50 protein-coding genes (1 of these 50 running past the window's edge) are annotated in these 57,671 nt (G+C 60.9%); 35 read left to right on the forward strand and 15 right to left on the reverse strand.

The window, feature by feature from the left end:
• Positions 1-121: 121 nt before the first annotated feature.
• Both QRN20_RS10455 and aptA read right to left on the reverse strand, forming a co-directional pair.
• Complete coding sequence (locus QRN20_RS10455) at positions 122-1,615, reverse strand: CoA-acylating methylmalonate-semialdehyde dehydrogenase (RefSeq protein ID WP_122433893.1); 1,494 nt, start codon at positions 1,613-1,615, stop codon at positions 122-124.
• 83 nt (positions 1,616-1,698) lie between these two features.
• Positions 1,699-3,045 carry an omega-aminotransferase AptA gene (gene aptA, locus QRN20_RS10460; protein ID WP_029243546.1) on the reverse strand — a complete coding sequence of 449 codons (1,347 nt, stop codon included), beginning with the start codon at positions 3,043-3,045 and terminating at the stop codon, positions 1,699-1,701.
• A gap of 112 nt (positions 3,046-3,157) precedes the next feature.
• Here aptA and QRN20_RS10465 point away from each other — a divergent pair, with 112 nt between their 5' ends.
• The 10 genes from QRN20_RS10465 (at position 3,158) to QRN20_RS10510 (ending at position 16,522) form a co-directional block, all read left to right on the forward strand.
• Positions 3,158-4,078: a LysR family transcriptional regulator gene (locus QRN20_RS10465; protein WP_054540893.1), complete on the forward strand. Its 921-nt coding sequence runs from the start codon at positions 3,158-3,160 to the stop codon at positions 4,076-4,078.
• Between the two features lie 196 nt (positions 4,079-4,274).
• On the forward strand, positions 4,275-5,672 hold the full coding sequence (locus tag QRN20_RS10470) for a uracil-xanthine permease family protein (RefSeq protein WP_122433894.1): 1,398 nt from the start codon (positions 4,275-4,277) through the stop codon (positions 5,670-5,672).
• An 84-nt stretch (positions 5,673-5,756) separates the two neighbouring features.
• Positions 5,757-6,419: a TetR/AcrR family transcriptional regulator gene (locus tag QRN20_RS10475; protein WP_285360329.1), complete on the forward strand. Its 663-nt coding sequence runs from the start codon at positions 5,757-5,759 to the stop codon at positions 6,417-6,419.
• A gap of 32 nt (positions 6,420-6,451) precedes the next feature.
• On the forward strand, positions 6,452-7,045 hold the full coding sequence (locus QRN20_RS10480) for an IMPACT family protein (protein WP_029243542.1): 594 nt from the start codon (positions 6,452-6,454) through the stop codon (positions 7,043-7,045).
• 522 nt (positions 7,046-7,567) lie between these two features.
• Positions 7,568-9,121, forward strand: coding sequence for an ABC transporter ATP-binding protein (locus QRN20_RS10485; RefSeq protein WP_502942122.1), 1,554 nt, complete (start codon positions 7,568-7,570; stop codon positions 9,119-9,121).
• 11 nt (positions 9,122-9,132) lie between these two features.
• Positions 9,133-10,233, forward strand: coding sequence for an ABC transporter permease (locus QRN20_RS10490; RefSeq protein WP_122605540.1), 1,101 nt, complete (start codon positions 9,133-9,135; stop codon positions 10,231-10,233).
• The gene (locus QRN20_RS10495) at positions 10,233-11,159 is read left to right on the forward strand and encodes an ABC transporter permease (protein ID WP_122605538.1); all 927 of its coding nucleotides are present in this window, start codon (positions 10,233-10,235) and stop codon (positions 11,157-11,159) included. Before QRN20_RS10490 ends, QRN20_RS10495 begins: the two co-directional genes overlap by 1 nt.
• Positions 11,160-11,364: 205 nt before the next feature.
• Positions 11,365-12,048, forward strand: coding sequence for an SDR family oxidoreductase (locus QRN20_RS10500; RefSeq protein ID WP_029243538.1), 684 nt, complete (start codon positions 11,365-11,367; stop codon positions 12,046-12,048).
• Between the two features lie 537 nt (positions 12,049-12,585).
• The gene (locus QRN20_RS10505; protein ID WP_122605536.1) at positions 12,586-13,941 is read left to right on the forward strand and encodes an 8-oxoguanine deaminase; all 1,356 of its coding nucleotides are present in this window, start codon (positions 12,586-12,588) and stop codon (positions 13,939-13,941) included.
• A 91-nt stretch (positions 13,942-14,032) separates the two neighbouring features.
• Positions 14,033-16,522, forward strand: a complete 2,490-nt coding sequence (locus QRN20_RS10510; protein ID WP_122605535.1) for a hypothetical protein — start codon at positions 14,033-14,035, stop codon at positions 16,520-16,522.
• 43 nt (positions 16,523-16,565) lie between these two features.
• Here the strand turns inward: QRN20_RS10510 and QRN20_RS10515 are convergent, their stop codons facing one another.
• Positions 16,566-17,657 carry a calcium:cation antiporter gene (locus tag QRN20_RS10515; protein ID WP_029243535.1) on the reverse strand — a complete coding sequence of 364 codons (1,092 nt, stop codon included), beginning with the start codon at positions 17,655-17,657 and terminating at the stop codon, positions 16,566-16,568.
• A gap of 286 nt (positions 17,658-17,943) precedes the next feature.
• On the opposite strand from QRN20_RS10515, the gene QRN20_RS10520 reads away from it, so the two are divergent.
• From QRN20_RS10520 to QRN20_RS10550, 7 genes are all read left to right on the forward strand, one after another.
• On the forward strand, positions 17,944-18,864 hold the full coding sequence (locus QRN20_RS10520; RefSeq protein WP_029243534.1) for a Fe(3+) dicitrate ABC transporter substrate-binding protein: 921 nt from the start codon (positions 17,944-17,946) through the stop codon (positions 18,862-18,864).
• A complete protein-coding gene (fecC, locus tag QRN20_RS10525; protein ID WP_025995910.1) occupies positions 18,865-19,854 on the forward strand; it encodes an iron-dicitrate ABC transporter permease FecC in 990 nt (329 codons plus the stop codon).
• Positions 19,851-20,819, forward strand: a complete 969-nt coding sequence (locus tag QRN20_RS10530; RefSeq protein WP_029243532.1) for an iron chelate uptake ABC transporter family permease subunit — start codon at positions 19,851-19,853, stop codon at positions 20,817-20,819. Before fecC ends, QRN20_RS10530 begins: the two co-directional genes overlap by 4 nt.
• Positions 20,820-20,823: 4 nt before the next feature.
• The gene (fecE, locus tag QRN20_RS10535; RefSeq protein WP_122605533.1) at positions 20,824-21,615 is read left to right on the forward strand and encodes a Fe(3+) dicitrate ABC transporter ATP-binding protein FecE; all 792 of its coding nucleotides are present in this window, start codon (positions 20,824-20,826) and stop codon (positions 21,613-21,615) included.
• Positions 21,616-21,765: 150 nt separating this feature from the next.
• Positions 21,766-22,860: a BMP family ABC transporter substrate-binding protein gene (locus QRN20_RS10540; protein ID WP_029243530.1), complete on the forward strand. Its 1,095-nt coding sequence runs from the start codon at positions 21,766-21,768 to the stop codon at positions 22,858-22,860.
• Positions 22,861-22,934: 74 nt separating this feature from the next.
• Positions 22,935-23,903, forward strand: a complete 969-nt coding sequence (locus QRN20_RS10545) for a 2-oxoglutarate and iron-dependent oxygenase domain-containing protein (RefSeq protein ID WP_025995914.1) — start codon at positions 22,935-22,937, stop codon at positions 23,901-23,903.
• A gap of 82 nt (positions 23,904-23,985) precedes the next feature.
• On the forward strand, positions 23,986-24,939 hold the full coding sequence (locus tag QRN20_RS10550) for an adenosine deaminase (protein ID WP_122605531.1): 954 nt from the start codon (positions 23,986-23,988) through the stop codon (positions 24,937-24,939).
• Between the two features lie 540 nt (positions 24,940-25,479).
• On the opposite strand, the gene QRN20_RS10555 is transcribed toward QRN20_RS10550, so the two are convergent.
• Positions 25,480-26,172, reverse strand: a complete 693-nt coding sequence (locus QRN20_RS10555) for an ArsR/SmtB family transcription factor (RefSeq protein ID WP_025995916.1) — start codon at positions 26,170-26,172, stop codon at positions 25,480-25,482.
• A 455-nt stretch (positions 26,173-26,627) separates the two neighbouring features.
• On the reverse strand, positions 26,628-27,533 hold the full coding sequence (gene vimR / locus QRN20_RS10560) for a transcription regulator VimR (RefSeq protein WP_122414919.1): 906 nt from the start codon (positions 27,531-27,533) through the stop codon (positions 26,628-26,630).
• 113 nt (positions 27,534-27,646) lie between these two features.
• On the opposite strand from vimR, the gene QRN20_RS10565 reads away from it, so the two are divergent.
• The gene (locus QRN20_RS10565) at positions 27,647-28,660 is read left to right on the forward strand and encodes a zinc-binding alcohol dehydrogenase family protein (protein WP_122605529.1); all 1,014 of its coding nucleotides are present in this window, start codon (positions 27,647-27,649) and stop codon (positions 28,658-28,660) included.
• Positions 28,661-28,716: 56 nt separating this feature from the next.
• On the opposite strand, the gene QRN20_RS10570 is transcribed toward QRN20_RS10565, so the two are convergent.
• Together QRN20_RS10570 and QRN20_RS10575 are read right to left on the reverse strand one after the other, a co-directional pair.
• Complete coding sequence (locus tag QRN20_RS10570; RefSeq protein ID WP_058431547.1) at positions 28,717-29,913, reverse strand: multidrug effflux MFS transporter; 1,197 nt, start codon at positions 29,911-29,913, stop codon at positions 28,717-28,719.
• A 349-nt stretch (positions 29,914-30,262) separates the two neighbouring features.
• Positions 30,263-30,460: a heavy-metal-associated domain-containing protein gene (locus tag QRN20_RS10575; RefSeq protein WP_029243972.1), complete on the reverse strand. Its 198-nt coding sequence runs from the start codon at positions 30,458-30,460 to the stop codon at positions 30,263-30,265.
• 145 nt (positions 30,461-30,605) lie between these two features.
• On the opposite strand from QRN20_RS10575, the gene QRN20_RS10580 reads away from it, so the two are divergent.
• The 3 genes from QRN20_RS10580 (at position 30,606) to cueR (ending at position 33,652) form a co-directional block, all read left to right on the forward strand.
• Positions 30,606-30,986 carry a hypothetical protein gene (locus tag QRN20_RS10580; protein WP_058431548.1) on the forward strand — a complete coding sequence of 127 codons (381 nt, stop codon included), beginning with the start codon at positions 30,606-30,608 and terminating at the stop codon, positions 30,984-30,986.
• A gap of 69 nt (positions 30,987-31,055) precedes the next feature.
• On the forward strand, positions 31,056-33,254 hold the full coding sequence (locus QRN20_RS10585; RefSeq protein WP_122605527.1) for a heavy metal translocating P-type ATPase: 2,199 nt from the start codon (positions 31,056-31,058) through the stop codon (positions 33,252-33,254).
• On the forward strand, positions 33,251-33,652 hold the full coding sequence (cueR, locus tag QRN20_RS10590; protein WP_029243974.1) for a Cu(I)-responsive transcriptional regulator: 402 nt from the start codon (positions 33,251-33,253) through the stop codon (positions 33,650-33,652). Before QRN20_RS10585 ends, cueR begins: the two co-directional genes overlap by 4 nt.
• Before the next feature lie 136 nt (positions 33,653-33,788).
• Here the strand turns inward: cueR and QRN20_RS10595 are convergent, their stop codons facing one another.
• Together QRN20_RS10595 and QRN20_RS10600 are read right to left on the reverse strand one after the other, a co-directional pair.
• Positions 33,789-34,685 carry a PA4780 family RIO1-like protein kinase gene (locus QRN20_RS10595; protein WP_004882953.1) on the reverse strand — a complete coding sequence of 299 codons (897 nt, stop codon included), beginning with the start codon at positions 34,683-34,685 and terminating at the stop codon, positions 33,789-33,791.
• Positions 34,686-34,894: 209 nt separating this feature from the next.
• Positions 34,895-35,698: an AraC family transcriptional regulator gene (locus tag QRN20_RS10600; RefSeq protein ID WP_122412376.1), complete on the reverse strand. Its 804-nt coding sequence runs from the start codon at positions 35,696-35,698 to the stop codon at positions 34,895-34,897.
• A gap of 85 nt (positions 35,699-35,783) precedes the next feature.
• Here QRN20_RS10600 and QRN20_RS10605 point away from each other — a divergent pair, with 85 nt between their 5' ends.
• Positions 35,784-36,812, forward strand: coding sequence for a bile acid:sodium symporter family protein (locus QRN20_RS10605; protein WP_029243976.1), 1,029 nt, complete (start codon positions 35,784-35,786; stop codon positions 36,810-36,812).
• 7 nt (positions 36,813-36,819) lie between these two features.
• Here the strand turns inward: QRN20_RS10605 and QRN20_RS10610 are convergent, their stop codons facing one another.
• The 3 genes from QRN20_RS10610 to QRN20_RS10620 all read right to left on the reverse strand — a co-directional run bounded on the left by QRN20_RS10610 (position 36,820) and on the right by QRN20_RS10620 (position 39,966).
• Complete coding sequence (locus tag QRN20_RS10610) at positions 36,820-38,271, reverse strand: DUF726 domain-containing protein (protein WP_122570232.1); 1,452 nt, start codon at positions 38,269-38,271, stop codon at positions 36,820-36,822.
• A 34-nt stretch (positions 38,272-38,305) separates the two neighbouring features.
• Positions 38,306-38,584: a hypothetical protein gene (locus QRN20_RS10615; RefSeq protein ID WP_004882949.1), complete on the reverse strand. Its 279-nt coding sequence runs from the start codon at positions 38,582-38,584 to the stop codon at positions 38,306-38,308.
• Between the two features lie 104 nt (positions 38,585-38,688).
• Positions 38,689-39,966 carry an acetyl-CoA C-acetyltransferase gene (locus QRN20_RS10620; protein WP_058431553.1) on the reverse strand — a complete coding sequence of 426 codons (1,278 nt, stop codon included), beginning with the start codon at positions 39,964-39,966 and terminating at the stop codon, positions 38,689-38,691.
• A gap of 109 nt (positions 39,967-40,075) precedes the next feature.
• Between QRN20_RS10620 and QRN20_RS10625 the strand changes: the two genes are divergently transcribed.
• The 7 genes from QRN20_RS10625 to QRN20_RS10655 all read left to right on the forward strand — a co-directional run bounded on the left by QRN20_RS10625 (position 40,076) and on the right by QRN20_RS10655 (position 47,220).
• A complete protein-coding gene (locus tag QRN20_RS10625) occupies positions 40,076-41,431 on the forward strand; it encodes a 3-oxoacyl-ACP reductase (protein WP_058431554.1) in 1,356 nt (451 codons plus the stop codon).
• A gap of 30 nt (positions 41,432-41,461) precedes the next feature.
• Positions 41,462-42,319, forward strand: coding sequence for a MaoC family dehydratase (locus QRN20_RS10630; protein WP_058431555.1), 858 nt, complete (start codon positions 41,462-41,464; stop codon positions 42,317-42,319).
• Positions 42,320-42,732: 413 nt separating this feature from the next.
• Positions 42,733-43,038 (forward strand): MazG-like family protein, encoded by a 306-nt coding sequence (locus QRN20_RS10635; RefSeq protein ID WP_004882945.1) that lies wholly within the window; start codon positions 42,733-42,735, stop codon positions 43,036-43,038.
• Positions 43,035-43,784: a methyltransferase domain-containing protein gene (locus QRN20_RS10640; RefSeq protein ID WP_122412373.1), complete on the forward strand. Its 750-nt coding sequence runs from the start codon at positions 43,035-43,037 to the stop codon at positions 43,782-43,784. Before QRN20_RS10635 ends, QRN20_RS10640 begins: the two co-directional genes overlap by 4 nt.
• Positions 43,785-43,803: 19 nt before the next feature.
• Positions 43,804-44,427, forward strand: coding sequence for a DUF4136 domain-containing protein (locus QRN20_RS10645; protein WP_029243981.1), 624 nt, complete (start codon positions 43,804-43,806; stop codon positions 44,425-44,427).
• A gap of 19 nt (positions 44,428-44,446) precedes the next feature.
• Positions 44,447-45,010: a DUF4136 domain-containing protein gene (locus tag QRN20_RS10650; RefSeq protein ID WP_004882942.1), complete on the forward strand. Its 564-nt coding sequence runs from the start codon at positions 44,447-44,449 to the stop codon at positions 45,008-45,010.
• A 173-nt stretch (positions 45,011-45,183) separates the two neighbouring features.
• Positions 45,184-47,220, forward strand: a complete 2,037-nt coding sequence (locus tag QRN20_RS10655; protein WP_122605525.1) for a pilus assembly protein TadG-related protein — start codon at positions 45,184-45,186, stop codon at positions 47,218-47,220.
• Here QRN20_RS10655 and QRN20_RS10660 read toward each other — a convergent pair.
• Both QRN20_RS10660 and QRN20_RS10665 read right to left on the reverse strand, forming a co-directional pair.
• The gene (locus tag QRN20_RS10660; protein WP_163003885.1) at positions 47,217-49,985 is read right to left on the reverse strand and encodes a PAS domain-containing sensor histidine kinase; all 2,769 of its coding nucleotides are present in this window, start codon (positions 49,983-49,985) and stop codon (positions 47,217-47,219) included. The two genes, QRN20_RS10655 and QRN20_RS10660, sit on opposite strands and share 4 nt — an antisense overlap.
• On the reverse strand, positions 49,975-50,430 hold the full coding sequence (locus QRN20_RS10665) for a TadE/TadG family type IV pilus assembly protein (RefSeq protein WP_069143469.1): 456 nt from the start codon (positions 50,428-50,430) through the stop codon (positions 49,975-49,977). Before QRN20_RS10665 ends, QRN20_RS10660 begins: the two co-directional genes overlap by 11 nt.
• Before the next feature lie 75 nt (positions 50,431-50,505).
• Between QRN20_RS10665 and QRN20_RS10670 the strand changes: the two genes are divergently transcribed.
• Together QRN20_RS10670 and QRN20_RS10675 are read left to right on the forward strand one after the other, a co-directional pair.
• Positions 50,506-50,976 carry a prepilin peptidase gene (locus tag QRN20_RS10670; protein WP_122605523.1) on the forward strand — a complete coding sequence of 157 codons (471 nt, stop codon included), beginning with the start codon at positions 50,506-50,508 and terminating at the stop codon, positions 50,974-50,976.
• Positions 50,977-51,128: 152 nt separating this feature from the next.
• The gene (locus tag QRN20_RS10675; protein WP_122605521.1) at positions 51,129-51,917 is read left to right on the forward strand and encodes a response regulator transcription factor; all 789 of its coding nucleotides are present in this window, start codon (positions 51,129-51,131) and stop codon (positions 51,915-51,917) included.
• Positions 51,918-51,931: 14 nt separating this feature from the next.
• Here QRN20_RS10675 and QRN20_RS10680 read toward each other — a convergent pair whose 3' ends face one another.
• A complete protein-coding gene (locus QRN20_RS10680; protein WP_257118831.1) occupies positions 51,932-53,587 on the reverse strand; it encodes a response regulator in 1,656 nt (551 codons plus the stop codon).
• 401 nt (positions 53,588-53,988) lie between these two features.
• Here QRN20_RS10680 and QRN20_RS10685 point away from each other — a divergent pair, with 401 nt between their 5' ends.
• The 4 genes from QRN20_RS10685 to speA all read left to right on the forward strand — a co-directional run.
• Positions 53,989-55,068 (forward strand): DUF2333 family protein, encoded by a 1,080-nt coding sequence (locus QRN20_RS10685; RefSeq protein ID WP_004882935.1) that lies wholly within the window; start codon positions 53,989-53,991, stop codon positions 55,066-55,068.
• Positions 55,068-55,613, forward strand: coding sequence for an NUDIX hydrolase (locus tag QRN20_RS10690; RefSeq protein WP_257118832.1), 546 nt, complete (start codon positions 55,068-55,070; stop codon positions 55,611-55,613). Before QRN20_RS10685 ends, QRN20_RS10690 begins: the two co-directional genes overlap by 1 nt.
• Before the next feature lie 173 nt (positions 55,614-55,786).
• The gene (locus tag QRN20_RS10695; RefSeq protein ID WP_004882933.1) at positions 55,787-56,158 is read left to right on the forward strand and encodes a translation initiation factor Sui1; all 372 of its coding nucleotides are present in this window, start codon (positions 55,787-55,789) and stop codon (positions 56,156-56,158) included.
• Positions 56,159-56,272: 114 nt separating this feature from the next.
• Positions 56,273-57,671: the 5' portion of an arginine decarboxylase gene (speA, locus tag QRN20_RS10700; protein ID WP_004882932.1), read on the forward strand. The gene runs 515 nt beyond the window's last position; only the first 1,399 of its 1,914 coding nucleotides appear in the window; it begins with the start codon at positions 56,273-56,275; its stop codon lies off the right edge, out of view.

The following is a 57,671-nucleotide window of genomic DNA, read 5'->3' on the forward strand; positions in this document are numbered from 1 at the left end:
CCGGAAGTGGGGCGAATTATAGACACCTCAACGAGCGCGTCAACCGTTATTTTCAAAAACCTGAGATCTATTTCACTGCCCCCAATAAACACGGGGTCAGATCAATACAGGTCTCCATGACTTACAGGCTGGGAAACGCAAACTGCGACGCCTCATGGCTCGCCCGCTGCGGCCAGCGCTGCGTAATTGCCTTGCGACGGGTATAGAAACGCACCCCATCCGGCCCGTAGGCATGCAGATCGCCAAACAGCGAACGCTTCCAGCCACCAAAGCTGTGATAAGCAACAGGCACAGGCAAAGGCACATTGACCCCCACCATGCCTACTTCAATCTCGTCGCAGAACAGACGCGCCGCCTCCCCGTCGCGAGTGAAGATGCAGGTACCGTTGCCGTACTCGTGATCGTTGATCAGTTGCATGGCCGCTTCCAGGCTGTCGACACGCACGATGCACAGCACCGGCCCGAAGATCTCTTCCTTATAGATACGCATCTGCGGCGTGACGTTATCGAACAGGCACCCGCCCATGAAGAAACCTTGCTCATGACCGCTAACCTCAAGACCACGACCATCAACCACCAGCGTCGCCCCCGACTGCACGCCGCCTTCTATATAGCCGCTGACCTTGTCACGATGCTGCCCCGTCACCAACGGCCCCATGTCCAGGCCACAGGTCGTCCCCGCACCAATCTTCAGGCTCTGAATCTGCGGAACCAGTTTCGCCACCAGCGCATCGGCGATCTGATCACCCACACAGACGGCAACCGAGATCGCCATGCAGCGCTCGCCGCACGAACCATAAGCGGCGCCCATCAAGGCACTGACCGCGTTGTCCAGGTCCGCATCCGGCATCAGCACCGCATGATTCTTCGCGCCGCCCAATGCCTGGACTCGCTTGCCTCGTGCTGCGCCTTCCTTATAGATGTATTCGGCGATAGGCGTGGAGCCGACAAAACTCAGCGCCTTGACTTCCGGCGCCTCGATCAGCGCGTCCACCGCCACCTTGTCGCCATGCACCACGTTGAGCACGCCTTTAGGCAGCCCTGCCTCGTGCAGCAGTTCGGCAATCAGCAACGTGGAACTGGGATCGCGCTCGGACGGCTTGAGGATGAAGCAGTTGCCACAGACGATCGCCAGCGGGTACATCCACAAAGGCACCATCGCCGGGAAGTTGAAGGGCGTGATGCCCGCAACGATACCCAGCGGCTGGAAGTCAGACCATGCATCGATATTCGGCCCCACATTGCGGCTGTATTCACCCTTGAGGACTTCCGGCGCAGCGCAGGCGTATTCGACGTTCTCGATGCCGCGCTTCAACTCCCCCGCTGCGTCTTCCAAGGTCTTCCCGTGCTCTTCGCTGATCAGTTGAGCGATGCGGCCTTCGTTCTGCTCCAGCAATTGCTTGAAACGAAACATCACTTGAGCGCGTTTTGCAGGCGGCGTGTTACGCCATGCCGGAAAGGCTGCCTTGGCTGAATCGATCGCCCGCTGAACCGTTTCGCGACTGGCGAGCGCCACCTTGTGAATGGCCTGTCCGGTAGACGGATTGAACACATCGGCCGTACGTCCGTCATCGGAAACGAACTCACCGTGGATCAGGTGTTGAATGCTGCTCATGAAAAAAACTCCAAAAGGGTTTCCGGCAGGCGCGAATCACTCCGCGCCCGCTGCTTATATAAGAAGGGTGTCAGCGAGGATGATCAGTCGATGAGGTTCAGCGTTTCGCCCACTGCGTCGAACAGCCGATCCAGGTCCTCAGCCTTGCTGTTGAAGGTCGGCCCGAACTGCAGGGTGTCGCCGCCAAAGCGCACATAGAAGCCCGCTTTCCACAACTTCATCCCGGCCTCGAACGGCCGCACGATGGCATCACCGTCGCGCGGTGCGAGCTGGATAGCTCCGGCCAGCCCATAGTTGCGAATATCCACGACGTTCTTGCTGCCTTTGACGCCATGCAATGCGCTCTCGAAATGGGGGGCCATTTGCGCAGCCTGCTGCACCAGATTTTCGCGCTGCAACAACTCAAGCGCAGCCAGACCGGCAGCACAGGCCACCGGGTGCGCCGAGTAGGTGTAACCATGCGGGAATTCGACCGCGTATTCCGGCGTCGACTGGTTCATGAACGTCTGATAGATCTCACTGCTGGCAATCACGGCGCCCATCGGGATAGCACCGTTGGTGATCTGCTTGGCGATGCACATCAGGTCAGGTGTGACGCCGAAGCTTTCGGCACCGAACATCGAGCCGGTGCGGCCGAAGCCCGTGATGACTTCATCGAAGATCAGCAGGATGTTGTGCTGATCGCAGATTTCACGCAGACGCTTGAGATAACCCTGCGGCGGCACGATCACACCTGCCGAACCCGCCATCGGCTCGACAATCACCGCTGCAATGTTCGACGCGTCATGCAATTCGATCAGCTTGAGCATCTCGTCAGCCAATGCGATACCGCCTGCTTCCGGCATGCCCTTGGAGTACGCGTTACTGGCCAGCAGCGTATGCGGCAGATGATCGACATCCATCAACTGGCCGAACATTTTGCGGTTGCCGTTCACGCCACCCAGGCTGGTGCCTGCCACGTTCACGCCGTGATAACCACGTGCCCGCCCGATCATCTTGGTCTTGGTGGCCTGACCCTTGAGACGCCAGTAGGCACGCACCATCTTCACGGCAGTGTCCGCGCACTCGGAGCCGGAGTTGGTATAGAAGACGTGATTGAGATTGCCCGGCGTCAGCTCGGTGATTTTTTCCGCGAGCTGAAACGATAACGGATGGCCAAACTGAAAGCCCGGTGAATAATCCAGCACGCCCAGTTGCTTGTAGACGGCCTCCTGGATTTCCTTGCGGGTATGCCCAGCTCCGCAGGTCCATAGCCCGGAAAGCGCATCGTAAATCTTGCGGCCCTTGTCGTCCGTCAGGTAACTGCCTTGCGCTGCAACGATCAGGCGCGGGTCGCGCTGGAAGTTGCGATTGGCCGTGTAGGGCATCCAGTGGGCATCAAGCTTCAGCTGACTGGCGACAGAAAGATCGGACGACTCGAGCATATTCATTGAAACGAACCTCGTGTGTGCTTGAGCAAGCAGTTATTTCAGTTAAGGTGCCATGGAGCCAAAGTCTGGAAAATCTGACTTTCACGATCTTTAGTTTGGTAGAGACTAAACAATGAGCACCCGTCGCACCGATCCTCTGGCACAAGTCAGCGACTTTGATATCCGTCTCTTGCGCCTGTTTAAAAGCGTAGTCGAGGCTGGTGGCTTCTCGGCCGCGGAAAGTGCGCTCGGCATCGGTCGTTCTGCAATCAGTCAGCAGATGAGCGATCTGGAGCAACGCTTGGGTTTGCGTCTCTGCCAGCGTGGACGAGCGGGATTCTCGGTGACCGATGAAGGTAAAGAGGTTTATCAGTCGGCATTGCAGTTGCTCAGCGCGCTGGAAAGCTTTCGAACCGAGGTCAACGGTCTGCATCAGCATCTGCGCGGCGAGCTGAATATCGGGCTGACCGACAATCTGGTCACCATGCCCCACATGCGCATCACCCATGCCATTTCGCAGCTCAAGGAACGCGGCCCGGATGTGCACATCAACATCCGCATGAGCGCCCCGGCCGAAGTAGAACAGGGGGTACTCGAAGGCAAGCTGCATGTCGGTGTGGTGCCTCAGGTCAGCGCACTGCCAGGTCTCGATTACCAGCCGCTGTATAGCGAGCGCTCGCTGCTGTATTGCGCTGTCGGCCATCCGCTGTTCCGTGCGGCCGATGCTCTGCTCGGCAGCGAGCACCTTGCCGAACAGGACGCCATCGCACCGACGTTCAGACTGCCCGCCGAGATTCAGGCCCATTATCAGGCACTCAAATGCACCGCCAGCGCGTCGGATCGTGAGGGCATGGCGTTTCTGATCCTGACCGGGCGCTACATCGGTTATCTGCCGGACCATTACGCCAGCGCCTGGGTAAAGGAAGGCAGGCTGCGTGCCTTGAAACCGGACTCCCGGTTTTACGACCTGAGCCTGGTGACGGTGACGCGCAAAGGAAGGCGCCCTCATTTGGTGCTGGAAAGCTTCATGGAAGGATTGGCTGCTACCCGATGAAACACTTCATCATGACAGCAGCAGAACGCGCGCCTACAGAAATAACCCCTAATCACGGCAGACCCTTGATACCACAGGCGGTATCACACATCCCGTGACAATAACCTGAGCAGGTGGACAGCTTTTTGCATTGGATCCGGATAACGAAACGCCAGCTCATGGCGCCTCCCTCTGCCCCAACGTCCGAGAGCCTGTCATGCAGCCCGAAACATCCGACAACAGTGACCTGATCTACGGCCTCGACGACCGCCCCAAGCCACTGACGGCTACTCTTGCCGCATTGCAACACGTACTTGCCAGCTTCGTCGGCATCATCACCCCGCCACTGATTATCGGCTCCGCACTGGGTTTGAGCGCCTACCTGCCCTACCTGATCAGCATGGCGTTGATGGTGTCCGGCGTGGGCACTTTCATTCAGGCGCGCCGCCCGTTCGGCATCGGTGCCGGGATGATCTGCCTGCAAGGCACCAGCTTCGCCTTTCTCGGCGCGGTGCTGTCGGCAGGCTTTCTGGTCAAGCAGCGTGGTGGCAGCCCGGAAGACATCATGGCGATGATCTTCGGCGTGTGCTTTTTCGGCGCGCTGGTGCAGATCGTGCTGAGCCGCTGCATCGGCCAATTACGCCGCGTCATCACACCGCTGGTGACCGGTATTGTGATCACCTTGATCGGTGTCAGCCTCATCAAGGTCGGTGTGACCGATCTGGGCGGCGGCTTCAATGCGCCCGACTTCGGTTCGCCGCTGAATCTGGCACTCGGCGTCTTCGTGCTGGTGGTGATCATCGCGCTGAACCGTTCCAACACGCCGTGGGTTCGTCTATCGGGGATCATCATCGGCCTGGCCGTCGGCAGTCTGGCGGCGTGGTTCAGCGGCAAGCTTGTCCCGCAACCGATTCATGACCTGCCGCTGATCAGCATTCCGGTGCCCTTTCGCTTCGGTTTCAGTTTTGACTGGAGCGCTTTCCTGCCCGTCGCGCTGATTTATCTGATCAGCAGCATCGAAACCGTCGGCGACCTGACCGCCAACTGCATGCTGGCCAGGCAACCCATCAGCGGACCGAGCTACGTGGCCAGACTCAAGGGCGGCGTGCTCGGTGATGGCGTGAGCTGCATGCTCGCCGCCACGTTCAGCGCATTCCCCAACACCACCTTTGCCCAGAACAACGGTGTTATCCAGTTGACCGGCGTTGCCAGCCGTTACGTCGGTCTGTACATCGGTGCCGTGCTGTTCATCCTTGGACTGTTTCCGCACATCGGCGCCATCGTTCAGCAGATTCCCAAACCGGTACTGGGCGGCGCAACGCTGGTGATGTTCGGCAGCGTCGCGGCGGCAGGCGTCCGGATTCTGGCTCAGTCGCCACTGGATCGACGCAGCATGCTGATCATTGCGACCTCATTCGGAGTAGGCCTGGGCATCGCCTCACAGCCCGCGCTGCTCCACCAGATGCCCAAGCTCGTGCAGAACCTCTTCGACTCGGCCATCACCAGCGGAGGCATCACGGCCATTCTGATGTGCCTGTTGATCCCTGAAAGCAAAGCCTGCGCCGACGTGCAGGCAACCTGCCAGGAAGCCGAACCCTTTGAGCCTCAACGATAATTTTCCAGTGCCTGTGCTTGCGGGATGGCCGCAGGTGCGTTATCTGTTCGTCCGTTGCGTCCCTTGACCTGCCCGGAATCGCCCATGACCCTCCAAGTCCCTGCGCACAACGCCCACGTTGCCAAGCCCGCCAGCCGCATTCGTCAGAAAAATGAAGAGGCGATCATCAAGGCCGCCGAAGACGAGTTTGCACGTCACGGTTTCAAGGGCACCAGCATGAACACCATCGCGCGGAAGGCCGGGCTGCCCAAAGCCAACCTGCACTACTACTTCACCAACAAGCTGGGGCTGTACATTGCAGTGTTGAGCAACATCATCGAACTGTGGGACAGCACCTTCAATACCCTCAGCGTTGAAGACGATCCCGCAGAAGCGCTGGCACGGTACATCCGCGCCAAGATGGAGTTTTCGCGCCGCCAGCCTCAGGCGTCGCGCATCTTTGCGATGGAAATCATCAGCGGCGGCGAATGCATGAGCGAATATTTCAGCCAGGATTACCGCTTGTGGTTCCAGGGCCGGGCAGCGGTTTTCCAGGCCTGGATCGACGCCGGCAAGATGGACCCGGTCGACCCGGTGCATCTGATCTTCCTGCTGTGGGGCAGCACTCAGCACTACGCCGACTTCGCGTCCCAGATATGCCGCGTCACCGGGCGTACCCGCCTGACCAAACAGGACATGGACGAGGCCAGCGAAAACCTGATCAGGATCATCGTCAAAGGTTGTGGGCTAAAGCCGCCAGCCTTGTAGAATTCGCACCTTGTCGCCAGCCGGATGCACGCATGCCTTTTACCCTTGCTGGCCCTTGCGAGTTTCGTGAAGAAATCCGCAAGAGCCGCTTCATCACCCTCGCCGCCCCCATCAGCAGCCCGACCGACGCGCAGGCGTTCATCGACCAGCACAGTGACCTGAACGCCACTCACAACTGCTGGGCCTGGAAACTGGGTGATCAATACCGCAGCAATGACGATGGCGAGCCGGGCGGCACCGCAGGCCGCCCGATTCTTGCGGCAATCGAGGCGCAGGGTTTCGATCAGGTCGTGGTGCTGGTCATTCGCTGGTACGGCGGCATCCAGCTGGGAACCGGCGGTCTGGCCCGTGCCTACGGTGGCGGCGCCAACAAGTGCCTGCAGCAGGCAGCACGTGTGGAGCTGGTCAACCGTCTGTCTTTCAACCTTGAGTGCAGCTTCAGCGAACTGGCGCTGGTCAAGGTTCGTCTGGCTGAATCGAGCGGCCTGGTTGAAGCCGAAAACTTCACCGCCAATGGCGTGGAAATGTCGGTTGCCATCGGCCCTGAGCATGTGGAGAACTTCCAGCGGCAACTGGCTGACCTGAGTCGGGGCAGAATCGTCCTGCATCCGGCATCCACGCTGTAATCAAGCGTTCATCACGATGTGCACAGTTGCCCACATCTACTGTGCATCCGACTGTGGATAAGCTGAGCACATACCGCTGCAAGCCTTGTCGGGCAAGCGATGCAGGCGATTGATCATTTTTTGAACAATACACCCTGATACGTGTGAAACCGTTGATAAAACAGCGATTTAAACGCGCTTAGCTCCTTCGGAATCCAAGCGCTTCGGCGTTATGCCCGGTTCGACGCGTTTCACACAAGAACTGTGGAGCAACCTGTGGATAACAGGTGCAAGGGTGTCGCAGCGGCTTGGCAGCTCGCGCTCGCTGACATCTGTACGTTTTTTGATCAAACACAGTGAGCCAATTTGGCCCTCGCCGCCGATATGCACGCCCCGAACTGGTGCTGAAAGACCGCGACTGTCTGCGGGAACCTCCAAACAGTCTCGTCACAGGCCTTATTCAGGGCCGCCCGACAAAAGCTGACCCCCTGGCCAGGATTTTGCTTTATCCACGGGCGACCCACTCCTGCCTCAGAGCCTGACATGCCAAACCACGCGACACCTGCGCGTCTTCAGTTACGCCACATCACCAAACAGTACCCCGGCTGTCTGGCAAACGACGCTGTCGACCTGACCATCCAGCCCGGAGAAATCCACGCGTTGCTGGGCGAGAACGGCGCGGGCAAAAGCACGCTGATGAAGATCATTTACGGTGTGACGCAACCGGATTCCGGCACCATCATCTGGCAAGGTCAGCCGCAGATCATGCGCAACCCGGCACAGGCCAGAAGCCTGGGCATCGGCATGGTGTTCCAGCATTTTTCGCTGTTCGAAACCTTGAGTGTGGCGCAGAACATCGCGCTGGCCATGGGTGCGGCAGCCGGTACACCGAAACAACTGGAACCCCGTATCCGCGAAGTCTCGCAGCGCTACGGCATGGCGCTGGAGCCACAGCGACTGGTGCACAGTCTGTCGATTGGCGAGCGGCAAAAGGTGGAAATCATTCGCTGCCTGATGCAGGACATCCGCCTGTTGATTCTCGATGAACCCACCTCGGTGCTTACGCCGCTGGAAGCCGAAGAGCTGTTCGTGACCTTGCGGCATCTGGCCTCTGAAGGCTGCAGCATCCTGTTCATCAGCCACAAGCTGGGCGAGGTCCGGGCCCTTTGTCACAGCGCCACGGTGTTGCGAAACGGCAAAGTATCCGGGCATTGCATCCCGGCAGAGTGCTCGGATCTGGAACTGGCGCGTCTGATGGTCGGCGATGCAGAAGGCCTGACGGCGCAGTATGAAAAAGTCAGCGGTGCAGCACCGTTTCTGCGGGTCGAGCGACTGTCGTGGCACAACCCCGATCCATTTGGCTGCTCCTTGAAAGACCTCAGTCTGGAGGTGCGCAGCGGCGAGATCGTCGGCATCGCAGGCGTGGCGGGCAATGGACAGGACGAGTTGTTGGCGCTGCTCAGCGGTGAGCAGTTATTGCCTAGTGCCCAGGCCGCCACGCTGCGTTTCGCTGACGCCCCGATAGGTCACTTGCGGCCCGATGCCAGACGCAAGCGCGGTCTGGCCTTTGTGCCCGCCGAACGTCTGGGTCACGGCGCGGTGCCGGAACTGAGCCTGGCGGATAACGCGCTGCTCACAGCATTTCAGCAAGGTCTGGTCAGCAAAGGCCTGATTCAGCGCGGCAAGGTTCGGGCATTGGCCGACGAGATCATCCGCCGCTTTGCAGTAAAGACGCCGGACACCCAGACCGCCGCGCGCAGCCTCTCGGGCGGCAACCTGCAAAAATTCATTCTGGGGCGCGAAATCATGCAGAACCCCAAACTGCTGGTCGCTGCGCACCCGACCTGGGGCGTGGACGTCGGCGCGGCGGCTGCCATCCATCGCGCACTCATTGCCTTGCGCGATGCCGGCGCAGCGATTCTGGTGATCTCCGAAGATCTGGACGAGCTGTTCCAGATCAGCGACCGCCTCGCCGCGCTGAGCGGTGGACAACTTTCCCAACTGATCCCGACCGGACAGACCAGCACCGTGCAGATTGGCGGCTGGATGGCAGGTCAGTTCGATCATTCTCATACCCAGGCGCAATTGCCGGGTTAACGGAGCAAAACATGCTGCTTTCTCTGGAACCGCGCGGCCAGCAATCGCGCGCCATGCTGTGGTGCTCTCCCCTGCTGGCCGCCGTGCTGACGCTGGTCTGCGGGTCGCTGCTGTTCATCGCCTTGGGGCTTGATCCGTGGGTAACCTTGCACACCTTGTTGATCGCACCGGTCAGTGACCTGTACGGCCTGTCGGAACTGATGGTCAAGACGCTGCCGATTCTGCTTTGTGCACTGGGGCTGGCGGTTGCCTATCAGGCGCGCATCTGGAACATCGGCGCTGAAGGCCAACTGCTGCTGGGCGCTCTGGCGGGCAGCGCTGTCGCGGTCAACATCATCGAGCTGGAAAGCCGCTGGGCGCTGGTGATGGTCCTGATGGCGGGCACGCTGGCCGGTGCAGCCTGGGCAGGCGTAACGGCCTGGTTGCGCACGCATTTCAATGCCAATGAAATCCTCACCAGCATCATGCTCAACTACATCGCCTTGAACCTGCTGCTGTATTTCGTGCACGGGCCGCTCAAGGATCCCGCAGGCATGAACTTCCCGGAATCGGCGACCTTCGGCGATGCCAGCCGCCTGCCGCTATTGATGGAAGACGGCCGCGCGCACGTCGGCGTGTATTTCGCACTGTTTGCGTTGGTGGCGGTGTGGGTCTTGCTGCAGCGCAGCTTCGTCGGTTTCCAGATCAAGGTGCTGGGCCTGGACAAACGCGCTGCCGGGTTCGTCGGCTTTCGTGAGAAGCGTCTGGTGTGGCTGGCCTTGTTGATCAGCGGCGCACTGGCCGGGCTCGCAGGTGTTTCGGAAGTCACCGGTCCCATCGGGCAACTGGTGCCGCAGGTGTCTCCGGGTTATGGCTACGCGGCGATTACCGTGGCATTTCTGGGGCGCCTCAATCCGATCGGCATTCTGTTCTCCAGCCTGTTGATCGCCCTCCTGTATCTGGGTGGCGAAAGCGCGCAGATGACCCTGAACCTGCCGCCCGCTATCACCCAGTTGTTTCAGGGAATGATGCTGTTCTTCCTGCTGGCCTGCGACGTACTGATTCTTTACCGCCCACGCCTGAAGATGCGCTGGGCCAAGCGTCAGATGACACCTGCTGTAGGAGCCGCGTGATGGATATCGATCTGCTGAGCAATATTTTCTACGCCATGGTGCGTTGCGGCACTCCACTGCTGCTGGTCGCGCTGGGTGAGCTGATCTGTGAAAAGAGCGGCGTGATCAACCTCGGTCAGGAAGGCATGATGCTGTTTGGCGCGGTGATCGGCTTCATCATCGCCCTGAGCACCGGCAACCTGTGGCTGGGCGTGCTGCTGGCGATGCTCGCAGGCATGCTGCTGTCGGCACTGTTCGCGCTGGTTGCGCTGGTGTTCAACGCCAACCAGGTGGCCACGGGTCTCGCGCTGACCATCTTCGGCGTCGGACTGTCGAGCTTTGTCGGCGCGACATGGGTCGGCAAGCCGCTCAGCGGTTTCGAGCCGGTTGCGATTCCCTTTCTGAGCGACATCCCGCTGATCGGCCGCATGCTGTTCGCTCAGGACCTGCTGGTCTACCTGTCCTTCGCCCTGTTTGCGCTGGTCGCCTGGGCGCTGCTGAAGAGTCGTATCGGACTGATCATTCAGGCGGTCGGCGAAAACCCCGATGCAGCCAGTGCGATGGGCCTGCCCGTGTTGCGGGTTCGCACCCTCGCCGTGCTGTTCGGTGGCGCCATGGCCGGGCTTGCAGGTGCCTATCTGTCGCTTGCCTACACGCCGATGTGGGCCGAAAACATGAGCGCCGGACGTGGCTGGATCGCCCTGGCGCTGGTGGTCTTCGCCAGCTGGCGCGTCTGGCGTCTGCTGCTGGGCGCCTACCTGTTCGGCCTGGCCAGCATCCTGCATTTGGTCGCTCAAGGCATCGGCCTGGCAATCCCGTCCAATCTGCTGGCCATGCTGCCCTACCTCGCCACCATCATCGTTCTGGTGCTGCTGTCGCGCGATGCATTGCGCACCCGGTTGTATGCGCCGGTTTCGCTGGGGCAGCCTTGGCGGGCGGGGCATTGATAGAAGAAGAGATGATTCGGCAGGCAGGGCCGCAACGTTCAGGCTTGGCTTACGCACAACCATGAGCCAAGCTTGATCACTGCCCATGGGATGAGCAATTCGTCGCTCAACGGTTGGCTTTCAGTCTGAACGAAGTCGGCGACCGCGTTGCCGAAACCGAAACGGCTTTCCGAATCCTCTTTTCAATCTGCCAAGGAGTTTTTTCATGACGACCAAAACCGCGCTGATCATCGGTGCTTCGCGTGGCCTGGGGCTTGGGCTGGTTCAACGCCTGACTGAACAGGGCTGGAAGGTCACGGCAACGGTGCGTGATCCGCAGAATGCCGACAATCTGAAAGCCATCGAAGGCGTACGCATTGAAGCAGTGGACATTGATGACACCGCTTCGCTGGAAGTGCTGGTCCAGAAGCTGAAGGGGGAAGTGTTCGATGTGCTGTTCGTCAATGCCGGGATCATGGGGCCTAAACACCAGAGCGCGGCTCAGGCGACGGCCGCCGAACTGGGTCAGCTGTTTCTGACCAATGCCATTGCGCCGATCCGGCTGGCGGAACGTTTCGTTGACCATATTCGTCCTGAAACTGGCGTACTGGCGTTCATGAGTTCGGTGCTGGGCAGTGTGGCCTGCCCTGAAGGCGAGACCATGACGCTTTATAAAGCCAGCAAGGCCGCGCTTAATTCGATGACCAACAGCTTTGTGGTGCAACTGCCCGAGCCACGTCCGACCGTGTTGTCGCTGCATCCGGGCTGGGTCAAGACTGACATGGGTGGCGAAAATGCCGCCATTGACGTGCAGACCAGCACCACCGGGCTGGTGGAACAGCTCAATGCCTATGCGGGCAAGGGCGGGCATCACTTCATCAACTATAAGGGCGAGACGATTGCCTGGTAAGTGATCAAGAGCGGGCGCGGAGCATCCTGGGCGGTATTTCCACGCAGAGCGTGAGTAACGATCAATTGTCCGACGCCACACTGATCGTGCCCATCGCTCCGCGTGGGTATGCATCCCGTGACGCTCCGCGTCACAAATGGCACAGACTGCGGATTCAGTGAGCCGAGCGCATGACGTGGATAACGCTGGAGCTTGTCCACGCATCTGCGCCACATTCGAGAGCGGACGCGGAGCGTCCTGAGAGGCATTCCCACGCAGAGCGTGGGAACGATCAGCGTGATCTCAAGCACGCCGATCACGCGCAGAGCGTGAGGAACGATCAATTGTCTGACTCCACACTGATCGTGCCCATCGCGTGGGCATGCATCTCGTGACGCTCCGCGTCACACGCACTTTCACGCGCAACTTGATTAAAAACTGATCACTTCAGTAAACTCCACGACCTTGCCGAGGCGCTGTCTGTCTCGCACCCTGGATCAGCAGACAGGGCAACACTGAGCTGGCTAACCCTGAACCCATTTTCAGAGGAGCCGGCCCATGTCCGCGATCCGTATCTGGTTGAAAAATCCCCTTGCTGTGTTCACCGCCAATGACCTCGATGCCCGTGGCGGGCTGGTCATCGAAGGCGGTGTCATTACTGAAGTACTCGCAGCCGGGCAACAACCTGCCCTGCCCTGCGATCAGGTATTCGACGCGCGCGAGCATGTGCTGCTGCCGGGCCTGATCAACACTCACCATCACTTCTATCAAACCCTGACCCGCGCCTGGGCGCCGGTGGTCAATCAACCGCTGTTTCCGTGGCTCAAGACGCTTTACCCGGTCTGGGCGCGGCTGACGCCTGAAAAGCTTGCCGTCGCCAGCAAAGTCGCATTGACCGAACTGTTGCTGTCGGGCTGTACGACCGCTGCCGATCATCACTACCTGTTTCCGGACGGGCTCGAGCAGGCCATCGACGTGCAGGTGCAAAGCGTTCGCGAGCTGGGCATGCGCGCCATGCTCACTCGCGGCTCCATGAGTCTGGGCGAAGCGGACGGCGGTCTGCCGCCGCAACAGACGGTGCAGCAGGGTGAGGTGATTCTGGCCGACAGTCAGCGTCTGATCGAGACCTACCATGAGCGCGGCGACGGTGCGCAGATCCAGATCGCCCTTGCGCCCTGCTCACCGTTTTCCGTCACACCGCAGATCATGGCTGAAAGCGCCGCACTGGCTGAAAAGCTCGACGTGCGCCTGCACACCCATCTGGCCGAAACCCTCGACGAAGAAGACTTCTGCCTGCAGCGTTTCGGCCTGCGCACCGTCGATTATCTGGACAGCGTCGGCTGGCTCGGCCCGCGTACCTGGTTGGCTCACGGCATTCATTTCAATCCTGACGAAATCGAGCGACTGGGCTCGGCAGGCACCGGTATTTGCCACTGCCCGAGTTCCAACATGCGCCTGGCGTCCGGCATCTGTCCGACGCTGGATCTGATCGCCGCAGGCGCGCCGCTCGGGCTGGGCGTCGACGGTTCGGCGTCCAACGACGCCTCGAACATGATGCTCGAAACCCGCCAGGCGCTTTACCTGCAACGGTTGCGTTACGGCGCAGAAAAGATCACCCCGGAACTCGTACTGGGCTGGGCCACCAAGGGCTCGGCACAACTGCTAGGGCGCACTGACATTGGTGAATTGGCGGTCGGCAAGCAGGCAGACCTGGCACTGTTCAAACTCGACGAACTGCGTTTTTCCGGCAGCCACGATCCGCTCTCGGCGCTACTGCTGTGCGGCGCAGACCGCGCGGATCGAGTGATGATTGCCGGGCAGTGGCGTGTGATCGACGGTCAGGTCGAAGGGCTGGATCTGCAACAACTGATTGCCGAGCATCGTCAGGCGGCACGGGAACTGATTCAAGGCTGAAGCCAGACCTGTAAAGCTGTGAACGGATCGACACCTACTGCGGTGTTGATCCGCTAGAGTGTCGCCTCCCCCAGCCGCCAGGCGAGACATCGTGTCCACCAGCCCTCCCTCTTCAAGCCCTCCCGAAGATGACAAAAGTCTGTCGGTCCTGCTGCTGGGACTGGCCTGGCAGCTCTTGCTGCTGATAGGGCCTGCCGCGCTGCTCACGATGCTGCCGCCCTGGCAGGGATTGCTCATCGTACTCGGCCTGGCCGCCACCACCGGTTTGTGTGTATGGGCCGGCTGGAAAGGTATTACCAGCCCAATCACATCACTGAGTGTCAGCGCCATGATTGGCCTGGGGCTGAGCCTGGGTCGCGTGCTGCCCAATTACTGGAATGTACTGGTCGCTCTGTTCACGATCATAGTGGGCCTGAACCTGCTTCAAAGATGGGAAAGCAAACTGGGCATCGCCGAACCCTCCGAGGGCAAAAAAGAGGGCGAGAACACGCCACCATCGTTTCGTCAGCGCAGCTACGAAACAAGCAATAGCGCATGGGGCGGCCAGGAACCGGAACGTACCCCCGAAGGCGAGCCAATTCGCGTCTTCAACATGGGTGAGATCGCCATGGGCGGACCGGTCTACATGGATTACCTGTTCCCCGATGGCGTGCTGCTTCAAGGCATCGGAGCTTCAGCCCGGTTTTCCATCGACGGCCGTTACTTCGCTGCTACCGTGCCTTCGCGTCAGGCGTGGGGCTTGGTCATTCTGGACCGCCAGATGCGCCGGGTGTATCACTGTGATAACGACGTATTCTGGGAGCTGGACACATTCACCGCGACCGATCTGAGCGGGCGCATCAGCCCGCTGGTGGATAACCGGGCCTCCACGATCAAACTGCAGGACGTGGTCAAGACTGCCCGCGTCGTCGACATGATGCCGATCGTGGATATCTGGATCGAGCCGTCGGCGCGACCTCAGGACGCCGCCGCCGAACGAATAGAACGCAATGGACCCCATGACCGGCATCGCATCGAGGGTCATTTGCGCATGCCTGCCAGCCTGCGCGATCTGGAGCAACCGCTGGACGCGTTGCGCTACCCGGCCTATCAACTGAGTCTGGACGGCCGGGAAAGCGATCTGTTTTTCTACGCGGACGATTCGATCATCTGGCGCGAGGACGGCAAGGCACTGTGTGTCATGGCGCAACAGGCCGGCGATGAAGAGAAGAAGTACTGGTGCTGGCAAGCTCGAACCGGCTGGCAGGCACTGGCCGAGCCGTGGGTGATCAGCAACCGGGAGATATCGCTCAACTGGCACGCACCGCTAGCCCTGGACGAGCATGATCTGCGCATCGAAGGCTATCTGGCGTTCGAATGCCCGGATCGCGGCCGCTATGGCTACAGCCTGCGCTGCATTCACAGCGACACGGAAATCCAGACCGGGCACGATGCCCAAGGCCAATTGCAGGGCGGGGAGCGGAAACTGACCGGAGTTCGTCTGATCGTCCCGCTGACCGGCAAGGGCGAGCGCGGCATGAGCAGCATCGAGACCGAGCCGTTGCTGGAAGGGCAGCGCGCCCGGCTGAGTTGGCAAATGGACAACGCGGTCGATCTGGGTGGTTACCGCTGTCGCATCGCAGACTGGGAACTGCCGGGGTTGTGGCTGCTTGAGCATCGGGTTTCGGACTGTCAGCGATATCTGGCATTGATCCCGTTCACCGAGTACCCGGCCAGCCGCGGCAAGGTCGTGGTGATCGACCTACTCAAGCGCCGCCGTCTGGAAGGACCGCCCATGGAAGTGGTTCATCTCATGGACGTGCGCGAGGGCAAGCTCTCGGTCATCACCGTAGCCGGGCGGTTGACGGACGCCTGTGAAAGCACAGCCTTGCAGCGTTACGACCAACCCGCTCCACTTGTCGGGCAGGCGGCAGACTTCTGGGATTACCGCGAGGGTTCTCGTCCGTACTATCAGATTGTCGAGCTGGAAATCGGCGACGATGCTCTGCGTGCGCTGCCACAATGGCGAACGGTGAAACTCCCTCAGGCCGCCAACGCGGACGGGGACTTCGTGCAGCCCGCACCGGGCAACAGCGACGCGGCCTGGCTGTTCGGCTGCGAGACCGAGTACGCCGACAGCTGGATGCGCAAAGGAGCAGGCCGTCTGGGTGGACACCTGCTGACCGCGTCCGGATGCGCCATCAAGGACCTTGCTCCGTCGATGATCTGGTCACCCGACGCCCGCTACCTGGTCCTCACCCGCCTGCACGTGGATCCGGAAAGCCGCTGGGAATTGTTGCTGCTGGATGTGCAGGAACGAACACTGCGCACCTTTCCCTACTCCCCGGGCAACCGACCGCAATTAGAAAGCTTCGACAATGGAAAGCTCAAGGTACGGTCATTCGAGCGGGATTGGGCGTCAGACGTTTATCCCGACACAGGCCGCGTCAGCCCGACCAGCCTGGCCAGCTTGCTGAAGCTACCGGCTGTGGCGCTGATCGAGTGTGAAGGACTGTGGCTGATGCCAGGACAGGAGAAGGACGCAGGGCTCTGGCGAGCGCTGGACAGGACGGCATTAACGCAGTTTGCGCTAGCTCGCTGATCGTTCCACACGCTCTGCGTTGGCACGATCAGCGTAAAGCTGCTCAAAGCCCCAGGCACGACAACATGATGAACGTCGCGAACAGCACGAAGTGGGTCATGCCCTCGATGGCGTTCGTTTCGCCGTCGTTGAGGTTGATCGCGCTGACCAGCAGGGTGATCGCGATCATCACGGTCTGCACCGGCGTCATGGCCATCTGGAAAGGCTGGCCGCTGTAGAGCGCCATGGCTTCCATTACCGGAACGGTCAGGATCACCGTGGACAACGACGCACCCAGCGCGATGTTGACCACCGACTGCATGCGGTTGGCGAGTGCTGCACGCAAGGCTGTGAGGATTTCAGGCGACGCGGAAATGGCGGCGACCAGAATCGCCGTCATGACCGGCGGCGCGCCGGTGCCTTCAAGCCCCAGGTCGACGGTCTTGGACATGACTTCGGCCAGCGCACCAATGACCACTACGCCGACCACCAGGGTAGCGATGGAACGGGTCAGGTTGACCGGCTCGCCGTGCTCTTCGGGCTGATCCTTGCGCTTTTTTTTGTCCGGGTAGCTGTAGCTGAAGAAGTAGCTGTGCGGCCCGACCTGCATGCGCAGGAACAAAGTATAGAGCAGAATCATCGCGCCGATGGTGAAGGCCGAATACAGCTTCCAGTTCGCTTCGGGAATGAACTCGGGGACGATCATGGACACGCCCATGGCCGTCATGATCATCACGCTGTAAGTGCGCGCCGAATCGTCGTTGTACGACTGCTCGCCGTGCTTGAGACCACCCATCAGCGCGGCCAGCCCCAGGATGCCGTTGATGTCGAGCATCACAGCGGAATAGATGGTGTCGCGCACCAGCGTCGGTGATGGCTCGTTGCTCATCATGATTGCCAGGATCACCACTTCGACCAGCACCGCCGACAGCGTCAGGATCATCGTGCCGTACGGATCGCCCACTTTCTCGGCGAGCATTTCGGCGTGATGCGCCACCCGCAGCGATGCACAGACGATGAAGCCGACCAGCGCCAGACCGGCCACCAGAGCAACTGTCTGGCCATTGCCCAGCAACGTGTGCTCCAGCGGATAGGCGACAAAAGTGGCGATGATCGCCAGTAGTAAAAATTTTTCCTGCTTGAGCAAAGCGCCCATGTTTGTTCCCCAAACCCTTGCGACACATCGCCGCGGATGTATATGAAGGTGTCTGTCATTGAAGCCGTTCAGAGTGCAGGGTGTGACAAAAGGTTTCAAAAAATGCCCCGAATGGGAACGCCACCCATGCGTAAATGACTTTTGATCCCGTCGTCACGATGTGAAATAGTGCCCGCCGTTTTCTTCGCGGCCTTTCTGGCGTGCCTGTTCGCGGCCAGGTTTGCGTGAATGGGTCTTCGCGGTTCCGTTTCAGTGATTCCGTTTCAGTAACAAAAGGACATTCGTCATGCGTGCTTTTCGACTGACATCTCTGCTGGCCGGCAGTCTGCTGGCGGCCATGGCTTGCGCCACCCAGGCAGCGCCTATCGACATTGATGACGGCCAGCACAAGGTTCACTTGCCCGATGCGCCCAAGCGCGTGGTGGTGCTGGAGTTTTCCTTTCTCGACAGTCTGGCCTCGGTCGGCGTGACGCCCGTAGGCGCCGCCGATGATGGCGATGCCAACCGCGTGCTGCCCAAGGCGCGCAAGGCCGTTGGCGAATGGCAGTCGGTAGGCCTGCGTTCGCAGCCGAATATAGAAGTCATCGCACGCCTGAAGCCGGACCTGATCATTGCCGACCTGGGTCGTCATCAGGCGCTGTACAACGATCTGAAAAGCCTGGCCCCCACGCTGATGCTGCCATCGCGTGGCGAAGACTATGAGGGCAGCCTGAAATCCGCCGAGCTGATCGGCACTGCGCTGGGCAAAGGCCCGCAGATGCAGGCGCGTATCGCTGAAAACCGCGAGCATCTGAAAGCGGTCGCTGCGCAAATCCCGGCCGACACCAAAGTGCTGTTCGGCGTCGCCCGTGAAGACAGCTTCTCGGTGCATGGCCCGCACTCTTATGCAGGCAGCGTGTTGAAGGCCATCGGCTTGCAGGTGCCGGAAGTGCGCAAGAACGCCGCGCCGACCGAGTTCGTCAGCCTTGAGCAATTACTGGCGCTGGATCCGGGCTGGCTGCTGGTCGGGCACTATCGTCGCCCGAGTCTGGTGGACAACTGGAGCAAGCAGCCGCTGTGGCAGGTACTGAGTGCGGTGCGCAACAAACAGGTCGCCGAAGTGGATGGCGACAGCTGGGCGCGCAATCGCGGGATCATGGCGTCCGAGCAGATTGCCGATGATGCGCTTGCAGTCCTCAAGGGCGGCAAGGCCGTGATCAACCCTTAAATGCGTCGCTGGCTGATGGCGAGCGTGATCGCCGCAGGTTGTCTGGGCCTGTTCTGGATGTCGCTGTTCGCCCTGTCGCCCTTCACCATCCGGCAGATCGACGCCTGGAACGGGCTGTTCACGCTGGGACGCGAGGGCGGCAACATCGCCTACATCGTCGCGCAACTACGTGTACCGCGAGCCTTGTGCGCGGCGCTGGTCGGCGCCTGCCTCGGCGTGGCCGGAGCCTTGATGCAAGGCATCACCCGCAATCGGCTGGCCTCCCCGTCTCTGTTCGGCGTGACAGCGGGCGCGGCGCTGGGTCTGGCGTTGTTCTCCACAGGGCTGATTGCCCTGCCCTTCCCCGGCGGCGCGCTGCTGATGACCTGTCTGGGCGGTGCCCTGGCGTGGATCACGGTGTTCAGCCTCGGCGGCGCCTGGTCGCCTGCCACATCCCAGGGCCGACTGGTGCTGGCGGGCGTGGCGGTGGCGGCGTTGTGTGCGGCGCTGACCCGCCTGACCGTGATTCTCGTTGAAGCCCAGGCGCAAAGCGTCCTGAACTGGCTGGCCGGTTCGCTGGCCAACGTTGGCGCTGAACAGCTGCAACTGCTGTGGCCCTGCACGCTGATCGGCGTCGTGCTGGCGATTGCCTGCGCGCCACGCCTGAATCTGATCAACCTTGGCGAGGACGCCGCCCGTTCGCTGGGCGTGCGCATCGGCGCGCTGCGCCTGCTGGTGTTCGTGGTCAGTCTGGTGCTGGTCGGCGCCAGTGTCTGCGCCGTCGGCCCCATTGGTTTTGTCGGCCTGATCGCGCCGAACATTGCCCGCCAATGGCTGGGCAACGATTACCGCTGGCTGATCCCGGTCAGCGCCGGACTGGGCGCCGCCATCGTGCTGGCGTCCGACCTGATCAGCCGCGCCGTGGCGTTCCCGGTCGAAACGCCAGCGGGCGTGGTGACGGCATTGATTGGTGCGCCGTTCTTCCTGTTTCTGGCGAGGCGCGCGCTATGAGCCAGCCTCGCTCAAGACTGCTGATCCTGATCGGCCTGTTGCTGCTGGCACTGTTGCTGAGCCTGAGTGCGGGTACGGTCTGGCTGACACCGGGCGCGGTGCTCGACCATCTGATCGCTCATGACAGTAAGGACTTCGAAGTCTGGAATCACCGATTGCCGCGAGGTCTGATTGCCATTGTCACCGGCTGTGCGTTCGGTCTGGCCGGTGCCATCGTGCAGGGCGTGATCCGCAACCCGCTGGCCTCGCCGGAAATCCTCGGCGTGACGCAAGGCGCGGGGCTCGCGCTGACCATCGCGATCATCGGCTTTCCACATTTGCCTGTTTCCGCGCTGCCTTTCGTGGCGTGTCTGGGCGGTGCGGGCGGCGCACTGTTGCTGGCGCTGTACAACACCGGTGTGCAGTTTTCCGGTGTGCGCTTCGCACTCTCGGGTGTGGCCATTGCCGTCACGCTGTCGAGCATCACCGAGTTTCTGATTCTGTCCAATCCGCTGGACATCAACACCGCCCTGCTGGCGCTGACCGGCAGCCTGTGGAGCCGCAACTGGCACCACGTGCTGCTGGCCGTGCCGTTGTTGATTCTGATCCCAGTCACGCTATTGCTGGCCAAGCCGCTGAACCTGATCGGTCTGGGTGACGAAGCGGCGCAGAGCCTGGGCACCGGTCTCACGCGTACGCGCTGGCTGGCGATGGGCAGCGCGGTGCTGCTGACCAGCATGGGCGTCGGGATCATCGGCCCGATCAGTTTCGTCGGGCTGGTCGCGCCGCACATGGCCCGTCGACTGGTGGGCGGTCATCATCAATTCCTGCTGCCCGCCTCCATGGTGCTGGGCGCATTGCTGCTGGTGCTGGCCGACACGCTCGGTCGCACGCTGATCGCGCCCAGCGAGATCCCGGCAGGGATTCTCACGGCGGTGATCGGCGCTCCGTATTTCCTGTGGCTGCTGGCCCGATTCAAAGGTTGATCCCATGAGCATTCTTCAGGCACAGCAACTCGACATCGGCTACGGCGCAACCCGCATCGTGCAGGACCTGTCGTTCAACCCGCCGCCCGGAAAGGTCACGGCGCTGATCGGCCCCAACGGTTGTGGCAAGTCCACGCTGCTCAAGGCGTTTGCGAGAATTCTCACGCCGCAGGCCGGCAGTCTGAGTCTGGACGGCAAGGCCTACCGCGATCTGTCGGCACGGGATCTGGCCCGCAAGGTGGCGTTCCTGCCGCAGGTATTGCCCATCCCCGAAGGCGTGAGCGTGCGTCAGCTGGTTGCTTATGGCCGCAGTCCGCACAACAGTCTTTGGGGGCGTCTGAGCGGCGCGGATCAGCACAGTGTCGAGCAGGCCTTGCAGCGCATGGAACTGGAGACCCTCGCCGACCGGCCGTTGTCCGACCTGTCCGGCGGGCAACGCCAGCGCGCATGGCTGGCGATGATTCTGGCCCAGGATGCCGCCATCGTGCTGCTCGACGAGCCGACCACCTATCTGGACATTAGCCATCAGGTCGAACTGCTGGACCTTATGCGCGCACTCAGCGCCGAAGGCAAGACGGTCATCACTGTGTTGCACGACATAAACCAGGCCTGTCGTTACGCCGACCATCTGGCGGTCATGCAGGCCGGACGGCTGGTGGCCAGTGGTACACCCGGTGACGTATTGAACGCCGAACTGGTGTGTCGAGTGTTCGATGTTCAGGTGCAGATCATGCGCGAACCCGTGGCAGGCACGCCCATGTGCATCGTCGAACGCAGCACTCGCTGCACCAGTTAGCGGCGAAGGGCCTGTAACCTGCACCGTCGCGCTGCATATAAACGGGAGTAGAACGGTCTGCAGCGCGTCTGCGTCATAACTTGTCTTTGTGGTCAGCTATTTGCATTGGCGGAGTATCCACTCCAACAAGACTGCAAGGAGCAAGACCCGATGCACCTGACCACCCCACGCCGTCCCCTGAAAAAACTGCTGTGCGCCATGACCGCTGTCGTCGGTCTGGGCGCCAGCCTGCTCGCCTCGGCAGCCGATCCGTTGAAAGTCGGCTTCGTCTACATCGGCCCTATCGGCGACCACGGCTGGACCTATCAGCACGAACAGGGCCGCAAGGCGATGGTCGCGGCGCTGGGCGACAAGGTCAGCAGCAGCTACGTGGAAAACGTGCCGGAAGGTGCCGACGCCGAACGCGTGATCCGCAACATGGCCAAGGGCGGCTATGACCTGATCTTCAGCACCTCCTTCGGCTACATGAACCCGACCCTGAAAGTCGCCAAGCAGTTTCCCAAGGTGAAGTTCGAGCACGCCACCGGCTACAAGCAGGACAAGAACATGGGCACCTACCTGGCCCGCACCTATGAAGGCCGTTACGTGGGTGGTTTCATCGCCGCGAAAATGACCAAGACCAAGAAGATCGGTTACGTCGCCTCGTTCCCGATCCCCGAAGTGCTGCGCGACATCGACGCCATCCAGCTGGCGCTGAACAAGTACAACCCCGGCACCGAGATCAAGGTGGTGTGGGTCAACTCCTGGTTCGATCCGGGCAAGGAAGCCGACGCCGCCAACGCGCTGATCGATCAGGGTGTGGACGTGGTGTTCCAACACACCGACAGCCCGGCACCGATCCAGACCGCCGAACGTCGTGGCGTATACGCCGTCGGCTACGCGTCGGACATGGCGCACTTCGGACCCAAAGCTGTCCTGACCTCCATCGTCAACAACTGGGGGCCGCATTACATTCAGGCGGCCGAAGGCGTGCTCGCGGGTACCTGGAAACCACAGGATTACTGGGGCGGCCTGAAGGAAGGCACGGTTGAACTGCCGATCAGCGACATCGTCCCTGCCGACGTGAAAGCTGAAGCACAGACGCTCATTGCCAGCATCGAAAGCGGCGAATTCCATCCGTTCACCGGCCCGATCAAGGACCAGACCGGCACTGTGAAGATCCCGGCTGGTGTGGTCGCGACCAACGCTGAGCTCGCGTCCATGAACTATTACGTCGAAGGCATCAAGGCCGAGTTGCCGAAGTAATCTGCCCGAGGGATCGCGTCCATACTCAAAGGGCGCGATCACTTTGAAGACCACCCGATTTCCAGGACCGCTTCATGGATCAGCTTCCCATCATCGACATCGCCCCGCTCTACGGCACGGACACCGAGGCCTGGCAGAGCGTTGCCAGCCAGATCGACAGTGCCTGTCGCGAATGGGGTTTCTTCTACATCACGGGACACCCGATCACACCGCAGCGGATCGAGCAGGTGCAATCGGCTGCCCGGCGTTTCTTCGCCCAACCGGCGGAGGAAAAGCTCAGGATCGACATTACCCAAAGCACTCATCATCGCGGCTATGGCGCCATTGCCACCGAGCAACTGGACCCCAGCCTGCCGAGCGATCTGAAAGAAACCTTCGACATGGGTCTGCACATGGATGCCGGGCATCCTGACGTGCTGGCGGGCAAACCGCTGCGCGGACCGAATCGACATCCCGATCTGCCGGGCTGGGAAAGCCTGATGGAACAGCATTACCTGGACATGCAGGCACTGGCGCAAACCCTGCTGCGTGCCATGACCCTGGCACTGGGCATCGAGCGGGACTTCTTCGACCAGCGCTTCAAGGACCCGGTCAGCGTGCTGCGCATGATTCATTACCCGCCGCGTCACACCGCGACCTCGAAAGAACAGCAAGGCGCAGGCGCGCACACCGATTACGGCTGCATCACCCTGTTGCATCAGGACGCGGCAGGCGGACTGCAAGTGCGTGATGTGCGGGGCGAATGGATAGACGCGCCGCCCATCGAGGGTACGTTCGTGGTCAACCTCGGCGACATGATGGCGCGCTGGAGCAACGACCGTTACCTGTCCACGCCGCACCGGGTCATCAGCCCGCTGGGTGTCGATCGCTACTCGATGCCGTTTTTCGCCGAACCTCATCCGGACACACGCATCGAATGCCTGCCCGGTTGCCAGAGCGAAAGCCAGCCGGCCCGCTATCCTGTCACCACCTGTGCCGAGTTCCTGTTGTCACGCTTTTCCGACACCTATGCCTATCGTCGAGAGCAGGAGAAAGCGTCTTAGTTGAACGGTCGGTCAGGTTTTACCCAACGCGGCGACGTGCATCTGTAGAATGCCCGCGATCTGCACCTGATGAGAAAAGCACATGTACGACTGGTTGAACGCCCTGCCCAAGGCAGAACTGCACCTGCACCTTGAAGGTTCGCTGGAACCCGAGCTGCTGTTTGCCCTGGCCGAGCGCAACAAAATTGCCCTGCCGTGGAACGATGTGGAAGCCCTGCGCAAGGCGTACGCTTTCAATAATCTGCAGGAATTTCTCGACCTGTATTACCAGGGCGCGGACGTGCTGCGCACCGAGCAGGACTTCTACGACCTGACCTGGGCCTACCTGCAACGCTGCAAAGCGCAGAATGTGATTCATACCGAACCGTTCTTCGATCCGCAGACCCACACCGACCGTGGCATTGCGTTCGAAGTGGTACTGGCCGGAATCACCGGAGCGCTCAAAGACGGCAAGTCGCAACTGGGCGTCGACAGCGGCCTGATCCTCAGCTTCCTGCGCCACCTGAGCGAAGAAGAAGCCGAGAAAACTCTGACACAGGCACTGCCTTTCCGCGACGCGTTCGTGGCGGTCGGTCTGGACAGCTCGGAAATGGGCCATCCGCCGAGCAAGTTCCAGCGCGTCTTTGATCGCGCCCGCAACGAAGGCTTCCTGACCGTGGCCCACGCTGGCGAAGAGGGCCCACCGGAATACATCTGGGAAGCGCTGGACCTGCTGAAGATCGAACGCATCGACCACGGCGTGCGCGCCATCGAAGACGAACGCTTGATGCAGCGCATCATCGACGAACAGATCCCGCTGACCGTCTGCCCGCTGTCCAACACCAAACTCTGCGTGTTCGACGACATGGCTCAGCACAACATCCTCGAAATGCTCGAGCGTGGCGTGAAGGTCACCGTCAACTCGGACGACCCGGCGTACTTCGGCGGCTACGTCACCGAAAACTTCCACGCCCTGTACACCCATCTGGGCATGACCGAAGACCAGGCCAAACGCCTGGCGCAGAACAGCCTGGATGCACGGCTGGTGAAGCCGTAAATCCGGATTACTTCCTGCGTCCACACCCTCGGCACTGATCGTGCCCATGCTCCGCGCTCATCGTTACACACAAGTCATCTGGCTATCGGGAGAGACCGCCCAACTGATGTGCTTTCGTAGCGCGATGGTATGAACACCGCAGATCGCGACGTGGGTGAAGGCTGAGTTCTGGCGCTGATTCGGGGGGCAATCGGCATGGATGCCGACTGAGCTGCACTGGGCCATGGATGGCCCATTTGCAGCGACCCCCGAATCAGTGTCAGGACGAAGGAACCCCGGCGAAGCCGGGGCCGGAACCGGAGCAAAAGGCTTTGCTTACTTTGGCCTCTCAAAGTAAGTCGCCGAGGGGCGAAAAGGTGACTGGAGCCATGCGCTCGGCTCACTGAATCCATAGTCTGTGCCATTTGTGACGCGGAGCGTCACGGGCGGCATGCCCACGCGGAGCGATGGGCACGATCAGTGTTGAGGCAGACTTGTGTATAACGATGAGCACAGCTCTGGGGTTCAACGCCTCCCACGGTTCGGTGTTCGCTGCGCAGCTCATGCCGCCGATGCAATCTTGCTGATCTCCCGCTGCCCGCTCGATGATACTTGCAAGGTGCAGGATTCTTCGGTCGTGCGCAGCCAGCCCATCTGGATGAACAGTTGCAGCAGCCCTGCGCCCAGCGCACCCCCCAGGTGCGGGCTGCGTTCGCTCCAGTTGGCGCAGGCGCAAACGGTTTCGCGTTTACGCTGGGCGAGCGCCGGAATATAGATCCCGCGTTCGGCGAATTTGGCGATGCCCTTGCTCGTGACTTCGATGCGCTTTTCCTGCTGCTCTATCCACCCGGCACCCAACAGACGCTGATAAAGCTCGGCCGCCATTTCGCCGCCCAAATGGTCGCAACAGATGCGCGCGCGACGCAATGGCAAGGGAGGCATGGGCTGAGCCACACTTCGGCTGATCTGGTCGGCACTGACCAGAGATGCACTGGCCAGCGCCTCGACCGCCGCACCGACCTCGGGCGCCGCCAGGCGAAAAAAGCGCTTGCGACCCCGCGCCTCCTGCTTCAACAGACCGCCGCTGGCCAGACGCGCCAGATGCGCGCCAGCCGAAGAGGTCGAGAGACCCGCCAACAGTGCCAGCTCATCGGCGGGGCGAGCAGTACCATCCATCAACGCCCAAATCATTGCGCTGCGCTTGGGGTCGGCCAGCAATGTCGCAATCTGGCTGATGCAAGGTGCATATTCCATGTGTTCACTCCCTGTTGAAACATTCATCTAGTGCGATGACATATTGACAGCAATCACGCCTCAGTAAAGTTGAACGCGCATCCAACTTGAAATGACAAGTATAAACTCTGCCCCCCATAAGCCGATTGACTAAAACACTTGTAGTCCCGGCCGCAGTCATGCGCGGGAGAGTTACACTCGTCCCTACCTGCACGATTGCGGGCCTCACACAAGGCCGCACACTGCCGAAAGACCGCCATATACAAGGGCTTCAGGCATACAGCGAGATCAGGCATATTTTATGCGAGCAAAGATCCAGACGAAAAAGCGGCAGATGGGGACGACAGGCATCGAATTGAAAAACGCAGAAAGCAAAAGAACTTTGCATAGTTGGACTGCATTTAAACATTATATTTTCCGAAACTTCCGTAGGCTTATTCTTCTACCTTTGTAGCCCCATAAACCCTGAACAGTTCTTATTGGCTTACAGCATGTTGCTTGCACCGCGTACGAAGCATTTCCAGAAGCAGATTGACCGGTTTGCTCAGTTGCGCGCGATGCGCGCACAACAGATTCAAGGGCGCCAGTTCGCCCAATAAATGCGGCATGACTACCTGCAGGTGCCCGGCCCTGACGTCGGCGGCGACGTCCAGCCAGGACTTGTACGCCACACCCTCCCCGGCCACCGCCCAGCGACGCACCACATCAGCGTCGTCGCTGAACCGATTGCCCTTCACCGTCAGGCTTATTTCCCGCTTGCCGTCCTCGAAGCTCCATCGGTCATGAACCCGATCGCCGAGCATGTACAGCAGGCAGTTGTGCTGGGCCAGTTGTTCGATGTGTTGCGGCTGGCCATGACGCTTCAGGTAATCGGGAGCCGCGCACAGAACGCGTCGGTTACCTGGCAGCACGGGCAATGCGACCAGCGTCGAATCTTCCGGCTCGCCATAACGCAGGGCCACATCCACGGGCTGGCGAAACAGATCGGCAATACGGTCTCCCAGTAGCAGCCGCACGGTGAGTTGCGGGTGTTGCTGCTGAAATGCATCCAGCCAGGGCAACAGCACGTTACGCCCGAGGTCTGAAGGCGCCGAGAGCTGCAAAACGCCTTCACAGCGATCCTGACTACTGGCCAGCAAACGCTGCCCTTCCTCAAGGCTGCCCAGCGCAGCACGGGCATACTCGAGGAAGCCCTCACCTTCTGCCGTGAGGCGCAGACTGCGGGTCGAGCGCGCCAGCAAGCGCGCGCCCACCTGATGCTCGACGCGTTTGAGCGCCGCACTGGCAACGGCCGCCGACATGTCCATGACCCGAGCAGCCGCAGACAGACTGCCCAGGTCAGCGGCCCGAACGAATAATTGCAAGTCATCAAAACGCAGCATCCGAACGCCTTATTATCAAAAATATATTGAAAGAGCCTGCCGTTCTAGCGGGTTTTATCTTTCCGGGAAATAGCCAATGATCCATTCATCACTTTCTCAACCGAGGACCCGTCATGAAAGCTGTCGCTTATTACCAGTCGCTGCCTGTCAGCAACCCTGATTCCCTGCAGAACATCGAACTGCCCGAGCCGGTTGCCGGTGCGCGAGACCTGCTGGTCGAGGTCAAGGCAATCTCCGTCAATCCGGTGGACACCAAGATCCGCCAGAACGTCTCGCCCGAGAACGGCGACGCCAAAGTGCTGGGCTGGGACGTCGCCGGTGTGGTCAAGGCCGTCGGAAGCGATGTCACGCTGTTCCAGCCGGGCGACAAGGTTTACTACGCAGGCTCGTTGACCCGTCCAGGCGCCAACAGCGAGCTGCACGTGGTGGATGAGCGCATCGTTGGCCACATGCCAAAATCGCTGAGCTTTGCTCACGCCGCAGCCCTGCCGCTCACGGCCATCACTGCGTGGGAACTGCTGTTCGAGCGCCTGCAAATCGTGCAGGGCAAAGGGGAAAGCGGGCAGAGTCTGCTGATCGTCGGCGCAGCGGGTGGTGTGGGCTCGATCCTGACCCAGCTGGCGCGGCAGTTGACCGCGCTGAAAGTCATCGGCACCGCGTCACGCGCCGAGACCGAAAGCTGGGTGCGTGAGCTGGGTGCCCATGAAGTGCTGGACCACAGCAAACCGCTGAGCGAAGAGCTCAAGCGTGTCGGCATCCAGGCTGTGACGCACGTTGCCAGCCTGACCCAGACCGAACAGCACCTCGACCAACTGGTCGAAGCGCTCAAGCCTCAGGGCAAGCTGGGCCTGATCGACGACCCCAAGGCGCTGGATGTCTCCAAGCTCAAGCGCAAGAGCCTGTCGCTGCACTGGGAGTTCATGTACACCCGTTCGATGTTCGAAACCGACGACATCATCGAGCAACACAACCTGCTCAATCGCGTGGCGGAACTGGTGGATGCCGGGACACTGAAGACCACGTTCGGCGAACACTTCGGCACCATCAATGCTGAAAACCTGCGTCGCGCCCACGAACTGCTGGAAAGCGGCAAGGCCAAGGGCAAGATCGTGCTGGAAGGATTCTGAAGCAACAACGTTCGGCGTTGTGTCAGTCATCGCGACAGACACAACGCCTTACTTGATCAGGCTGACGCGACCTGCGCGTCACGCCTGGCCTGCAAGCGGCGCGTGTACACCGAAGCGCCGACCGACAGGACGCCGCACAGGCTGATGACCAGCGCCATCGGCGTCGAAGTGCCGTCATGCAGCACCCCCACCAGACTCGCGGCAGCCGCCGCCACACTGAACTGCAGACAACCCAGCAGGGCCGATGCACTGCCCGCCCGCGCCCACTGGCCGTTCATGGCACAGGCCGAAGCATTGGGAATGATGCAGCCCAGACTCGCGACACAGATGAACAACGGTACCAGCAGCGGCCAGAGCGCCTCGGTGCGCAACCCGGTAATACCGAGCAGCACCAGACCTGCCGCCAGATAGATCCATACCGTGCGTGTCAGCAGGAACGCCGGACCGGTCTTGCGTAAAATGCGTGCGTTGATCTGTGCAACCGCAATAAATCCCGCCGCGTTCATCCCGAACAGCCAGCCGTAGTGCTCGGCCGGAACTCCGTACAGCTTGATGAACACGAACGGCGAACCGGCCACATAAGCGAACATGCCCGCCATGGCGATGCCGCCCGTGAGCGCATGACCAATGAAGACCCGGTCGGTCAGCAGCCGTCCGTATTGCCGCAAGGCGCCACGCAGCGGCTGGCGGGGCGTGGTGGCAGGCATGCTTTCCGGCAAACCCAGCGCGACGGCGGTCAGGCACAACGCGCTGAAGAACGTCAGGCTGATGAAGATCGACTGCCAGCCAAAGGCATTGACCAATATCCCGCCGAGCATCGGCGCCAGAATCGGTGCCAGGCCCATGACCAGCATCAACTGCGAAAACACCTTGGCCGATTCGACGGCATTGCATTTGTCGCTGACGATCGCCCGCGACAACACCATCCCCGCGCAGCCGCCCAGCGCCTGCACGAAGCGGGCAGCAATCAGCCATTCGAGACTTGGCGCAAAGGCACAGGCCACCGAGGCCAGCGTGAACAGGCTGACGCCCACCAGCATGGGCATGCGCCGCCCGAAACGGTCGGCCACCGGCCCGTAGGCCAGCTGGCCCAGCGACAGGCCGAGGAAATACGCTGCCAGGGTCAGCTGGACATGTTTTTCATCAGTGGCGAAGTACGACGCCATGGCCGGGAAGCCAGGCAGATAGAAGTCGATGGCCAACGGGCCAAAAGCGCTCAGTGCGCCAAGTATCAGGATTGTGCGTAAATTCATCGGGCTTCCATAGCGATGCAGAGCAGCCCGTCAGTTTAACCGGCTTACCCTGCAGAGGACGGAATGCGAGGAAATTAATTCAAGATTTTTCTGCTCGTTACTGCTCACATCTGTTGGTTCGAGCAAACCGTGTTACTGCATCTTCGACATCGCGCTGTCGCGCAGCAAACACGGACAGTGGGAGGCGGCTTGCCGGCGATCTGCCGGGAACCGGCAGCAGAACGAAAATACGCGGTGTATCAGATGCAATCTGGGGCCGCTGCTCAGCCCGTCGTTGCCATCCTAATCTGCCAGGGCTCCCACGCCCCTCCAGTCAGAAGCAGATGTACGTGCATTCCAGTCACCAAGGTCAGGCCAGCTGCGCCTGATAACCCTCTTCGCCCATCAGCCTGATGATGTGTTCGGCACTCAACGTGCTCTCTACCTTGACCTCTTTGCTGGCCAGCTCGACCTGCACCTCGGCGGCTGGGTCTTCATGCTTGATGGCCTGGGTGACAGCCCGTACACAGTGCCCGCAGGTCATGCCCTGAACAATGAACAATTGCATGTGATGCTCCTCTGAAAGTGGATAACGGGCATCTTCAACCTTGTCATCGTGGCAAGGTCAAGTTTTTGTATTGTCTGCCGGGCTGGCGTTCGGCGTTGTCGTGAGCCAAGCTCACTCATCGACGTTTACATCAGGAGTATCAGCAATGCGCTGGTCAGTAGTCAGCCTCTTCAGCATTCTCGGTCTGGTCGCCACCGCACCCGCCGTTCAGGCCGCCCAGGATTACGGAATTCTGATCATCTCGCGGGAGCGTCTGGAAGTGGCGACCTCCTGTGAGATCGGTATCTACATTCAAGATCAACTGGCCGGGCGACTGTTCCAGGAAGATTCGGTGTCTTTCAACCTGCCGGCCGGCCCGGTGTCTGTGCGCCTGCGCACCCTGCCCGGCAAGATCGTGGGCTGTGAACCGGGATTGGAAGCGCCGACCAACACCACTATCCAGATGCACGCCGGGGACATCCTCAAATACCGCATCGCGACCAGCCTCAAAGGCATGTACCTCAAGAAAGCCGACCTCAACTATTGATTCGCGCTTGACCTTGCCCATGTGGCAAGGTTGATCCTTGCAGGCACACAGCCTCAGGGAGTGAAAGAGATGCAAGACACCCTCACCTTCGACCTGCCCATCAGCGGCATGACCTGCGCCAGTTGCGCAGGCCGGGTCGAGCGTGCCCTGGCCAAGGTGCCAGGAGTCAATAGCGTGACGGTCAACCTGGCCAACGAACGCGCCCACGTGCAGGTCCAGCCCCAGACCGATCCGCAAACCCTCATCAACGCAGTCAGCCACGCCGGCTACAGCGCGACCCTGTTGCAGGACGAGCGCGTCGAAGCCGACCGCAAGGCTGACACGCTGCATCGCGAACGCTGGGCGTTGCTGCTGGCGATTCTGCTCGCAGTGCCATTGGTCGTGCCAATGCTGCTGTCGCCGCTGGGCGTGCACTGGATGCTGCCCGCCTGGGCGCAGGCCGCGCTGGCCACACCGGTGCAGTTCATTCTCGGTGCGCGCTTTTACGTGGCCGCCTGGAAAGCCGTCAGGTCGGGCGCAGGCAACATGGATTTGCTGGTCGCCATTGGCACCAGCGCCGGTTATGGCCTGAGCCTCTATCAATGGCTGACCGCTGCGCCGGGCACCGCGCCGCACCTGTATTTCGAAGCCTCGGCCGTGGTCATCGCGCTGGTGCTGCTCGGCAAGTACCTGGAGAGCCGCGCCAAGCGCCAGACCGCCAGCGCAATTCGCGCCCTTGAAGCTCTACGACCGGACCGGGCCTTGCGGGTAGTGGACGGCATTGAGCAGGAGGTAGCCATCAGCGAACTGCAGCTAGAGGATCGGGTGCTGGTCAAACCGGGAGAGCGTTTCCCGGTGGATGGCGATGTCATCGAAGGCCACAGCCACGCTGACGAAGCCCTGATCACTGGCGAAAGCCTGCCAGTGGCCAAAGAACCCGGCGACCGGGTTACCGGCGGGGCCATCAATGGCGAAGGTCGGTTGCTGGTCAGGACCACGGCGCTGGGCTCGGAAACGGTTCTGGCGCGCATCATTCGTCTGGTCGAAGACGCCCAGACCGGCAAGGCACCGATTCAGCGGCTGGTCGACCGGGTCAGCCAGGTATTCGTACCCGTCGTATTGCTGATCGCCTTTATCACCCTCGCGGGCTGGCTGTTGGCGGGCGCTTCGCTGGAAGTGGCGCTGATCAATGCGGTCACCGTGCTGGTGATCGCCTGCCCCTGTGCGCTGGGTCTGGCCACACCGACCGCGATCATGGCGGGCACCGGTGTCGCGGCGCGCCACGGCATTCTGATCAAGGACGCCGAGGCGCTGGAGCGTGCCCACGAGGTCACGGCCGTGGTCTTCGACAAGACCGGTACGCTGACCTCCGGTACGCCCCGGATCACCAACATGATTGCGCTGGAAGGCAATGAGGAACAGTTGCTGCAACGAGCGGGTGCCTTGCAGCGTGGCAGTGAGCATCCCTTGGCCAAGGCGGTACTGGATGTCTGTCACGAATGGCAGTTGAAGCTGGACGAGATCGAGAACAGTCATGCGCTGAGCGGACGAGGCATCGCCGGCACGGTTCAAGGTCACGAACTGGTGCTGGGCAATCGGCGTCTGCTGGAAGAAAGCGGCCTGCCAATGGGCGATCTGGCGGAATCGGCGCGCATCTGGGAGGCTGAAGGGCGGACGTTGTCCTGGCTGATCGAACGGGCGCCCGATCCGCACGTCATCGGCCTGTTTGCATTCGGGGACTCGCTCAAGCCGGGCACGGACGAGGCCGTGCGTGAGCTCAATGCACGCGGCATCACCAGCCACCTGCTGACGGGCGACAATCGCGGCAGCGCCCAGGCGGTCGCCAAAGCGCTGGGCATTCACGACGTGCACGCTGAAGTCCTGCCTGCCGACAAATCGGCAACCGTCATGCAGTTGAAAAGCCATAACGTGGTGGCGATGGTCGGTGACGGCATCAACGATGCGCCCGCGCTGGCTGCCGCCGACATCGGCATTGCGATGGGCAGCGGCACCGACGTCGCCATGCAGGCCGCCGGTATCACGTTGATGCGCGGCGACCCGCGCCTTGTGCCTGCTGCGCTGGACATCAGCCGCCGCACCTACGCCAAGATCCGTCAGAACCTGTTCTGGGCCTTTGTCTACAACCTGATCGGTATTCCCCTGGCAGCGTTCGGCTATCTCAACCCGGTGCTCGCCGGGGCGGCCATGGCGTTGTCCAGCGTGAGCGTGGTGAGCAATGCCCTGCTGCTCAAGACCTGGAAACCCAAAGACCCGGGAGAAACGCCATGAACATCGGCCAAGCGGCAAGCAAAAGCGGCCTCAGCGCCAAGATGATCCGTTATTACGAATCCATCGGCCTGCTGCAGGCGGCGCATCGCAGCGACAGCGGCTATCGGATTTACAGCCCGGAAGACCTGCACACCCTGGCCTTCATCAAGCGCTCGCGGGATCTGGGGTTTTCACTGGAAGAAGTCGGCAAGCTGCTGACCCTGTGGCAGGACCGCCAGCGCGCCAGCGCCGACGTCAAAGCCCTCGCCCGCCAGCACATCGTCGAGCTGAACCGCAAGATCGACGAACTGGCCGGACTGCGCGACACGCTTCAGGATCTGGTGGAACACTGCCAGGGCAACGACCGCCCCGACTGCCCGATCCTCAAGGACCTGGCGTCGGGCGGGTGTTGTTCATGAGGTGACGCGGAGCGTCACGGGCTGCATGCCCACGATGGGCACGATCGGCGTCGGGTGATGATCGTTCCTACGCTCTGCGTGGGAATGCCGCTCAGGACGTTCCGCGTCAGCCTTGAGGCTGACGCGGAGCGCTCTGTCACTGCAACCAGGGCGGTGGCGGTTCTTCGGCGGATTTGCTCGGTGGAGCATCGTCGGCAGCGCGGGCGGCCTGGCGACGGGCCTCGTCCAGACGGGCGGCTTCGATTTCGCGCAGTACGCCGCCCACATCGGCTTCGTCCTCCGGCTCGTCGAATTCACCGGTCAACACGGTGGCAGGCGATAACGTACCGGCCTCGTAATACGACCACATCTCCTTGGCGTACTTGGTGTTTCTGAGTTCCGGCGCAAAGCGACCGAAATACAGGGCCATGTTGCCAACGTCACGTTCAAGCATGCTGAACGCATGGTTGTTGCCCGCCGCATCCACCGCCTGCGGCAGGTCGATGATGACCGGACCGCTGGGCGCCAGCAGCACGTTGAACTCGGACAGGTCACCGTGCACCAGACCGGCACACAGCATCAGCACGATCTGTTCGATAAGGAACGCGTGGTATTCGCGCGCCTGATCCGGCTCCAGCACCACATCATTCAGACGCGGCGCGGCATCGCCGTACTCGTCGGCCACCAGTTCCATGAGCAGCACGCCTTCAAGGAAGTCATACGGCTTGGGCACTCGCACGCCCGCACTGGCCAGACGGAACAGCGCTGCCACTTCAGCGTTCTGCCACGCGTCTTCGGTTTCTTTACGGCCGAACTTCGAACCCTTGGCCATCGCCCGGGCCTGTCGGCTGTTGCGTACCTTGCGGCCTTCCTGATATTCGGCCGCCTGACGGAAACTGCGTTTGTTCGCCTCCTTGTAAACCTTGGCACACCGCAGCTCTTTGCCGCAGCGCACCACATAAACAGCTGCCTCTTTACCACTCATGAGTGGGCGCAGCACCTCGTCGACCAGACCGTCTTCGATCAGGGGTTCAATGCGTTTAGGAGTTTTCATCAGCTTTTATTGTGGGTCCTTTGTGGCCAGATACGCGATTGTTGCCGTTATACGGCAATCCTCCGCCAGCGAGTAGAGGGAAAGTCTTTTGAATTGCGCGGATTATTGCCGAAAATTCACGCAATGCCCCGGTTTCAAGCACCTTTCATGCCGCGTGACCCTGCAAAGATAATACGCAGCAAAACGTGTAATGCCTGAAAATGACAGCGCTATTTGAAGAGTTCGCCAGGCGTGTGACCGAACAATCCCTTGAACGCGGCAATGAATGCGGAGGTCGAATCGTAGCCACAGGCCAGTGCAGCGCTGGTCACGCTGCTGCCCCCTTCCAGCGCATTCAGGGATGACAACAGCCGCGCCCGCTGACGCCAGCCCCGAAAACTCAGACCCGTTTCACGCTGAAACAGGCGCATCAGGGTTTTCTCCGAGGTGCCCAGGCGTGCTGACCAGTCGTGAAGGGAAATCACCTGATCTGGCGCCTCGATCAGCTCGTTGCACAACCCCAGCAGGCGAGCGTGGCGAGGCAGTGGCAAAGAGAAGCCAACCTCCGGCAGATCCGACAACTGGTCGAGCAGCACCTGGACCAGACGCGACTCAGGGCTGTCGTGTTCGGGATAGGTCGCAGGCAACAGGCAGAAGCGCTTGATCAGCTCACGCGCCAGCGGCGTGACCTCCAGCACGCGGCACCGCTCGGGTGCCCAGCACGAGTCTTCACGGCGGATGTACAGGCTGCGCATTTCAGCACGCATGGAGGTGACCACCTCATGCTCCAGACCTGCCGGAATCCACACGCCCCACTGCGGCGGTGCGAAGAAGCTGCCCTCGGCGGTATGCACGCCCAGAACGCCACTGATGGCATAGGAAAACTGCACCCACTCGTGGTGGTGCGCCGGTGTCCAGGAGCCCGCGCCCAGGCTTTCGGCACGCGCGTAAACAGGACGCGGCAGATCATCCAGCGCCGGTATCTGTCGCTGCCCCTCAAGCGGGCGGCGGTCAATCTGTCCGTTGGAAGGCATGTTATGACCTTATGTCGCAAGACGGCTATTGGCCGACAGAGTAGCCTGCGCACATTCCTGTTTACAAAAGTTATCCGAGCGTTCCATGCAATCACTCAAACACTTCAAGCGTGTCGCCACCGACTGGTTCCTCTGGGGCATGGTGCTGGCGACGGTGCTGGCGTACTTCTTCCCACGGTTTGGCGCGACCGGCGGCAGCATGCATGCCGAATACGTCATCAACATCGGCGTCTTCGTGGTGTTCTTCCTGCACGGGGTCAACCTGTCCAGCGAGCAGATCAAAAAGGGCCTGAGCAACTGGCGACTGCACGTGATGATTCAGGCGTTCACCTTCGTGGTGTTCCCGCTCATCTGGCTGGCCTGCAACAAGCTGCTGGGCTCGCATGTGCCTGCGCTGTTGATGCTGGGTTTTTTCTACCTGTGCGCCCTGCCCTCGACCATTTCTTCGTCCGTGGCCCTGACCGGCAGCGCAGGCGGTAACGTACCGGCAGCCATTCTCAACGCCAGCATGTCCAGCGTGCTGGGGATTTTCATTACGCCGTGGCTGGTCAGTCTGGTAATCGGCAGCGGTACGGGCGGGATCGATCTGAGTGACACGCTGTTGAAACTGAGCGCCCTGCTGTTGCTGCCACTGGTGCTGGGCCAGTTGCTGCGGCCGTTGCTGGGCAAATTCTTTGCGCGTCACAAGAAGTACACCAACATCATCGACAAGCTGGTGATTCTGCTGCTGGTCTACGCCGCCTTCTGCAATTCGATGATTTCCGGGATGTGGCAGAGCCAGGGCAACAGCGTGATCCTGACCGCCTTTATCGGCACCGCCGTGCTGCTCGCAGTCATCCTGCTGATGACCACCCGCACTGCACGCCTGCTGAAGTTCGATCATGCGGACAAGGTGGCAGCGGTGTTCTGCGCGACCAAAAAGTCGCTGGCCGCCGGTGCGCCGATGGCTGCACTGATTTTCGGCAGCAATCCCGGGCTGGGTCTGATTCTGCTGCCGATCATGATTTATCACCCGATGCAGCTGATCGTCTGTTCGGTCATCGCCGAGAACTACGCCAACCGTCATCGCCAGCAATTGTCGGAAGCGGCGCTGGAGGAAGCGCGGGCCGCATGAGGGCGCGCTACATCAGCGCGTCATCGTCGAGGGTCACGCGCGCATAGAACACAATGGCGACGGTCGGGATCAGCGCGGAATAACCCGGCTTGAGTGCCGTGCTGAAGCGCGTAAACACCCGTTGAACTGGCGCCTGACGAATCGCCGCCAGCAACCCTTTCAACGAACCGGGCTGACGCTCGGGCGGTTCAAGGGTGGCGACTGAACGGCTCGCCGACTCAGTGGGCAGCTCCTCATTGCTCGCAGGCTTGAAGATCGACCCTACCGTCAGACGCTCGGCCAGGGTATCGACATGCCGGGCATACACGTCCCACGGCATGGCCTTGACACTGGCGATCGGCATTTCAGCCAGCGGGTGCGCTTTGGTGAAGGCATGCCGGAAGAAAGTCCTGAGCAACAACTCTTCGACTTCGACCACGGTGGCGCACTGATGTAACGCCTCACCCAGATCGTATTGCCGCGCCAACATGCCGAGCACGCGGGTGTACGAGATGCCGTGACGGCGCGCCGCATTGACCACGCAGTGCCCGGCGACCAGCTGAAATTCGCGGACGAAGGCGTAGGTGCGGTCTTCGTCCGAGTCCTTGAGGTGCGTCCAGCGACTGGTGCGCAGGTGCCTGATCGCCGCGTCCAGCAGATAATCCGGCGAACGGGCCAGCACGCTATGCAGATAGATGTCCTGCAGGACCGGGTCCTGATTCGTCAGTTGCAACGCGACATCGTCCAGGTCCATGCCTTCGCAGCCGCTGAAACAGGTCGCGATGAGCACCTCCTGCAGACGGTTCCAGTAATGGTGGTGGCGATAGCCCTGCATGTAGACGTTTTCAAAGTGCTCGACCGGTCCGCGCCCCAGGCTCTTCTCGCCCAGATTGAGCAACAGCACGTGATCCTCGCTGGACCAGGCGTTGATCAACCGCCCGGATATACGCCGTTTGAGTACCCTGGCGTCGTCCGCCGAAACACGCACCGCCGCCGCCATGAGCAGCACATCGCCGATCACCAGGCCATGCTCGGGTGGCCGGTCCAGCCCCTTGAGCGCACTGATCAGCAGCCGTCCGCCCAGCGAATGGCCGATCAGGTTGACCCGTGTCACCTCTGGATGCTGTTCGAACAGGTAACGGTCCAGTTGCGCCAGCAGCACCTTGCCCATGGCTTCGGCGCGGGAGCGGATGCGTGAAAAGTGATACGCGCGATCCCCCGCCAGCGCAGCGGCACCGGCCAGCGGATGCACGCGGGCGGCAGCCACCAGAAGGCCACGAGAGCGATTGTCCATTTGTGTGAAATGGCTCGACGGCCAAAACGCGAGGATATTCACACGCTGACGCAGCGCCGCCGGAATGCTGTTGGCCAGCAGGCGTCGGTCGTTGAGATCATGTCCCGACGAATAGCCATGGATGAAGATATTGGCAACGCTGCCAGAAGGTCTGGGCAGCGTCAGAAACTTGAAATGATTGTCCACGTTGTCCTGTTTCGCCTGACCGTGGCGCTCCCGTTCAATTTCTGACAATGAATCGCTTGGCGATCAGCATGATCAGCCGCAGGCAGAACGCCACACCGGTCAGCGAGATGACGACCTTGGCGACCAGAATGAAGTAGCTTTCGACGTCTTCGGAAATCAGACCGATCAACAGCCCCATGCCGCCAATCAACAGACCGATCAGCACCAGCCCGATGTAAGGACGCAGCCAGCGGGATCTGGAACCCTTGTCGAACAGGTAAAGCAAGGCACCCACCAGGATCAGGAGTACCGCCACGCCAATAATGAGTCCCATCCGTCACCCGTCCGTGCAGCAAAACCGTACGGGACCTGTGAGCCCCGCAGTCGTCGATTATGCCGACGACCCCGGTCTATTGCCATCGGCGTGACGACAGGTCTCTAGCGCTCCAGAATCGCCGTGACGCCCTGACCGCCCGCTGCGCAGATAGAGATCAGTCCGCGCCCGCTGCCTGCGGCGTCCAGCAGTTTGGCCAGGTTGGCGACAATACGTCCGCCGGTCGCAGCGAAAGGGTGACCCGCAGCCAGCGAGCTGCCTTTGACGTTCATCCGGCTGCGATCAATGGAGCCCAGCGGCGCATCCAGTCCCAGGCGCGTCTTGCAGTAATCGGCGTCCTCCCAGGCTTTGAGCGTGCACAGCACCTGAGCGGCAAAGGCTTCGTGGATCTCGTAGTAATCGAAGTCCTGAAGCGTCAGACCGTTGCGTGCCAGCAGGCGCGGCACGGCGTAGACCGGCGCCATCAGCAGGCCTTCATCGCCTCTGACGAAATCCACGGCTGCCGCTTCTCCATCACGCCAGTAAGCCAGTACCGGCAGGCCGCGCTCCCTGGCCCATTCTTCGCTGGCCAACAGCACCACCGAGGCGCCGTCGGTCAGTGGCGTGGAGTTGCCCGCTGTCAGGGTGCCTTTGGCGCTGCGCTCGAAGGCTGACTTGAGGCCCGCAAGCTTCTCAAGCGTCAGATCGGGGCGCAGGTTGTTGTCGCGATTAAGCCCCAGGTACGGCGTCATCAGGTCGTCCTGCCAGCCCTCGGCGTAGGCTGCGGCCATCTTTTGATGGCTTTCCAGAGCAAGCTGATCCTGAGGCGCGCGCTCGATGCCCCAGTGCTGCGCCATCAGTTCGCAATGCTGGCCCATCGACAGGCCTGTGCGCGGCTCGCCATTGCGCGGCAGCTCCGGCTTGAGGTTGTGCGGGCGCAACTGCATCAGCGCCTTGAGCTTGTCGCCCGTGCTCTTGCTGCGATTGACCTGCAACAGAATGCTGCGCAGGTCCTCGTTGACCCCGATCGGTGCATCGGACGTGGTGTCCACGCCACCCGCAATGCCGCATTCGATCTGCCCCAGGGCGATCTTGTTGGCCACCAGCAACGCCGCTTCGAGCCCCGTGCCGCAGGCCTGTTGAATATCATAGGCCGGGGTTTGCGCCGACAGCCGGGAGCCCAGCACGCATTCGCGGGTCAGGTTGAAGTCGCGGGAATGCTTGAGCACCGCACCGGCCACCACTTCGCCCATGCGCAGCCCGTGCAGATTGAAGCGTTCAATCAGGCCCTCCAGCGCTGCGGTGAGCATGTCCTGATTGCTGGCCGTGGCATACGGGCCGTTGGAGCGTGCGAACGGAATGCGATTGCCACCGACGATGGCGACCCGGCGAGTCTGCGTCATGGAAAACTTCCTTTCTTCAAACGGATGGATGAACAGCGTAGATGAGCAAGAACAAACTTCGTTCGACTGTGGTCCATTCCTTTGAACCCCGACCCGAGGAGAGTGTTCCATGCCGTCAGATCGCTATATCGATTTCGCCAACTCCGACGTAGGCCGTCGCCTGGTGAAAGCCGTCGGTCTGCCGACTCCGACACGCCTGGAGCGTTGGCAGGCCGGACGCCTTCGGCCAATCGAAGGCACACTGCTGATCAGCGCAGGCCCGCTGGCCGATCAGGTTCGCGGGTTTGCCCATCGTCTGACCGACTCGCTGTACAGCTTTGGCAGTGACATGCCGGGCGCAACCGCCTGGGTTTCCAATCAGGGTCCAAGGCTCAAGGCCGTGGTGTTTGATGCCAGTACGCTGCTAAGGACCGATCAGCTCAGACAGTTGCGCGATTTCTTCCAACCGCTGCTGCGTTGCCTGGACACCTGCGCTCATGTGGTGATCCTCACCCGGTCCCCGCAAGCGCTTGAAGATCCACTGGCGGCCAGCACCCAACAGGCGATAGAAGGCTTCAGCCGCTCATTGGGTAAGGAGCTGCGCAACGGTTCTACCGTGAAACTGCTGCAGGTGGATGAAGGCGCCGAGGATCAACTCGAAGGCGCGCTACGTTTTTTTCTGACGCCCAAGAGCGCGTTCATCTCCGGCCAGTTTCTGCACCTGACACCCTGCACCTCGCAAGTGCAGGACTGGAGCCGTCCGCTGGCCGGGCGCAAGGCATTGGTGACCGGTGCTGCAAGGGGCATTGGCGCATCGATCGCCGAAACCCTGACCCGCGACGGCGCTCAGGTCATCCTGCTGGATGTGCCGCAGGCCCGCTCGGATCTGGAAGCCCTGGCCTCACGCCTCGGTGGGCAGGCACTTGCGCTGGACATCTGCGCTGCGGATGCGCCTGGGCAGTTGCTGGAACACCTTCAGGGCGGCATCGACATTCTGGTGCACAACGCTGGCATCACCCGTGACAAGACCCTGGCCAACATGCCTGAGGACTTCTGGGACTCGGTGCTGGCCGTCAACCTCAATGCCCCGCAGGTGCTGACACAGACCTTGCTGGACCACGGCGCGCTCAACGACGACGCGCGGGTAATCCTCATGGCCTCGATCAACGGCATCGCCGGTACTCGCGGACAGACCAACTACACCACCAGCAAGGCCGGTCTGATTGGCTACGCCCGGGCGATGGCACCCGGACTCAAGGCACGCGGCATCAGCATCAATGCCGTTGCACCGGGCTTCATCGAAACCCGAATGACCGCCCAGATGCCCTTCACCCTGCGTGAAGCCGGGCGACGCATGAGTTCACTCGGTCAGGGCGGTCTCCCACAGGACGTCGCCGAAGCCGTGGCCTGGTTCAGCCAGCCGGGCAGCGGCTCGGTCAGCGGCCAGGTATTGCGCGTCTGTGGTCAAAACGTGATCGGGGCGTAACACCCCGCATTGAGTTCAAGGAGAAGGATGATGACTGCTCACTGGCTCTATCTGAATGCGCTGCAGCCGCTGCCGAATCTGTTCTTTCAGGCAGCCCTGCGCCGCAAGGTCACGGGCACGCAACTGCCCGACCTGGGCTTGCGCAGCTGGGTCTCGGTGGACGCCGACAAGCTTGAGGCCTATCGCAAGGTCTGCGGGTTTCAGGAAAGCAGTCTGCTGCCGCCGACTTATCCCCATGTGCTGGCGTTTCCGTTGCAGATGCAGTTGATGACTTCCAAGGACTTTCCGTTCCCCTTGATGGGACTGGTGCACATCGCCAACCGGATCAGCATTCATCGGCCGCTCGGCGGCATCAGCCAGCTGTACGTCAGCGTGCAGGCCACCGACCTGCGTCCGCACCGCAAAGGCGTGACCTTCACGCTGGTGACGCATATCGAAGACAGCGTCGGTCTGCTCTGGGAAGAAGACAGCACCATGCTGTGCACAGGGGTCAGGCTTGACGGCGAGATGGACGAACACATCGAGCCGGCTTATCTGCCTGTGATCGAGCACGCGAGCTGGCAGGCCTCGTCGCACATTGGACGCGACTATGCGCGGGTGTCCGGCGACTACAACCCGATTCACCTGAGCGCACCGAGCGCCAAACTGTTCGGCTTCCCACGCGCCATTGCCCACGGCATGTGGCTCAAGGCACGCGCGCTAGCCGCGCTGGATGATCATTTGCCTGCGTCCAACGTGGACATCACCGTGCAGTTCCAGAAGCCCGTGCGCCTGCCCGGCGACGTGAAACTTTTCGCCAGCGCGGCAGGGTCTCATGGGCAGCTACGCCTGGAAGGTCAGCCGGACCTGGTTCACATGGTCGGCAGTTGGCAGCCTGCCGTGGAGTGAACAGGCTCCCTGCTGTCCAGGATCAAACTGTGGGAGGCCCCACCACGTCTTCGACGTAGCGCTGTCGCGCATCAAACTCAGTGGGAGCGGACTTGTCCGCGAAAAGGCCTGTACATTCGACGAACATTCATCGGCTGAACTACAGCATTCGCGGACAAACGGAACGCCGCCCGGTCCGCTCCCACAAAATCCAATTCCTTCAGTGGCTTACAGGTTGTTTGATAAGAGGCGGCTTGCGGGCGATGAACGATGACGCGATGTTCCTGAAATACCGCGTCTAGTCTTTCGCGGGCAAGCCCCTTCCCACAGATAGCGTTCCTTCAGTCTATTCCTCATGCAGGCTGAACAAACCCAAAAGCCTACTTGCCTGCCAGCCGGTTCCGCCTGAAGCTATGCGCCTTCAGGAGAGCATGATGAACCTCGACGAATTGACCCAGCGGCTGCACCGCATCCGTGACCAGAACGACTGGAAACAATTTCACAGCCCCAAGAACCTGGCCATGGCCGCGAGCGTGGAAATGTCTGAGCTGGTGGAAATCTTCCAGTGGCTGCGCGAAGACCAGTCCCGCGAGCTGTCGCCTGAACAACTGGCCCACGCCGGGCAGGAAGTAGGCGACATCGTCCTTTATCTGCTGCTTTTGTGCAGCGAACTAGGGCTGGACATGGATGAAGTGGTGCGCAGCAAGCTGGCTGACAGCGAGCGGAGATTCGCCAAGTGAGCGATCGCCATTTCGATCAACTGGCCACCCGTTTTGCGGAAAAGATCTACGGCGGTGCCAAAGGCGCGATTCGTCTGGCGGTGCTGCAGGCGGATCTGGAAGAAGCGTTACCCGAACGACCACTGCGCGTGCTGGACATCGGCGCAGGCCTGGGTCACATGTCGTTGTGGCTGGCCGAGCGCGGTCATGAGGTGACATTGGCCGAACCGGCCCAACCGATGCTCGAAGGCGCTCGTCAGCGCTTCGCCGAAGCCGGACAGACGGCGACCTTCATCCAGGCACCCTGGCAGGCGCTGCCCGAACTGCTGACCGATACTTACGATCTGGTGATTTGTCACGCTGTGCTGGAGTGGCTGGCCGAGCCGCACACCATCCTGCCGGTGCTGCATCAGCTCACCAAAGCGGATGGCTGGCTGTCGCTGGCGTTCTACAACCGCGATGCGCTGATCTATCGCAACCTGCTCAAGGGTCACTTTCGCAAAATGCGCAAGAATGACATGGCCGGTGAAAAACAGAGCCTCACGCCGCAGCAGCCACTCGACCCGCGGGAACTGGCGACGCAACTTGAAGGACAGTGGCGAGTCGAAAACCAGAGCGGCGTGCGTGTGTTCCACGACTACATGCCGGTCGAGTTTCAGGCCAGGGTTGAGCTGACGGGACTTTTGGAAATGGAACTGGCACACCGACGCCATCCGGCGTTTGCAGGTCTGGGTCGTTATCTGCACTGGATTTGCCGCCCGATCTGATCTTTTTGCGGAGAACATCATGAAGCACCGTCTCGCCTTGATCGTTCTGTTTCTGGCAACCAGCGCCTGCCAGAGCAACAATCCGTACGTCGCCAGCTCAATGCCGATCCCACCTGCGCCGCCTCAGGCGGCGCAGACGCTGGACCTGAGCGCCTACCCTGCTCCGACCCGCGATTACGGACGCTATCAAAGCTGGGCTTGGCTCAATGGTCAGTTGCCGCCCGGCACCGCCTGGATGGACTCGGCGCAGGTCGCTGAAGCCGTGAGTACCGGTCTGGACCAGCGCGGGCTGCGCCCTGCACGCAACAAACCAGCCGATCTGTATGTCAGCGCGGCAACCCGTCAGGAAACACGCCTGCGACAGGTGCGTGAGGATTACGATCCGTATTATGGCGGCGGCCTGGGTTACGACGGCTACCGGCGCGGCTACGGCCCGGGCTATGGCGGTTACGCCAGCGTGCCGGTGGTGCGCACCTACCAGGAGCGCGTGATGGTGGTGCAGATCAATCTGTTCGACGCCCGTACCGGCCAACCGGTCTGGAGCACCAGCGCCGACGCGCGCAGTGGCAATGATCTGTCAGACCGCAGCAAAGCGTTACGTCAGGCCGTGCAACAGGCACTGACCGAATATCCCCCACGGTAACCCCTTTCGGAGCACTGCCATGTTTCGCCGCCTTGTGTTGTTGTCGTGCCTGCTGCTGATCACTGCGTGTCAGAACAATCAGGTCAATCGTGATTTCGACGCCCAGCGGGACTTCGGCGGCTATCGCAGCTGGAGCTGGAAGGAGCCCGGCGTTCAGTATCAGCCCGATGATCCACGCCTCAAAAGCGACCTGACCGAGCAGCGCATCCGTCAGTCCATCAGCGATCAGCTGGACCAGCGCGGCCTGCGCATGGCGCCTGCCGGAGGGCATGCGGACCTGAAGGTTCAGGCCTGGCTGATTGTCGAGAACCGCCAGCAACTGGTCAGCACCAATTATGGCGGCGGCTGGGGCCCGTGGGGCGGCTACGGCTACTGGGGCGCACCGATGAACACCGAAACCCGCAGTGTGGACTACAAGGTCTCGACCCTGCAGATCGACCTGTTCGATGGCAAGGACGGCAAGCTGGTCTGGCGCGGCAGCACCGAGCGCATCCTCAGCGACAACGCAGGCAACCCGACCGACCGCGAAACCGCCGTCCGCGCGACCGTTGCGAAAATCCTGGAGCAGTACCCGCCGCGCTGACCGCCTCACCACTGATCGTGCCCATCGCGTGAGGAACGATCAGTATGAGGGCTGGCATCTGTATTTGATCAGCGGATGCCGCCTTGATGTGCATACGCCAGCACACCTTCATCGCGTTGACTACACTCCCTGACAACAGGTGAGTGAGCGACGGCGATGCCGAAGGAGTGCTGATGTCTCCCCTGAATCGTTACGTCGCGACGCAGGATCGGCAGCGCGGTGCAATTGGCCTGATGGCGGCGCTGACGCTGGTGCTGGCGTTGTTGTGCACGCTGATGGTCATCGACAGCGGCAGGCTGTACATGGAAAAACGCTCCCTGCAACGAATCGCCGACGTCGCGGCGCTGGAAGCGGCCGGGCGCAAGGGAACATGCATGACAGGCGCGAGCGCTGCCAGCTATGCCACTCAGAGCGCCATACGCAACGGATTCACGCCGGGCAGCGATGGCCGTACGCTGGTTGCCACGTGCGGCACGTTATCGGTGAACACCGAAAGTCGCAGGGTGTTTACCGCCGACGCCACACAATCACAGGCGATTCAGGTGGTCGTCAGCCATCCTGTACCGCGCAGCATCGCCGCTGGCATCGCTGCACTGTTCGACAGTACGCCCGATTCGCCCGACATTCAGCTCAGCGCCACCGCCGTCGCGGCCAGCGCCTCTCCGCTGGCCTCACTGACCATTCGCAGTGCAGCCATGACAATCGATAGCGCCAAGGCAGCGGTGCTCAACCCGATCGTCGGAGGGCTGCTGGGTGGGACACTGAACCTGGGTGTCGCCAACTGGCAGGGGCTCGTCAACACCGACCTGAGCCTGCTCAATTACCTGAACAGACTCAAACTCGACCTGAACCTGACCGCCGTCGGTTACACCCAAGTGCTCAACACCACGGTTTCCATCAGTCAGTTGATGCAGAGCGCCATCAACGTGCTGGACCCCAACGGCACATTGAACGCCACCGCAACCATCGCGGGCCTGCAGGCCATCAAGGCAGCGGCCGGCGCTACAACGGTTTTGCTCGGTGACTTGCTGGCCGTGCAGGGCAGCGCCGATATCGCAGCACTGAACACCAGTCTGCGGCTGCTGGATCTGGTGCAGGGTCTGGCGCAACTGGCCAATGACAAGAACGGCATTTCAGCCCCCGTGCAGATCAATATCCCGGGACTGGCTCAGGTGACGACGCGCATTCAGGTCATCGAACCGCCGCAACTGTCCGCCATCGGCGATCCCGGCAAGATCGACCCGCTCAACCCCAAAACCGGTGCCAATCGCATCTATGTAAGGACAGCGCAGATGCGTGCGCTGGTATCGATCAACCTGCCGGTACTGGGCACGATCACGTCACTGGCCAACACCGCAGGCTCGGTGGTGGGCAGCCTGACGCCACTGCTCAACAGTGCCTTGAATCTGAATGTGGCGGGCGTAGTGACCTCGACGACCTGTCTGCTGGCGATTACAGGCTGCCTGGTCTCGGATGCGAGGTTTCTGGATAGCGGCACTCCTGCTACCGGCCCCAAAATAGACCTCAGTCTCTCGCTGGCCAGCGCCGACAGCTACATCACCGGCTATACCTGCACCAGCAATACCATCAAGACTCTGGACGTCCATACCGACGCCACGCTGGTCACCGCCAAGCTGGGCCAGATACCCAGCGCTTCCGCTTTCCCGGCCAGCACCGATCCCTCCGCCGTAACGGCAATACCGCTACCTGTCATCGATATCGGCACTCAGATATGCAAAAAGTTACTGGGATTGCCCTTGCAGGACGGTTGCGGCCCCCGCACGCCCTTCGGCGCCGGCGGCATAGGCCTCAGCTTCGACACGGTCAGCCAGTCTCCACTGGGCACCGCTGCCGCTACCAACACAACATTCAGCTCGCCGAACCTGCCCGAGATCAACAGCCCGCCCTACTTTCTGACCAACACGACGTCGGTCAAACCCAGCACCGTGCTCAATGGCGTGGTTTCAGGGGTCAAGGTTGATGTCTACAAACCCGCGACGAGCACCACGCTGGGCAATGTGATCACCGGCGCGGCCACTCTGCTGAATAGCCTGACCAGCGCACTGGATGTCATCGTCGAGAACACCCTAAAGCCCTTGCTGACCTCAATGGTGGACCCGCTGCTGGCGTCCCTTGGCGTGACATTGGCGCCCGCCGATGTGGGCGCCAATCTGAGCTGCAATTTCGGCCAGGCCTATCTGGTGATCTAACCGGCGTTGAAGATCGGCAGTTCGACGCGAAACCGTGCGCCTTCGCCCACGTTGCTGACGCTCAACTGGCCACCCATCTGATCGACGATACCGTAGCTGACCGATAAACCCAGCCCGGTGCCGACACCGACTGGCTTGGTCGTGAAGAACGGCTCGAAAATCCGCTCCAGCAAGCGCGGGTCGATACCGCCGCCATTGTCCTGTACCACGAGCCGGATGATGTTTTCATCGCGCTCGACCTCGACACTGATCCACGGCTCGAACTCGCGGTCGTTTTCGCGCCGTGAGAGCAAGGCATCGCGGGCGTTGACCATCAGGTTGATCAGCACCTGCTCCAGTTGATCGACATGCCCGCGCACCTGCACCGGCGCGCTCATCTCACCGATGCGCAGCTGCACGCCCTTGCCTTTCATGCCCTCGGCCAGCATCGACACGGTGCCTTCCACTGCTTGGGCCGGATCGAACAGTTGCTCTTCGATTTCCGAGCGCCGCCCGAACACGCGCATGTGGTCGACCACCCGTGCAGCGCGCTGCACCTGCGTGTCGATGCGGTTGAGCTTTTCGGTGAGGTATTCGATGTCCACATCACCCCTGCCCAGCCGCTTCAACACATTGACCACCGCCATACGCATGACATTCAGCGGCTGATTGATCTCGTGGGCCAGCCCGGTCGACATTTCACCCAGCGTGGCCATCTTGGCGCTCTGATTCAGTTGCATGCGAGAGCGGCGCACGTCCGTGTTGTCGCGGCCCACGGCCTGAATCTCGATCAGCCTGCCCTGCTCATCGAAAACCCCTCGGTCCGCCCAGATCCACCAGGCGTATTCGCGGCCGGGCAATTCAATGCAGATTTCCTCCGTGCTCATCGGCTCTTCAGGCGTGAGCTGGCCGATACGGCGGATGAACGCTTCACGCTGCTCGTCGGACATCCAGTCGCCCAGATTGATACCGGTCAGCTGCTCAGGCGTGCATTCCATATAACTGGCCAGCGGTTTGTTACCGAAGCTGAGCACCAGATCCGGCGTGTAGCGACAGATCATCGCGGGCGAGTCCTCGACCAGAATCCGGTAGCGCTCCTCGCTCTTGCGCACCTGTTCGGCCGCCAGCGTGGCCTCGGTCACATCCAGCCATAACCCGACCGCCTCGACTGGCATGCCGAGGTCGTCACGCAGCAGGCGGGCCTCGTCCAGTAGCCAGTGGTAACTGCCGTCCTTGCCGCGCAGTCGATAGCGACGGCTGACGAACCCTTCACGCAACAGCTGGCGACTGCGCTCGAACCAGATATCGCGGTCTTCGGGATGAATATATTCGGCAAGCTGGCCCTCGACGCACTCGGCCAGGGTCCAGCCCAGCAACGGCGTCAGGCTGTCGCTGAAAAAACTGGGCTCAAGATTGCCCTGGTCATAGCGCTGCACGTAGATCACGGCGGGTGAGCTGGCGATCAGGTTATCCAGCCGCTTGTGCGCGGCCGCCGCATCGGTCTCCTGGTTCTTGATGTCGCTGACGTCGAGCATGAAACCCAGCACACGCTGCACCTGCCCGCTGATCAACGCCTGGCCCTGAATCCGGAACCAGAGGGTTTCCTGAGCGGGATCGGCCTGCGCCAGACGCACACACAGCAGCACGGGCGTGCCTTTGTCACGCAACTGGGTCAGGCGGCTGGTCAGTTCCTGACGGTCCGCCGGATGAATCAGCGCCAGCCAGTCCTGACGCGACAGGCTTTCGACCCGATCACCCAGGCGCAGGCTGCGCGCAAGTTGTGGTGCCAGCAGAATCTCGTCCGTGCCGGGCAGCAATTCCCACCAGCCGGTGCCCAGCAGGTCCTGGAGTACGGCCAGCCGCTCGACGTGATGCCGGTTATGCTGTTCCGAAAGCCTGAACAGCACCGGCCCGGCCAGGGCAGAACACAGGTTCAGCCATTCCCGCTCACCCAGGTCAGGTGCCTGTTGCCCGGCATCGTAGAAACCGAACAACAGCCAGGCCCTGGCCACGCCTTCACGGCTGTGCGGCATCAGAAAGCCGTCGGCATTGGCGAACGCACTCTGCAGCGATGAGGAAGGCGAACCCATGCCGAACGACAACTGATGCGTGACGTTGGCGTCAAGGGTGTCCAGTGCACTGCCCAGACGCTGACCGGCCTGCCACAATTCGGGCGCCGTGTGGGCGTTGTACTGACAATAAACCCGCCAGCCAGCGCCACCCGCTTCAGGCAGGACCAGCGCTACACAGGGGATGCGCCAGAGCTGTGCAAGCTCTTCGAGCTGCTCGGTGACGACTGCCTTGAGCCGGTCAACGTGGCACACACGCACACGCTCGGCGATCTGCCCGGCCACGCGCAGGCATTGCTGGCGGCTGCGCGCAGCGCTGGCCTCCTCCATCAGGTCACTGATGTCGAGCAGTTGCAGCAGCCATTCCTTGCCGTGCGCCTGAACCCAGCCGCGTGCGTGCAGGATGTGGGCATCGGCACTCTTGAAGTCCAGATCGAGCATATGCCCCAACCATTCCTGCGGCACACCCTCGATCACCAGCGCGCTGTTGGGCAACAGCAGACTCATCAGGCGCTGTGATTCAGCCATGGGTGCCGCGATACCCAGCCTCGAAGCCAGATGAGCACTGATGCTCTGTACCCGCCCGTCATCATCCAGCAACAGGTACAGATCGGCGCCGATGGGATCGGGCTCAGTATTCAAGGATAGGGTTTGCGGGGCCGGAGGCGCATCGGCACGGCCCAGCCAGCGACTCAGACGGCTTTTCTCAAGGGACAAGTTGCAGGCTCGCTTGGGCAGAAAGGTTATTGGGCAGACGGGGTATTTCGCCGACACCCGGCAGGGTCAGAAAGGGCAGGACCTGCGCCAGTCTGGATTTCGGATAACTGATGTTGGCCGTCAGCACACCCGCTGTGTAGGTCACCCGCACATGGGCATTGCTGAACCCCAGTGAAGCGGGCATCCATGACAACTGGTTCATGACCACCGTCTCGGCCTGGCTGACAATCAACTGGTTGTAATTGACCGCCGTCGGACTCAGCGCCACGCTGCGACGCACCGCCTCACTGGCAGCCGCATTGAAAGACTGCACCATCAACAGTGGCAGGCTGTAACTTACGACACCATAGAACACCGCGAAAAAGGCTACGAACACTGCCGCAAACTCGATAGCGGCGGCGCCCCGTTGCCTGTGTGGGGAGGAAAGATGCGGGGTGGTTTTCATGTCAACGTCTACTCTGACACTCACGACTTCACATGAGCATAGTTTCTTTCAGGAAAACAGGACGCTTTTTACCGAATGGATTTATTTTTTCTACTTGTATGGTTCGGCCTGTGCGCCGAACAGGATGCGCGGCAACGGAAAATTTCCAACTGGCTGACACTGGGCGTGGCTTTAGTCGCGTGCGGGTACCTGTTGTACAGTGGCCGTACATGGCTGGGTGCGACACCGGACGAGGCTGGCTGGGCGACGTTGACCGCTCTGGCACTGACGTTGCCGGGCTATGCGCTGGGCAGGCTGGGGGCCGGGGATGTCAAACTTCTGACCGCACTGGCACTGCTGACCGACAGCCTGTATCTGTTGGGCACCTTTATTGGCGCAGGCATTGCCATCGCACTCTGGAGTGTGTCGATCACTCAGCTATGGCCCCTTGTAAACCAGCACGTTACGCGCCGTTACTTGCACGTGGGTCCGCAGGCGACAAATAAATATCCTTTCTCACCGTTTTTATTGATCGGACTTTTGTTAACGGTATTAATTATCCATTGATCAAAGAGTGCTCTATTGCCATGTACATAGTCACAAAGTACGACTAGGGTCTATTGACAGGCGCGACCCTTTATTTAAACAGCGTCTGCCGCAACCACACTCAATTCTGCTGAATGGATTCAGGCTCCAGTTTTCCACTGTTGCCGATTAGCATGGAGTCGCAGGTGAACAAGTACTCGTCGGTAAAAATATTGGTCGTGGATGACCAGCCTGCTGTGGTCGAAGAGCTGTGTGAGTTTCTCGAAAACAGCGGTTATCACTGCGTGCCTTGCGTTTCCAGTACGCAGGCCATGGAGCAATTCAATCAGGACGACACTGTCGGGATCGTGCTGTGCGATCTGGACATGCCGGGCATGAACGGCATCGAGATGGTCGAAGCGATGAAGCGTGCGGGCGGCAGGAAGCACCTGTTCGAGGCCATCATGCTCACCGGCAAGGCCGAGAAGAAGGACGTCATCAAAGCGTTGCGTGCCGGGATCGCGGATTACTATCAAAAACCCGTCAATCTGGACGAGGTGCTGGAAGGTGTGCAGCTTCAGGTCGAGGCACTGGGCGAGCGCCAGCGAAACCTCCATCAGTTGGGGCTGCTAAACGAAAAGCTTCAGTACCTGGCCGCATCCATTGACGACCTCTACCAGAATCTCGATCAGACCCGAGCCGGGTCATCGATTGAAAGAAAAGCTGAATCTGCCTTAAACGAAGAGCCACGGATGCCGGATATCTTTGCCGGGTTGTCGCCACGCCAGCTGGACGTCGCAAGGCTGGTCGGCACGGGCCAGACCAACTATCAGATTGCCTGCGAGCTGGGCATCACTGAAAACACCGTCAAACTCTATGTCTCTCAGGTCCTGCGTCTGACACGCATGCACAACCGTACGCAACTGGCGCTGGCCCTTTCACCCGGCAGTGCGGGTGTACGGCAGCGCGCCAGCGTGACCTGACCGGCTGGAGGGCATCAGGTTTCGGTTTCAGGAAGCATGACGTGATACGGCGCATCCACCAGCGCCGAGTGCACCTGATTGCGACCGGCATGCTTGGCGCGGTACAGCGCGCTGTCGGCCTGGGCGGCCAGACTCAGGCTGTCATCATGCAGCCCGAGCGAAACCACACCCGCACTGAACGTACAGAACAGATCGGCAGGCTGCGCCGGATAATGGATTTCCGCGAAACGATGGCGGATTTCCTCCAGCACCTGGTGAGCGCTCTGGATATCCGTGTCCGGCATGACGATGGCAAATTCCTCGCCCCCGTAACGCCCGATGAAATCGGTCTTGCGCAACCTTTGCTTGAGAAACAGCGCCAGACTCTTGATCACCCGGTCACCCATGGGATGTCCGTGGCTGTCGTTGACCTTCTTGAAATGGTCGATATCGAGCATCGCGAAGCACAGCGGCTTGCCTTCGCGACGCGAACGAAAGCTGCAGTCTTCCAGCAATTGCAAAATATGCGTGTGGTTATAGAGACCCGTCAGGCTGTCGCGCACCATGCGCGCCTTCAGATTACGGGCGCGGGCAGCGCGGTTGCGCACGGTGGTGATCAGGTGACGCGGCTTGATCGGCTTGGTCAGGAAGTCGTCCCCGCCTTCACTCATGGCGTCCAGTTGCTTGTCCTGATCATCTTCGGCGGACAGATAAATGATCGGCACGCTGACGTAACGATCGTTGTGGCGAATGACCTTGGCCAACTCAGTGCCCGTGCAGCCGGGCATGTACATGTCGAGGATGATCAGGTCGGGCTGGAATTCGGCCAGTTCGCCCATCGCCTGAATCGGGTCGAGCAAGGTACGCGTGACAATGCCCGCCGCGTTGAGCACACGCTCGGTGTGCGTTGCCTGTGCCCGTGAATCGTCGATAATCAGCACTTTATAGGGCTCGTACTGCGCCACGCAGGTCAGGATTTCGATCTTTTCCAGCAGGCTCGACGCCTCCAGCGCGCCGGTCAGAAACTCCTGGCCACCGGCACGCACGGCAGCGAGCCGGGTCGGGGTGTCGGTTTCATTGATACTGAAGAACAGCAGCGGCAGCTTTTGCTCGAGCCCTTCCTGAACCTGGGACGCCAGCCTCAAGCCCTGACCGGGCCCACTGAAATCGACGTCCATGACAATGGCAGCCGGATGGCGCTGGGTCATGGCCGTCTGAAACTCCGACACGCTGTACAACGACAGCGCGGACAGGCCGAAGAACTCCAGTTGCTTGGCCAGCCGCTCTGCCCGCTCATGGTCCTGAAGCACCACATAAACCGGCTTGCGCAACGGCGGCAGCGACGTCTGCTCCAGACGGTCGCCATGGCGCAGGCCTGTGCGCGACAGGCGCTGCATCAGGCGATTGAGCTCGGTAATGGCGCTGCTGTTCAGCCGGCCCCGATTGGCCTCGACCGCACTGAGCGCTTCGTCGATATCCTGAGCCAGAGCAATGTGCTCGGTCTGCTCGAAACGCTCGGCAAAGCGCAACAGACGCAAGGTCGAATCCTTCAGTTCAGCCATGTCGCCGGCCGACCATTCGGACTTCTGCAGCCGTTGCCAGGTTTCAAGAATCTGACGTGCCTGATGAATGACCCGTTGGGCAAAATGGTGCTTCAAGCGATCACGGCTGGGATCTTCGGGCTCGTTCATATCAAGGCTACTTTAGGTTCGCAGAGCGAAACGGTTGATGGCGCTATGCTAGCACCTTCGATACGACACCTGAGTGCCGCAAGTCACTTATTTGACAACAAATATATGGCGCTATGCCATTACGTATAACTATCCCTGTATAGCCAATAGCTATCGCTGGTTTTTGCCGTCTGCCGAGGCCCTGATACAGGGTCTTCGCAGGCCGCGCACAGTTCTTGTCAGACAAAATGTAAACAGCCTGATCGCCGCGATTCTCCAGCCTGAAACCTGGTGCGGCACAGAGCGATGCCAGCAGCTCAATCACGAAAATCCGCCCCGGATACGCTCGTACATTGCACCTTGAGGTAAGGTTACGGTCGAACGCCACGTAGCATTCAACTCAAGATCGAAAGGACCCCACCATGCTGGATTGGAAAAACCGCGCAGGCAGCGCGGGTGAGCGTACCGCTGACACTGCATCGGTCAAACGACGCGGCTATCTGGGCAGCCTGTTCTACAGCCGTGCGCTGGGTGCCTTGGTCTTGATCTACCTGCTCGTATGCCTGGCCGTCGGCTGGTACTGGAGCAAGGAGCCTGCGCTGTTTCCGGTGCAGCAGAATGCACAGGCCGCCGCCGAGCGCGAAGGCAAACCGATGGTCATCGGCTACACCACGGTCGAGACCCTGAAAAGCGTCGCTCAGACCCTTCTGGACAAGCGCGGCGGCTACCTTTCCAACGACCGCATGCCGCCGGGCCTGTGGCTGGACAATATCCCGAGCTGGGAATACGGCGTGCTGGTGCAGGTGCGAGACCTGAGCCGTGCGCTGCGCAAGGACTTCGCCCGCTCCCAGTCGCAATCGGCTGAAGACGGTGATCTGGCGCGTGCCGAACCGCTGTTCAACTTCAACAACCGCAGCTGGATACTGCCTTCCAGCGAATCGCAGTACACCGACGGCATCAACGCCCTGAGCCGCTATCAGGCGCGTCTGTCCGATCCGAACCAGAAAGGCGCGCTGTTCTACGCCCGTGCCGACAACCTGAACAACTGGCTGGGCGATGTGGGTACCCGTCTGGGCTCGCTGTCGCAACGTTTGTCGGCCAGCGTAGGTCGAGTCAAACTCAACAGTACGCTGAAAACCGAATCCATCGCCTCGGTCAAACCGGGTGAAGTACCACAGGTAGACGAAGAGATCGTCGAGACGCCTTGGCTGGAAGTGGACAACGTGTTCTACGAAGCACGCGGCCAGGCCTGGGCGCTCTCGCATTTGCTGCGCGCCATTGAAGTGGACTTCGCCGACGTACTGGCCAAGAAGAACGCCACGGTCAGCGTGCGCCAGATCATTCGTGAGCTGGAAGCCTCGCAGGAGCCACTCTGGAGCCCGATGATTCTGAACGGCAGCCCGTTCGGCGTGTTCGCCAACCACTCGCTGGTCATGGCCAACTACATTTCGCGCGCCAACGCAGCCGTCATCGATCTTCGTCAATTGCTGAATCAGGGTTAATGGCGATCCCTTCAAACGAGGCCGCGCACCGCGCCGCCTCGGACGCCGAGCAGATTGCCTGGGTCGATGAGCACGACACGCTTTTGGGCGCACGCCCGCGTATCGAGCTGCGCGAGCAAGGGTTGATCGGCCGGGGCACGTACATTCTGCTGTTCAACTCCGCTGGCGAGCTGTGCGTGCATCGCCGCACGCTGAGCAAGGCCATTTACCCTGGTTACTGGGACGTGGCAGCCGGCGGCATGGTGCAGGCACATGAAAGCTATGCCGAATCCGCCGCCCGGGAGCTGGAAGAAGAGCTGGGTGTGCACGACGCCGCGTTGCAGGCCCATGAGCGTTTTTTCTTTGATCAGCCGGATAACCGGATCTGGTGCGCGGTGTTTTCCGCCGTCTGGGATGGTGCCTTGAAACTGCAGCCGGAAGAAGTCATGGAAGCGCGCTTCATGCCCGTCGCAGAGGTGTTGCGTCAGGCCGAAGAAAAACCGTACTGCCCCGACTCGCTGGCAGCCTTGAAACGCTACCTGAAGCAGGTCGCAAATGTTCAGTAAATTGGCGCATTCAACCCCTTAGCAACTGGCTGTTTTGCCGTTACACTGCGCGACCTTTTCAAACTGGACCGGCCTTGTCGGTCCAATAGCGCTGCCCCTGCCAGAGTGGGGCTTCGCGGTCGATGGCTCCAGCGAGCCCGACCCATCGTCAGTCCTCAACAAGAGGATTTCCCGTGGCTAAAAAAGCCGCTTCCCTCGCCGCCCTGGGTGGCCTGGTATTTTCAACCGACGCAGGGCGTCACTGCCCCGACTGTCGCCAACCCGTTGATGACTGCACCTGCAAGCAGACCGCCATTCCCGAAGGGGACGGCATTGCCCGCGTTCGTCGCGAGAGCAAAGGTCGCGGCGGCAAGACAGTCACCACCATTACCGGCGTACCGCTGGCCGAAGACGCACTCAAGGACCTGGCCAAGGCCTTGAAGCAGCGTTGCGGCACAGGTGGGTCGCTCAAGGACGGGGTGATCGAGATTCAGGGCGATCATGTCGAACTGCTGCTGGCCGAACTGACCAAAAAAGGCTTCAAGGCGAAAAAGTCGGGCGGTTGACAGAACCCGCCAGCCTGCGAACGGCTGACCGGAACAAATACCGTCATTTCCACTCCTTACACTGCGCCCAGCTGGCTATGGGCTGGCGCTACGACTTCTTTATAGGGGACTTCGATGTCCGTACGACGTACACGCAAAGACGATGGCAGCCAATGGACCGTTGCGGACAGCCGCAGCGTTTATGGCATTCGCCATTGGGGCGCCGGTTATTTTGCGATCAATGAAGCCGGTCGCGTTGAAGTTCGTCCCAACGGGGCTGGCAGTTCGCCTATCGATCTTTACGAGCAGGTCGAAGACTTGCGCAAGAGCGGTCTGTCCCTGCCACTACTGGTCCGTTTCCCCGACATTCTGCAGGACCGCGTCCGGCAGTTGACCGGTGCGTTCGACAGCAACATCGCGCGCCTGGAATATCAGAGCCAGTACACCGCGCTCTACCCGATCAAGGTCAACCAGCAGGAAGCGGTGGTCGAAAACATCATCGCCACCCAGAACGTGTCCATTGGTCTGGAAGCGGGCTCCAAGCCTGAATTGATGGCCGTGCTGGCCCTGGCGCCGAAAGGCGGCACCATCGTCTGCAACGGTTACAAGGACCGTGAGTTCATCCGTCTGGCGCTGATGGGCCAGAAGCTGGGCCACAACGTCTTTATCGTCATCGAGAAAGAATCCGAAGTCGAACTGGTCATCGAGGAAGCCGCCGAGCTCAAGGTTGCGCCTCAGGTCGGTCTGCGCGTGCGCCTGTCTTCCCTGGCGTCGAGCAAATGGGCTGACACCGGTGGCGAGAAATCCAAGTTCGGTCTGTCCGCCGCGCAGTTGCTGTCGGTGGTCGAGCGCTTCCGCAAGGCCGGTCTGGATCAGGGCATCCGCCTGCTGCACTTCCACATGGGCTCGCAGATCGCCAACCTGGCCGACTATCAGCACGGTTTCAAGGAAGCGATCCGTTATTACGGCGAACTGCGCAACCTCGGCCTGCCGGTTGACCACATCGATGTGGGCGGCGGTCTGGGCGTGGATTACGACGGTACTCACTCGCGCAACGCCAGCTCCATCAACTACGACATGGACGACTACGCCGGTGTCGTGGTCGGCATGCTCAAGGAATTCTGCGACGCGCAGGGCCTGCCGCATCCGCACATCTTCTCGGAAAGCGGACGCTCGCTGACCGCTCACCACGCCATGCTGGTGGTGCAGGTCACCGACGTTGAAAAGCACAACGACGAAGTGCCTGAAATCGCCGACAAGGAAAGCCTGCCGGAAACCGTGCAATGGCTGGTGGACCTGCTGGGTCCGACCGACATCGAGATGGTCACCGAGACCTACTGGCGTGCAACGCACTACATGAGCGACATCGCGACCCAGTACGCCGACGGCAAGATCACGCTGGCGCAGAAAGCGCTGGGCGAGCAGTGCTATTTCGCTGTGTGCCGCCGCCTGCACAACTCGTTGAAAGCGCGTCAGCGTTCGCATCGTCAGGTGCTGGACGAACTCAACGACAAGCTGGCCGACAAGTACATCT

The organism is Pseudomonas sp. fls2-241-TYG-175, assembly GCF_030209155.1.
GTDB classification, from domain to species: domain Bacteria; phylum Pseudomonadota; class Gammaproteobacteria; order Pseudomonadales; family Pseudomonadaceae; genus Aquipseudomonas; species Aquipseudomonas viridiflava.

What these genes read in the sequence shown, in the direction of transcription:
- QRN20_RS10485 (WP_502942122.1), top strand. Translation starts at nt 7,568, where the DNA reads ATGCCAAACCACGCGACACCTGCGCGTCTTCAGTTACGCCACATCACC.
- QRN20_RS10540 (WP_029243530.1), top strand. Translation starts at nt 21,766, where the DNA reads ATGCACCTGACCACCCCACGCCGTCCCCTGAAAAAACTGCTGTGCGCC.
- QRN20_RS10620 (WP_058431553.1), bottom strand. Translation starts at nt 39,966, where the DNA reads ATGACGCAGACTCGCCGGGTCGCCATCGTCGGTGGCAATCGCATTCCG.
- QRN20_RS10605 (WP_029243976.1), top strand. Translation starts at nt 35,784, where the DNA reads ATGCAATCACTCAAACACTTCAAGCGTGTCGCCACCGACTGGTTCCTC.
- QRN20_RS10615 (WP_004882949.1), bottom strand. Translation starts at nt 38,584, where the DNA reads ATGGGACTCATTATTGGCGTGGCGGTACTCCTGATCCTGGTGGGTGCC.
- QRN20_RS10690 (WP_257118832.1), top strand. Translation starts at nt 55,068, where the DNA reads ATGGCGATCCCTTCAAACGAGGCCGCGCACCGCGCCGCCTCGGACGCC.
- QRN20_RS10600 (WP_122412376.1), bottom strand. Translation starts at nt 35,698, where the DNA reads ATGCCTTCCAACGGACAGATTGACCGCCGCCCGCTTGAGGGGCAGCGA.
- QRN20_RS10655 (WP_122605525.1), top strand. Translation starts at nt 45,184, where the DNA reads ATGTCTCCCCTGAATCGTTACGTCGCGACGCAGGATCGGCAGCGCGGT.
- QRN20_RS10580 (WP_058431548.1), top strand. Translation starts at nt 30,606, where the DNA reads ATGCGCTGGTCAGTAGTCAGCCTCTTCAGCATTCTCGGTCTGGTCGCC.
- QRN20_RS10475 (WP_285360329.1), top strand. Translation starts at nt 5,757, where the DNA reads ATGACCCTCCAAGTCCCTGCGCACAACGCCCACGTTGCCAAGCCCGCC.
- QRN20_RS10595 (WP_004882953.1), bottom strand. Translation starts at nt 34,685, where the DNA reads ATGAAAACTCCTAAACGCATTGAACCCCTGATCGAAGACGGTCTGGTC.
- QRN20_RS10570 (WP_058431547.1), bottom strand. Translation starts at nt 29,913, where the DNA reads ATGAATTTACGCACAATCCTGATACTTGGCGCACTGAGCGCTTTTGGC.
- QRN20_RS10670 (WP_122605523.1), top strand. Translation starts at nt 50,506, where the DNA reads ATGGATTTATTTTTTCTACTTGTATGGTTCGGCCTGTGCGCCGAACAG.
- fecC (WP_025995910.1), top strand. Translation starts at nt 18,865, where the DNA reads ATGCGTCGCTGGCTGATGGCGAGCGTGATCGCCGCAGGTTGTCTGGGC.
- QRN20_RS10630 (WP_058431555.1), top strand. Translation starts at nt 41,462, where the DNA reads ATGACTGCTCACTGGCTCTATCTGAATGCGCTGCAGCCGCTGCCGAAT.
- QRN20_RS10645 (WP_029243981.1), top strand. Translation starts at nt 43,804, where the DNA reads ATGAAGCACCGTCTCGCCTTGATCGTTCTGTTTCTGGCAACCAGCGCC.
- cueR (WP_029243974.1), top strand. Translation starts at nt 33,251, where the DNA reads ATGAACATCGGCCAAGCGGCAAGCAAAAGCGGCCTCAGCGCCAAGATG.
- QRN20_RS10545 (WP_025995914.1), top strand. Translation starts at nt 22,935, where the DNA reads ATGGATCAGCTTCCCATCATCGACATCGCCCCGCTCTACGGCACGGAC.
- QRN20_RS10680 (WP_257118831.1), bottom strand. Translation starts at nt 53,587, where the DNA reads ATGAACGAGCCCGAAGATCCCAGCCGTGATCGCTTGAAGCACCATTTT.
- QRN20_RS10480 (WP_029243542.1), top strand. Translation starts at nt 6,452, where the DNA reads ATGCCTTTTACCCTTGCTGGCCCTTGCGAGTTTCGTGAAGAAATCCGC.
- QRN20_RS10625 (WP_058431554.1), top strand. Translation starts at nt 40,076, where the DNA reads ATGCCGTCAGATCGCTATATCGATTTCGCCAACTCCGACGTAGGCCGT.
- QRN20_RS10555 (WP_025995916.1), bottom strand. Translation starts at nt 26,172, where the DNA reads ATGGAATATGCACCTTGCATCAGCCAGATTGCGACATTGCTGGCCGAC.
- fecE (WP_122605533.1), top strand. Translation starts at nt 20,824, where the DNA reads ATGAGCATTCTTCAGGCACAGCAACTCGACATCGGCTACGGCGCAACC.
- QRN20_RS10650 (WP_004882942.1), top strand. Translation starts at nt 44,447, where the DNA reads ATGTTTCGCCGCCTTGTGTTGTTGTCGTGCCTGCTGCTGATCACTGCG.
- QRN20_RS10495 (WP_122605538.1), top strand. Translation starts at nt 10,233, where the DNA reads ATGGATATCGATCTGCTGAGCAATATTTTCTACGCCATGGTGCGTTGC.
- QRN20_RS10500 (WP_029243538.1), top strand. Translation starts at nt 11,365, where the DNA reads ATGACGACCAAAACCGCGCTGATCATCGGTGCTTCGCGTGGCCTGGGG.
- QRN20_RS10530 (WP_029243532.1), top strand. Translation starts at nt 19,851, where the DNA reads ATGAGCCAGCCTCGCTCAAGACTGCTGATCCTGATCGGCCTGTTGCTG.
- QRN20_RS10585 (WP_122605527.1), top strand. Translation starts at nt 31,056, where the DNA reads ATGCAAGACACCCTCACCTTCGACCTGCCCATCAGCGGCATGACCTGC.
- QRN20_RS10685 (WP_004882935.1), top strand. Translation starts at nt 53,989, where the DNA reads ATGCTGGATTGGAAAAACCGCGCAGGCAGCGCGGGTGAGCGTACCGCT.
- QRN20_RS10505 (WP_122605536.1), top strand. Translation starts at nt 12,586, where the DNA reads ATGTCCGCGATCCGTATCTGGTTGAAAAATCCCCTTGCTGTGTTCACC.
- QRN20_RS10490 (WP_122605540.1), top strand. Translation starts at nt 9,133, where the DNA reads ATGCTGCTTTCTCTGGAACCGCGCGGCCAGCAATCGCGCGCCATGCTG.
- QRN20_RS10520 (WP_029243534.1), top strand. Translation starts at nt 17,944, where the DNA reads ATGCGTGCTTTTCGACTGACATCTCTGCTGGCCGGCAGTCTGCTGGCG.
- QRN20_RS10455 (WP_122433893.1), bottom strand. Translation starts at nt 1,615, where the DNA reads ATGAGCAGCATTCAACACCTGATCCACGGTGAGTTCGTTTCCGATGAC.
- QRN20_RS10565 (WP_122605529.1), top strand. Translation starts at nt 27,647, where the DNA reads ATGAAAGCTGTCGCTTATTACCAGTCGCTGCCTGTCAGCAACCCTGAT.
- QRN20_RS10665 (WP_069143469.1), bottom strand. Translation starts at nt 50,430, where the DNA reads ATGAAAACCACCCCGCATCTTTCCTCCCCACACAGGCAACGGGGCGCC.
- QRN20_RS10470 (WP_122433894.1), top strand. Translation starts at nt 4,275, where the DNA reads ATGCAGCCCGAAACATCCGACAACAGTGACCTGATCTACGGCCTCGAC.
- vimR (WP_122414919.1), bottom strand. Translation starts at nt 27,533, where the DNA reads ATGCTGCGTTTTGATGACTTGCAATTATTCGTTCGGGCCGCTGACCTG.
- QRN20_RS10550 (WP_122605531.1), top strand. Translation starts at nt 23,986, where the DNA reads ATGTACGACTGGTTGAACGCCCTGCCCAAGGCAGAACTGCACCTGCAC.
- QRN20_RS10635 (WP_004882945.1), top strand. Translation starts at nt 42,733, where the DNA reads ATGAACCTCGACGAATTGACCCAGCGGCTGCACCGCATCCGTGACCAG.
- aptA (WP_029243546.1), bottom strand. Translation starts at nt 3,045, where the DNA reads ATGAATATGCTCGAGTCGTCCGATCTTTCTGTCGCCAGTCAGCTGAAG.
- QRN20_RS10675 (WP_122605521.1), top strand. Translation starts at nt 51,129, where the DNA reads ATGGAGTCGCAGGTGAACAAGTACTCGTCGGTAAAAATATTGGTCGTG.
- QRN20_RS10575 (WP_029243972.1), bottom strand. Translation starts at nt 30,460, where the DNA reads ATGCAATTGTTCATTGTTCAGGGCATGACCTGCGGGCACTGTGTACGG.
- QRN20_RS10515 (WP_029243535.1), bottom strand. Translation starts at nt 17,657, where the DNA reads ATGGGCGCTTTGCTCAAGCAGGAAAAATTTTTACTACTGGCGATCATC.
- QRN20_RS10465 (WP_054540893.1), top strand. Translation starts at nt 3,158, where the DNA reads ATGAGCACCCGTCGCACCGATCCTCTGGCACAAGTCAGCGACTTTGAT.